Genomic DNA, 42825 nt, shown 5'->3' on the forward strand with positions numbered 1-42825 from the left:
ATGCGACACCCCCGTCAAAATCGAAGTGTCGCAAGACAGATCACACGAATTCCCGATTCTGGAATCCCCCCAGCAACACCCGAGTCAATCCGTCGCACCCAAGATGTGTGCATGCCTTAGTGCGCACGCAGGGACCCATAAGCCGCGGAGTCACTTTTTGCGCTGGGGCGCAGGCCGCTTTCTTATCTCGAAAGCCAGAGGTGACGGGGCCTTGCGAACGCAGGGACGACGCGCGGAGAGGTTTGCTCTCACGCGGGCCGACGCGTGGAGGCCGTCCGCCCGACGCCGACGGAAGGCCGGGTGGCCTCCCGCCTACTGCCGCCGGCGCGGGCCGGGGCGTTGCGCCGCGGGCACCGCCGCGGCGGCCGCCGGCGCCGGCTCGGAGGCCGAGGTGCTCGGCCCGAACAGGATGCGGGTCGGGTTCTTGTCGAGATTGTTCACCGCGCGGCTGATGTCGGCGAGCGTGCGGCGGCCGTCCAGGATCAGCGCGCCGGAGCGCTTGTCGAGATTGTCGGTCAATTCGCGGAACGATTTCACCGCCTGCAGCAATTCGCCGCCGTCCTTGCCGCCGGCCAGCGCGTCGAGGCCGAGCATCAGATTGTCGGTCTTGGTGATGACGCCGTCGGCCTTCTTCATGATGCTGTCGATGTGTTCGGAGCTGCTCGCCAGACTCGAGGTGAAGGTCTGCACGTTCTGCAGCGAGGTGCGCACCGCTTCCTCATTGTCGGCGAAGATCCGGTTGACGTTCTTCAGCGTCGCGCGGATCGCCTCGGTGACGTCCTGCAGCGCGGCGGGGTCCGCGGTCAGCATCGGCACGCCGTCCTCGTCGAGCGGCACCGGCGGCGCGGCCTCCTGGCCGCCCTTCAGCGAGATCGCCGCCACGCCGGTGAGGCCCTGGAATTCCAGCCCGACCAGGGTGTCCTTGCGGATCGGCGCCGAGTTCTCGACCATCGCCAGCGCCACCACGCGGCGCGGATTGTCGAGCTTGACCGAGATCACCTCGCCGATCCGCACGCCGTTGAAGTTGACGTTGCCGCCGTTGCGCAGCCCCGAGGCCGAGCCTTCGAAGATGATCCGCAGCGGGCTGCGCGTCTTGGTGGTGTGCAGGCTCTGGAACCAGAGCACGAAGCCGAGTGCCGCGACGATCACCGCCAGCACGAAGCTTCCGATCAGAAAATAATTCGCCCGCGTTTCCATTCAAACTACTCCGGTACTTGAGCCGACGACCGCACGGGCGCGCTTGCCGTGGAAATACGAGCGTAGCCAGGGGTGCTGTGAGGCTTGCATCTCGGCCATCGTGCCCGCGGCGATGATCTTGCCGTCGCCGAGGACGGCGATCCGATCGCAGGCGGTGTGAAGGCTGTCGAGATCGTGGGTTACCATGAAAACCGTCAGGCCCAAAGTGCGTTGCAAGGTGCGCACCAATTCGTCGAAATCGCCGGCGCCGATCGGATCGAGTCCCGAGGTCGGCTCGTCGAGGAACACCAGTTCGGGATCCAGCGCCAGCGCGCGGGCCAGCGCCACGCGCTTGATCATGCCGCCGGACAGTTCCGAGGGAAACCGATCCGCCACCTCGGGCGCCAGCCCCACCATGCCGAGCTTGGCCACGGTGATTTCGTCGAGCAGGCGCTGCGACAGTTTGAGATATTCGCGCACCGGGAACTGGATGTTCTGCCGCACCGTCAGCGAGGAAAACAGCGCGCCCTGCTGAAACAGGATGCCCCAGCGCCGCTCCACGGCGCGGCGTTCCTTCGAACTCGCGGCGTCGAGGTCGACGCCGAACACCTCGATCTGCCCGCTGACCTTGGGCACCAGCCCGATGATGGTGCGGGTCAGCACCGACTTGCCGGCGCCGGAGGGGCCGACGAAGCCGAGAATCTCGCCGCGCTTGACGTCGAGGCTGAGCTTGTCGAGCACTTCGGTCGAGCCGAACCGCACCGAGACGTCGCGCACCCGGATGATCGCGTCGGCCGCCGCAATCGCCATCGTCACATTCCGATCGAGGCGAAGAAGATCGCGAACACGCCGTCCATCACGATCACGAAGAAGATCCCCTTCACCACCGACGCCGTGGTGTGGCGGCCGAGCGACTCGGCGCTGCCCTGCACCGCGAGACCCTCGACGCAGGCGACGATGCCGATCACGATCGCCATCACCGGCGCCTTGATCATGCCGACGGTGAAATGGTCGATCGAGATGGCGTCGCGCAGCCGCAGCAGGAAGGCGTCCGGATCGACGCCGCCATACAGCCAGGCGACCAGGCCGCCGCCATACAGCGCGGCGACCACGCCGAGGAAGGTCAGGATCGGCATCGCCAGCACCAGCGCCATCATCCGCGGCATGATCAGCACGTCGATCGGATCGAACCCCATGGTGCGCAGCGCGTCGATCTCCTCGCGCATCTTCATCGAGCCGAGTTCGGCGGTGTAGGCAGAGCCGGAGCGGCCGGCGACCATGATCGCCACCAAGAGCACGCCGAGTTCGCGCAGCACCAGCACGCCGAGCATGTCGACCACGAACACGTCGGCGCCGAATTTGCGGAAATGGAAGATACCCTGCTGGGCGACGATGCAGCCGATCAGGAAGGTGATCAGCATCACGATCGGCACCGCGCGCCAGCACACTTGTTCGAGATGATGAATCGTCGAGGTCAGCCGGAACGACCAGGGGTGCAGCAGCGTCCGCAGCATCGCCGCCATCACCGCGCCGGTCATCGCCACCAGGCCGACGATGGTGTCGACGAAGCCGGCGACGCTGCGGCCGAGCTGCTCCACCGGCGCCTTCAGGTTGAGGCCGCCGGCCGGCGCCGGCTCGGCCGTCTTCACCCGGCGCACTTCGTCGACCAGGCTGGAATAATTCGCCGACAGCCCGGCGATGGTGGCTTCCGCCTCGCCCTGGGTCAGGCTGCGGCGCAGCCGTTCGATCAGCCAGGCGCCGAAAGTGTCGAGCTTGGACACCGCGGAGACATCGATGGAAATATTCGGACGGCTGCCGGTCAGCGCCTCGGCCTCGGCGACGATGCGCTCCAGCACCGGCGCAAACGGCGCGGTCCAGGACCCCGCGGCGCACAGCGCCAGTCCGTTGCCGCTGGCAATCTGCTCAAGTGTCGGGTTGCCGTCCAATTTCAGCTCCTATGGCTTTTCCGACCCGCGGAAAAGAAATCTAACTTCCAGCCGTGCCTTGTGGGGGACCGCCAATACCAGCCATACTTGCCCGCGGCGAGCAACCTTTGATTCCGAAATTGTCAGATTCTGAAATGACTTCCAGCAAATTTCCGCAACTGATCGCGCGGGTCGAAAGGTGGCCGATTGCAGGCGCTTTCACGATTAGTCGCGGTTCGAAGACCGAGGCTGTGGTGGTGGTGGCGGAGGTCAGCCGTGGCGGCTACGTCGGGCGGGGCGAATGCGTGCCTTACGCGCGCTATGGCGAGACTCCAGATGCGACATTGGCGATGATTGAGGCGTTAGCAGGGCCGCTGGGCCGCGGAATGGATCGTGCGGCGTTGCAGACAGCGCTGCCGGCCGGCGCCGCCCGCAACGCGCTGGACTGCGCGCTGCTCGATCTCGAAGCCAAGATCAGCGGCGGCCGGGCCTGGGATCTGCTCGGCCGCGCCGCGCCGCGGCCCTGCACCACCGCCTACACCATCTCGCTGGGAACGCCGGAGGCGATGGCCGCGGCCGCCGCCAAGGCGGCCGGGCGGCCGTTGTTGAAGGTCAAACTCGGCGGCGCCGAGGACGGTGCCCGGATCGCCGCGGTACGCCGCGAAGCCCCGGAATCCGAATTGATCGTCGACGCCAACGAGGCCTGGACCGCGGCCAATCTTGAGCAGAATCTCGCCGAATGCGCCGAGGTCGGCGTCACCCTGGTCGAACAGCCGCTGCCCGCCGGCCAGGATGCCGCGCTGGCGCGGATCCGGCGGCCGATGGCGGTGTGTGCCGACGAGAGCGTGCATGGCCTGGCCTCGCTCGAGGGCCTGCGTGAGCGCTATGACGCGATCAACATCAAGCTCGACAAGACCGGCGGCCTCACCGAAGCGATGGCGATGGCCGAGGCGGCGCGCGCCGAGGGCTTGGAGATCATGGTCGGCTGCATGGTGGCGACCTCGCTGTCGATGGCGCCGGCGATGCTGCTGGCGCAGCAGGCCCGCTACGTCGACCTCGACGGGCCGCTGCTGCTGGCCGCCGACCGCGGCGACGGGCTGCGCTACGACGGCAGCACGGTCTATCCGCCGGACCCGGCGCTGTGGGGCTAATCGATCGGCTGAGGCGCCTCCAGCCGCCGGCGCGCCAGCCAGACCATGATCGTGCCGAGCCCGGCCATCGCCGCCATGCCGCAATAGATGCCCTGGCCGTAGCGGGCATACAGCGCGCCGCAACTGATCGAGGCCGCGCACATCACGATGCCGGCGGCGGCGGTCAGATAGCCCTGCGCGCTGGCCATGACCTGCGCCGGCACGTGGCGAACCATCAGCATCATGGTGCCGACCTGGGTCAGCCCGAAGCTCAATCCGTGCAGCAATTGCACGCCGGCCAGTAGCGCCAGCGGCGGATCCTGCGCGGTGATCAGCCAGCGCAGCGCAGCGGCGAGCCCGCCGGCGGTCATCATCAGTACCGGCGACAGCGTGAACCGCGGCGACAGCGCGAACACCACGATTTCCGCGATCACCCCGAGCGTCCACAACCCGGCAATGGTGGCGCCGCCGAGCCCCGCGCCCTGCCAGGCGATCGAGGCGAAGATGTAGTAGGCGGCGTGGCTGCTCTGGATCAGCGCCGCGGCGCTGATGAACGCCAGAAAGCGAGCATCGCGCAGCAAGGCGCCGGCGCGGAACGGCGACGCCGCTGCGTGGCTCGGCGCATCGTCGAGCCGTTGCAGGCCGAACCCCGCCAGCGCGCCGAGCGCCGCCATCGCCGCGATCACCCAGATCAGCCGCTCGCCCGGGATCAGGTCGGCGAGCAGCCCGCAGCCGAGCGCGCCCACCACGAACGCTGCCGAGCCCCACAGCCGCAGCGGCCCGTAATTCAGGCCGTAGCGCACCACGCCTTTCAGCGCGTAGCCGTCGGTCAGCGGCACCAAAGGCGTCCAGGCGCAGGCGGTGAGCGCAAACACGATCAGCACCGCGATCGGCTGCTGCAGCGTGCCGAGCAACGCGAAGCCGGCGAAGGTCGCCAGCGCCGCGGCGATCATCGCGCCGCGCAGCGACCGGCTGCGTTCGGCCAGCCCGGTGATCACCGGCAACAGCGTGAACCTGGTCAGCGACGGCACCGCGATGATCAGTCCGATCCACGACGGCTCGATGCCGACCGCCTTCAGCCAGACCGGAAAAAACGGCAGATAGGTGCCGGCCAGGCTGAACGCGGTGCCATAAAACAGCGCCAGCCGGGCGGCGAATCGGCTTGCGACCTCGTAGGAACTGATGGGGATTTGTGCGGGCGCCGGCATCAATTCAATTGCGATTCGCTGCGGTTCATGGTGATCGTTAGCGTAACGCGCCCAATTTTGCGTCAACGAGTTGGCAATGCCCGAAGAAGCTTTCGCCCTGTCGCCGATCTCAGCCCGTGCGTCGCTGCCCAGCGAGGCGGATTACGAGGCGATTCGCGAAGCTTTCATGGAGACCGCGCGGGGCCGCTGGTTCCTCGGCGAATATGCCAAGCGCAACCGCAACGCCGATACCCGCATGGTGCTCGACGCGGTGTCGCGTATTGAACAGTCGATCGCGGCGCAGAAGCAAGCTCCGGCCTCCAGCGGCCTGGTGGAGTCGCTGAGCCGGATCAGCGCGCTGATCAACGACGCCAAGGCCGCCGCCGCGCAGGCGCTGCCGAATCCCGGCGAAGTCCTCGCCGGGGCGCGGCAAGGCGCCCGCGTCACCCGCGAGGTCGCCTCGGCGCTGCGCGATTGTGGCGCCGACACCCGGATCTGCGATCTGCTCGACGCCCAGGTCGCGGCGATCGAGGCCGGCCATCGCGACATCGCCGCCACCGGGGCGCGCGACGCCGTGCTGGCGACGTTCGACCGGCTGACCCAGCAGATCGTCGATCTGGCCAGCAGCACCACTAAGAAACCGCCGCCGCGCCCGGCGCCGCCGGCGCCACCCTCGGCGACCGTGCACACCATGACGGATTCGCGCGCCGCGGCCGCCGAACGCCCGCCGGCCGAGCCGGTGGCCGCAGCCGCCCCGGTCGCTGCGGCCTTGCCGGTCGTGGCCCGCGCGATCGAACCGACGCCAGCTCCGGCGCCCGCCGCCGCACCCGAGCCTCCGGCGCCGGTGACACCCGCGCCCGCCAGCTCGGAGCGCGCCGAGCCGGCCGACTTTGTGCCACCGGCACCGCCGCCGCCCGAGCCAGAGGTCGTCGCCCCTGCCGAGGCGCCCGAACCGGCCGCGCCGCAAGCCGCGCCCCAGCCGCGCGACGAAGTGCCGGAGGCAACGCACACAGCCCAGCCGGTCGGCTCCGACCTGCCGACGCTCGACCAGATCATCGCCGACGAATCCGCCGATCACGCCGCCACCGCCTATGACATCGCGGTGCTCGACATGGTGGCGCAGGAAATGGCGGCGCCCGATCCGGAGCCGCCGGCGGCGATCGCCGTCGAGACGTCAGAGCAGCCGGCTGAGATCGACGCCGCGCTGGCCGAGATCGCCCTGGCCGAGGCCGAGATGGGCCAGCTGCCGGTCAGTGAAGCCTTGGTGATCGGGCAAGCCGCAACGGACCAGACGCCACCTGCCGCGCCTGCGCCGCAGCCCGAGCCGGCCGCGGCCGCGCCGGTCGCCGTGGCGATGACGGCCGCGAAACCGGCCGGCGCGGCGCCCACCGGACCGGCGACGGCCACCATCACCGCCGCCGAACCGGCCTCACTCGGCGCCGAACTGATCGCCCGCGGCATGGTGCGCAAGCCGCTCGGCTCCGGCCTCGATCCGCTGGCGGCGATCCGGCGCATGACCCAGGCCGAAAAGCTGGCGTTCTTTTCCTGATCGCCGCGCGACCCCGAGTCCTCCCGGGGCGCAGCCATATCGTCAGATGTGGCTATCCCTGAATCAGCCGCGCGAACAGATCGGCGTCGACATTGCCGCCGGACAGCACGATCGCCACGGTCTTGCCGCGCGCCTCGATCGCCCCCGACAGCAGCGCCGCCAGCGCCACCGCGCCGCCCGGCTCGACCACCAGCTTCAATTCGCGAAATACGAAGGCCACCGCGGCGCCGACCTCGGCATCCGACGCGGTGACGCCGCGCGCCAACAGCCGCTGGTTGATCGAAAACGTCAGCTGCCCAGGTATCGCCGCCATCAAGGCGTCGCAGATGGTGCGCTCCGTGGCGTGATGCGGTTGCCGCTGGCCAGATTGCAGCGAACGGGTGTGATCGTCATAGGCTTCCGGCTCGGCGCAGATGATGCTGGCTTGCGGGCAGCACGCGCGCACCGCAACCGCGGTGCCCGCCATCAAGCCGCCGCCGGAGGCTGGCGCCACGACGATGTCGGGCGCAAGTCCCAGCGCCGCGAGGTCCGCGACGATTTCGCGGCCCACGGTGCCCTGGCCGGCGATCACCTTGGGATCGTCATAGGGCGGCACCAGCGTCGCACCGTGCTTTTCGGCGATGCCGCGGGCGATCGCCTCGCGATCCTCACGGTCGCGATCGTAAAGCACCACCTCGGCGCCGTAGCCCTTGGTGCGTTCGCGCTTCGACAACGGAGCATCGGCCGGCATCACGATGGTCGCCTGCATGCCGAGAATCTGCGCCGCGGCGGCGACGCCCTGGGCGTGATTGCCCGACGAAAACGCCACCACGCCGCCACTGCGCGCTTCAAGCGGGATCGACGAGAGTTTGTTGAAGGCGCCGCGGAATTTGAACGAGCCGGTCCGCTGCAGCATCTCCGGCTTCAGAAACACCCTCGCCCCGGTGCGCTCATCGAGCGCCGGCGACGACAATAGCGGGGTGTGCACCGCATAGGGCGCAAGGACCAAAGCGGCCGCGTCGATATCCGCGGCACCGACCGGCAGCGGCTTCAAAACATCTGTCATCGGCCATCTGTATCGCGCCGCATCAGGCGCGAGCAAGTCTCAATCGCGGCGCAGCATCACGCGGCGCCTCATCACGCCGAGATCTGCGGGCGCCGCCAAGCCCGCGCCGCGCGGCCGCTCTCCATCAACTGCGCGGTGGCGACGTTGTCGATGAAGGCCGCAGCCGAGGCCTCCCAGGTCTGCGTCAGGGCGAATTCCTGGCAGGCCTGCCGCGACAATTGCAAGGCGCTGAGACAGGCGGCGCGCAGATCGTTATTCAACGCTCCGACCGGCGCGGTTCCGATCACGTCGCGCGGCCCGGTCACAGGAAACGCAGCAACCGGCACGCCGCTCGCCAGCGCTTCCAGGATCACCAGCCCGAAAGTGTCGGTCTTACTCGGAAACACGAATACGTCGGCCATCGCGTAGGCCTGCGCCAGCGCCTCGCCCTGCAAGGCGCCGAGAAACACCGCGTCGGGATAGCTGCGCTGCAGGCCGGCGCGCGCCGGCCCGTCGCCGACCACCACCTTGGTGCCCGGCAGCGTCAGATCGAGGAAGGCTTCGAGGTTCTTTTCCACCGCGACCCGGCCGACGCAGAGAAACAACGGCCGCGGCAGATCCGACGACACCGTGCGCGGATGAAACAGCTTGGTATCGACGCCGCGCGGCCACAGCACCACGTTGCGAAAGCCGCGACCGCGCAATTCGTCGGCCAAAGCCGGGGTCGCCGCCATCACCGCCTGGCTGAGGCCGTGGAAGCGGCGCAGCCAAGCCCAGATCCAGGATTCCGGAATCGGAAACCGCGCCGAAATGTATTCCGGAAACCGGGTGTGGAAGCTGGTGGTGAAGCGCAGCCCGCGCTTGCGGCAATAGCGCCGCACCGCGATGCCGATCGGGCCTTCGGTGGCGATGTGGATGAAGTCGGCGCTCGCTTCGGCGATCAGCCGCGCGATCTTGCCCGGCCCCGGCAATGCGACGCGCAGATCGGGATAGCTCGGTAGCCCAACGGTGCGGAACGATTGCGGGGTGATGAAGGCGACGTCGACGCCGAGCGATTTGGCGGCCTCGGCCATCATCGTCAGCGTGCGCACCACGCCGTTGACCTGCGGGTGCCAGGCGTCGGTGGCGATCAGAATACGCATTCAGGCCGCGCGCGCAGCGACCGACGGCGCGGGCAGCGCCCGGGTCGAGGTCTCCTGCGTCCAGGTGATGATTTCGAAGCGGCCGTCTTCGTTCTCGGCCAAGGCGGTGCAGCTTTCGACCCAGTCGCCGCAATTCATGTAGCGCACGCCGTGGTCGTCGCGGATCGCCGCGGTGTGGATGTGGCCGCAGATCACGCCATCGGCGCCGTGACGCTTGGCCTCGCCGGCCAGCGTCTCCTCGAACGCGCCGATGTAGTTGACGGCGTTCTTGACCTTCAGCTTGGCCCATTTCGACAACGACCAGTACGGCACCCCGAACAGCCGCCGGAACGCGTTGACCAGCCGGTTCATCTTGATGGCGAAGTCATAAGCCTTATCGCCGAGATGGGCGAGCCAGCGCGCGTTCTGCACCACGAGGTCGAACATGTCGCCGTGAATCACCAGGTAGCGGCGGCCGTCGGCGCCCTCATGCACCGCGCTCTCCACCACCTCGATGCCGCCGAAATGCGTGCCGTAGTAGTTGCGCAGGAATTCGTCGTGATTGCCGGGGACGTAGATGATGCGGGCACCCTTGCGCGCCTTGCGCAAAAGTTTCTGCACGAAATCATTGTGCGACTGCGGCCAGTACCAGCTCGAGCGGAGCGCCCAGCCGTCGACGATGTCGCCGACCAGATAGATGGTGTCGGCGTCGTGAACGCGAAAGAAATCCAAGAGTTTGCCGGCCTGGCAGCCGCGCGCGCCGAGATGGACATCGGAGATGAATAAGGTGCGAAAGCGCCGTTCCGGACCCTCGTCGCTCATGGCGTCACGTCCCATCTAAAGCTGCTGCCGCGGTCGGCAGCGGGATGACGCTCACGCCGCCAGCGGCGCTTGCGTCCGTTCAAAACATACCAATGTGTAGATGCCGAACGGCGCGATCTTGCGCCGCTCGACCAGAATGGCGTCCTTGTTGGACTGCGCCCAGGCCTGCAGCCGGGCGAACGGGAATTCCGGGCGCAGGCCGAGGCCGCGGGTGCGCTGCGCGGTCCAGCGCTCCACCGCGGCGGCGACGCCGACCTCGGAATACAGATGATTGACCAGGATGATGCGGCCGCCGGGCTTGACCACGCGGTGGCACTCCGACAGCACCTGTTCGGGGTTGGCCACCAGGGTGATGACGAACTGCGCCACCACGCAGTCGAAGCTGGCGTCGGGGAACGCCATGCGGTGCGCGTCCATCACCTCGACGCGCTTGACCCAAGGATAGCGCCCGGTCGCCATCTTGGCGCGGGCCTTTTCCAGCATCGGCTCGCACAGATCGATGCCGGTGATCTCGGTGGTGGCGTCGTAATCGTCGAACGACAGCCCGGTGCCGACGCCGACCTCCAAAATCTTACCGCCGAGCGAGCGCGCCTCGGCCGCCGCGGCGCGTCGTCCCTTCAGCATCACCGGACCGCAGATCGCGTCGTAGATCGGCGCCCAGCGGGCATAAGCGGTTTCAACGATCGATTTATCGAGGTCGGGAGTCATCATTTGCTGCGGTTCTGCCGTCGAATCGAAGTTCATTTCCACGATTTTTGGGATAGCAGCCGAGTACGACGCGCAGACGACAACGGCCGGCGCCGGGCCTTCCGCCGCCGCCGGACGGCTCAGCAATTCGGTGGATAAACCTCAGGCCTGGTCGAAGGCGTGGAAGTGGTGGATCGGGCCGTGACCGTGGCCGACCTGCAGCCGGTCGGCGGCGGCGATCGCCGCGCCGACATAGGCCTTGGCGGCGCGCACCGCGGTCTCCAGATCGGCGCCCTTGGCGAGTTCCGCGGCGATCGCCGACGACAGCGAGCAGCCGGTGCCGTGGGTGTTGCGGGTGGCGATGCGCGGCGCCGGCAGCGCCAGCGTGGCTTTGGCCGTCACCAGATAGTCGGTGCTCGACGGCCCCCGGCCGTGGCCGCCCTTGATCAGCACCGCACCGCAGCCCAGCGCCAGCAGCCGCCGGCCCTGGCCCTCGATTTCGCCGACGCTGCTGGCGAGCGGCTCGCCGAGCAAGGCCGCGGCTTCCGGCAGGTTCGGGGTGATGATCAGCGCGCGGGGCAGCAGCAGGCTGCGCAGCGCGTCGACCGCATCGGGCGCCAGCAAATGGTCGCCGGAGGTCGCCACCATCACCGGGTCGATCACCACGAGGCGCGGCGACCAGCGCGCCAAGCCGGTAACAATCGCCTCGATCGCACCGCGCTGCGACACCATGCCGATCTTCACCGCCTTGACGTCGAGGTCGTCGAACACCGCGTTGATCTGCGCGGTGATGAAATCGGCCGGCACGTCATGCACCGCGATCACGCCCTGGGTGTTCTGCGCGGTCAAGGCGGTGATCACCGAGGCGCCGTAGACGCCGAGCGCGGCGAAGGTCTTGAGGTCGGCCTGGATGCCGGCGCCGCCGCTACTGTCGGAACCGGCAATGGTGAGGGCGATCGGAACGGGCATCATGGGCTCATGCGACACGGTGGCAGCAAGGGTTCGCCGGGTCGTATCCTGCCCGCCTGGCGGCGGCAAGGTCGCTTGCCACGCGATGCGGATTTTGGCTTGATGCGCCGGCGTCACGCCCCGGAGAGCCCCCTCGATGATTCCCTTCTTTGTGCAGTTCAAATGCAAGCTCGGCCAATCCTATGCGGTCGCCAACGCGCTCGCGGAAGCCGAGATCGCATCGGAGATCTACTCCACCGCGGGCGATTACGATCTGCTGGTGAAGTTCTACGTCGAGCGCGACACCGACATCGGGCATTTCATCGCCGAAAAGGTCCAGGTCATCCCCGGCATCCAGGACACTCACACCATCATCACCTTCAAGGCGTTCGGCGGGAAGTGACGCTGGTGCACTGACGCCCCTCACCCGCTGGCGTCATCCTGAGGCGCCCGGCGTCGCGCGAAGCACGAAAGCCGGGCCTCGAAGGATGGCCACAGGCGGGTCACCGCGATCCGCGCAGCTACGCGTCGCGGTCATCCTTCGAGGCCCGCTCCGGCCGCGCAAGCGCTGCCAGAGCGGGCACCTCAGGATGACGGCTGAGCATTGCGTTCGACGCAAGCCGCGTCGCAAAGCTCAGTCCCCCGGGGCCGACACGCCCCTTGTCGGCGCGCGGTGGCCTCAGCATCCGGCTCACTCCTTGTTGCCGCGCGGCGGCCGCGGCGGGCCGTCGACCGCCGGCAGCGATTTCAGATACACCGCCATCGCCGCGCGATCCTCGGCGCTGAGTTGCGACGTGTTGCGGATCACCCGCGCCATCGAGCCGCCGGCGGTGTCGCCCTCCGGGGTCTGCCCGGTCTCCAGGAAATAGCCGATATCCTTGTCGCTCCACGCGGCGAGGCCCTTCTGGGTGATGTTCGGCACCCACCCCTTGCCCTCCGGATTGGGGCCGCCGGCAAAGCGCTGCGAAGCGACGATGCCGCCCAGAGCATTCCGCGGGCTATGGCATTCGGCGCAATGGCCAAGCCCGTTGACCAGATAGGCGCCGCGATTCCACTGCGCCAATTGCGCCGGGTCCGGCGCGAACGGTTTGCCGTCGAAAAACAGCGCCTTCCAGATCCCGACATTGCGCCGGATGTTGAACGGAAACGCCAGCTCGTGACCGGGCGCCTGGCCGGCGACCGCGGGCAGTGTTTTCAGATAGCCGAACAGATCGCGGATGTCGTCGAGCCTGGCGTGGGCATAGGAGCCGTAGGGAAACGCCGGGTAGTAATGCGTCCCCGCCGGCGAGGTGCCTTTCAGCACCGCGGTGACGAAATCGGCCTCGCTCCAGCGGCCGATGCCGTCGGCCGGATCCGGCGAGATGTTCGGCACGTGGAAGGTGCCGAATGGCGAGGCGATGGCGAGGCCGCCGCCGAGCCGGATGCGATCCGGCTGATCGGGCGTGGCGTGACACGACGCGCAGCCACCGGCGTTGAACACGGTCTGGCCGTTGCCGAGATCGGGCGTGTAGCCCGGCAATGCGTCGGCCGGCAGCGTCACCGGAACGGTCAGCCACCAGAACGCCGCGAGGCCGATGATGGCGATCGCAAGCGCGCCGCGAAGCCTTGATGTCCGCACTGTCATGGCGTTTCGAGAATCCGGTCTCAGGCCGCCACGACGCGACGCTGCTGCGCCCCGCAATGACGGCCTGGAGGGTGTCGGGTGCTTAGCTGTTCTTCAACCGGAACGTCTCGTGGCAGCCGCCGCATTCCTTGCCCAGCGCCTGCACCGAGACCTTCAGCGTCTCGAGATCCTTGGTGCGGGCCTTGGCATCGGCGACAGCCTTGGTGAAGCTGGCGATATGGCCGTCGAATTCAGCGCGGTTGTCCCAGATCTTCGGCGAGGTCGAATAGTCGCTGTCGGCCGGCTTCAAACCCTTGACGCTGGCGGGAAACAGCGTCGGCAGTTTCTTGGCGGTGTCTTCGAACTGCGCCAGCGCCGCATCCACCGCGGCTTGATCATAGGGCTTCTCGCCCTTGGCGATCGGCGCCAGCACGGTGGCGAGATTCTTGCCGTTGCCCTTCATCAGGGTCTGGGTCTGGTTGACCAGATCCTGTTGCGCGACGACCACGCTGGCGCCGAGCAGCAAGCTCCCGATCACGATGGCGGTTCGTAACATTCATTTCGCTCCCTGCTGAGATCCGATCGGCGACCGGACAATTTTCTCGACGCGACGCTAGCGTATCATGCGATCGCACGCGCTGCGGCGAAGTGCGCTCGGCATCGAGATCGCCCCATGATCGTACCATTGCTATGACGATCGCATTCAATCATGCGTGACCGCACCGCCTACAATCGATGCTGCCGCTCGTGCTGGCGGATCGCCATCCACACCCGCTCCGGCGTCGCCGGCATGTCGATCGAATCGATATGATACTCGCGCCACAAGCCGTCGATGATGGCATTGACCACCGCCGGGCAGGAGCCGATCGCGCCGGCCTCGCCCGCGCCCTTGACCCCGAGCGGATTGGTCTTGCAAGGCACGTTGTGGGTCTCGAAGTGGATCGGCGCGCCGTCGGCGGCGCGCGGCAGCGCGTAGTCCATGAAGCTGCCGGTGATCAACTGGCCGTCCTGCGGATCGTACACCGCCTGCTCCATCAAGGCCTGGCCGATGCCCTGCATGGTGCCGCCATGCACCTGGCCGGCGAGCAGCAGCGGATTCAGCGTCATGCCGAAATCGTCGACGATTGTGTAGTTGACGATTTGGATCTTGCCGGTGGCGGGATCGATCTCGACCTCGACCAGATGGGTGCCGTTGGGATAGGTGCCGTCGGCGCTGGAGAACTTGTCGCTGGTGGCGAGCTTGGCCGGATCGACGCCCTCGCGTTTGGCGAGGTCGGCGAACGAAATCGAGCGGTCGGTGCCAGCAACCCGCACCGTGCCGTCGCTGATCTCGAGATCGGCGGCGCCGGCCTCCAGCGCCTCGGCGGCAAGCTCGCGCAGATTGGTGCCGAGCTTGGCGGTGGCGCGTTCCACCGCGACGCCGCCCGAGGGGATCGACGCCGAGCCGCCGGTGCCGAGCCCGGTGGCGATCTTGTCGGTGTCGCCCTGCACGATATGGACGCGCTCCGGCGAGAGGCCAAACTGCTCGGCGACGAGCTGCGCATAGGCGGTCTGATGGCCCTGGCCGCTGGATTGCGAGCCGATCAGGATGGTGACGTCGCCATTGGGATCGAGCCGCAGATTGGCGGTTTCCTCGCCCATGGTGCCGCAGACCTCGACATAGGAGGCGAGCCCGATGCCGCGGACGAGGCCGTGCTTCTTCGCCGCTTTGGCGCGTTTCGGAAACTCCTTCCAGTTGCCTACCTCCATCGCGCGCTTCAGATGCGCGGCGAAGTCGCCGGAATCGTAAACCTTGCCGGTGGCGGTGGTGTAGGGCATCGCGCGTGGCGCGATGAAATTCTTGCGGCGGATCGCGTCCGGCGAAAGCCCAAGCTTGCGCGCCGCGGCGTCGACCAGCCGCTCGATCACATAGGCCGCTTCCGGGCGGCCGGCGCCGCGATAGGCGTCGACCGGCACGGTGTTGGTGAATACCGTGCGCACCCGGCAGTGAAAGGTCTTGATGTCGTAGAGTCCCGGCAGCATGCCGGCGCCGCCGAACGGAATGTAGGGGCCGAAGGTCGACAGATACGCGCCCATGTCGCCCATCAGGTCGACATCCATGGCGAGGAACTTGCCGTCCTCGGCAAGCGCCATCCGCGCCGTGGTGACGTTGTCGCGGCCCTGCGCGTCGCCGACGAAATGATCGGCGCGGTCGGCGGCCCATTTCACGCCGCGGCGCAGTTTTCGCGCGGCATAAGCGGCGAGCGCATATTCGCGATACGGAAACAGCTTGGTGCCGAAGCCGCCGCCGACGTCGGGGCAGATCACCCGCATCTTGTCGACCGGAATCTTCAGCACGGTCTGGCACAGGATGTCGCGCAGCCGATGGCTGCCCTGGCTGCCGATGGTCAGCGTCAGATGATCGCGACTGGTGTCGTATTCGGCGACTACGGCGCGGGTTTCCATGTAGTTGGTGATGATGCGCGGATTGACGATATTGATCTCGGCGACGGCATGCGCCGTGGCGAACACCGCCTCGGTCGCCGCCTTGTCGCCGATCGGCGCGTCGAACAGCACGTTGCCGGGGAATTGCGGCCAGACCTGCGGCGCGTCCTTTTTCACCGCGTTGACGACGCCGACCACCGCGGGCAGCGGCCTCCACTCCACCTCGATCGCCTCCAGCGCGTCGCGCGCCTGCGGCAGCGTCTCCGCCACCACGAAGGCCACCGCGTCGCCGACGTGGCGCACCTCGCCGCGCGCCAGGATCGGATAGTCCGGCGCCTTGAACGGTTTGTCGGGCAGGTTGAACAGGCAGGGCAGCCCGCCGAGCTCGCTGACGTCGTCTCCAGTGAGGATGCTCAGCACCCCGGGCAGGCCGCGGGCGCGGCCGGCATCGATGGTGAAGGTGGCGTGGGCGTGCGGCGAACGCAGCACCAGCGCAGCGGCGGTGGCCTGCGGCGCATGGTCATCGGTGTAGCGGCCCTTGCCGCGCAGCAGCGCGTCATCTTCCTTGCGGCGCACGCTGTGACCGACGCCGAATTTGATGGGAGCCATTGTTCCTCCGAGGTGGCTGCGAGGCCTTTTCGACCATATTGCAGCGGATCGACCGCAGGCGCAAACGGCATTCGGCCATCCAGCCGAAACGCCCGATCCTGGCGCGCCAAGCAAAACGGGTGCGCCAGCAGCGCCGGCACACCCGTTCACGTTCTAGATATTGCTCAAGCCTCGATATCGCTTAAGCCGGCTTGATCGCCGTGCGGCGATCAAGCCCCGCCCTCAATACGGGCAGATCACCCGACCCCAACGGCGGCTGTAGTAGCAGCCGGGGGTGACGATCGGCGCGCCGTAGAAGCCGAAGCCCCGGCCGCGCCCCCAACCACGACCACCGCCGCGGAATCCGCCGCCACGGAAACCACCGCCGCGACCACCGCCGCCCCGGCCCCGCTGGGCGGAAGCCGTGCTGGTGCTGGCGGTCAGCAGCACCGCCGATGTGCCGACGATGCTGACACAATAAATGCCGACGAGTGCGATCGCTGCGAGGCAGCGAGCAAGGATACTGCGCGGGACGTTTTGAGCCATTCTTTAAGATCTCCCGGTCTTTTCGAGCACTGGAACCGTTTGGCGTCCCCAACGTGAAGGCGCAAGACAGGCCGTCCGTCAGTGCATTCCAAATCAGCCTTGGTTTGTCTGTGGCCTCGCGGCGCAGAGTAGGATCAAGCCGCGCGGGTGGTCAAGCTTGGATTAAATATTAACGTTCGTTCAGACAGTTGAGACAAGTGGAACGAACCGCGTCGCAACTCGCTGTGCTATGCAGCACGACGAATGCGGCGAAATAATTTTTCTGATCGACGACGCCGGTCACGGATTTGCGCAACCAAAGAATGTTGAGAGCGTTGCGCCCTGCGCGCTATAAGCAACGATAGCGGCAAATTGCGTCGCGCCCTCCCCCTGCCCCGCAGCGAGTATGGTACTTGGCTGCTGCGGCTCCTTTCAGCGAACGGTTCATGGCAAAGCAGCACAACTACATTCTCGGCCTCAACACCTATGACCACGACGTCAGCGCCTGCCTGTTGCGCGACGGCGAGATCGCGTTCGGCATCGCCAAGGAACGCATCACCCGCGAAAAGCACGCCAGCGGCTTCTACAAGGAGGCGATCGACTATTGCCTCGCCGCCGAGGGCATTACGCTCGCCGACGTCGATCTGGTGGTGCGCAATTGCTATATCCTGCCGGTGCCGGAGATGGAGGAGCGGCTCGCCTATCAGGACATGCCGGGGTTCCTGCCGGAATACGAACGCGCTGAGGCCGCGGCGCATCCGTGGTATCGCGCTAAGTCCGACAAGGTGGTGACGATCTCGCACCATCTGGCGCATGCCTACAGCGCGTTTGCGGTGTCGCCGTTCGAGGACGGCGCGATCATGATCGTCGACGGCGTCGGCAGCTATCGCTCCGACGTCATGGAGCCGTTTCCCGCCGCCGACACCGCGACACCCCTGGCGCGCGAGTCGGAGAGCTACTACACGTTCAGCGGCACCCGGCTGGAATGCCTGAAGAAGGTGTGGATGGAGCCCGACCGCGGCTTCTTCAGCGACGAATTCTACAACATGCCCGGGCTCGGCGCGCTGTACAGCCGGGCCTCGACCTACATCTTCGGCGACTGGAACAAATGCGGCGAGCTGATGGGGCTGGCGCCCTATGGCCGCCCCGACCAGGTCAAGCCGCTGTTGCAGATCGAGGACAATGTGCTGACGGTGCCGCGCTGGACCGCCGAGCTGAACCAGCCCTACATCGTCGACCGCCCCGGCAAGTGGGAGGCAAGCCCGTCGATGCGGCACTGGGAAGACCTCGCCTGGCGGGTGCAGGACGACACCGAAAAAGTGCTCTTGGCGCGGGCGCGCTGGCTGCGCGAAACCACCGGCGCGAAGAATCTGGTGATCGCCGGCGGGGTGGCGCTGAACTGCGTCGCCAACGGCCGGCTCGCCCGCGAGGCCGGCTTCGACAATGTCTGGATCCAGCCCGCCGCCGGCGACGACGGCATCGCCATCGGTTGCGCCTATTACGGGTTGCACGCGATTCAGCAAAAGCCGCGCACGTTCGAGATGACGCATTCCTATATCGGCAAGAGCTATCCCGAGGCCGAGGTCGAAGCCGCGACGCAGCGGCTGATGGTGCGGGCGCAGACCGAAGCGGTGCGCCACGATGACATCTGCGCTGTGACCGCGAAACTGCTCGCCGAGCAGAAGGTGATCGGCTGGTTCCAGGGCGGCTCGGAATTCGGCCCGCGCGCGCTCGGCAATCGCAGCCTGATCGCCGACCCGCGCCACGCCGAAATGAAGGACATCCTCAACAGCCGGGTCAAGCACCGCCAGCCGTTCCGCCCGTTCGCGCCGATCGTGCTGGATGAACGCGCCGACGAGATCTTCGAGGGCCAGGGTGATTCGCCGTTCATGCTGATGGCGAAATCGGTGCGGCCGGAATGGCGCGACAAGATCCCGGCGATCGTGCATATCGACGGCAGCGCGCGGATCCAGACCGTCTCCGAGGCCACCAACCCGAAGCTGTATCGGCTGCTGAAAGAATTTGAGGCGCTGACCGGGGTGCCGGTGCTGGTCAACACCTCGTTCAACGTCAAGGGCGAACCGATCGTGGAGACGCCGCGCGACGCCATGATCTGCTTCCTCACCACCGGGATCGACCATCTGGTGCTGCACGACACGCTGGTGTCGAAGACCAAGGCGCACCGCGTGGTGGCCCCATTGGTCAAGGTCTATATGGACGCCGCCAGCATGGTGCTCGGCAATCTGAAATAGCGCCGCCTCAGCCGCGCACCAGCGCGCGCAGCCCGCGCGTGCCGAACAAGAGCAGGATCGCCGCGCCATAGACCAGCGCGCCGACGCCGATCAACAACGCCAACGCCGCCTCGTCGCGCAGCGCGCTGAGCTGCGCCAGATACGGCGCGGCGTAGCGTGCGGTCGCCCACAGCGCGGCGCCGAGCACGACGCCGACCGCGACGAATTTGCCGATCGCTGTCGCCAGCGCGCGGTCGAATGCGAGATAGCCGGCGCGTGCCGCAAAGCCGATCACCAGCAACAGATTGATCCAGGCGCCGACCGCGGTGGCGAGCGCGAGGCCGACCTGGGCCAAGGCGCCGACCAGCGCCAGCTTCAGCGCGACGTTGACCGCGATCCCGGTCAGCGCCGCTTTCATTGGCGTCGCGGTGTCCTTGCGGGCGTAGAACGGCGCCACCGCGCTGCGGATCAGCACAAACGGCACCAGCGCGATGGCATAGGCCGCGAGCGTCGCGCCGGCCTCCGCGGCGTCGGCCTTGGTGAAGGCGCCGCGGGCGAACATCGCCCGCATGATGACGTCCGGCACGGTGAGGAACGCAGCCACGAACGGCACCGAGAACAACAGCGTGAATTCGAAGGCGCGGCGCTGCGACGCCTTGGCGCCGACATCGTCGCCCGAGGTCAGTTGCCGCGACATTTCCGGCAGCAGCACGGTGCCGATGGCGATGCCGATCACCCCGATCGGCAGCTGATTGAGCCGGTCGGCGTAGTACAGCGCCGACAACGCGCCGGCCGGCAGGAAGGTGGCGATGATGGTGTCGGCGAACAACGCGACTTGCGTGCCCATCGAGCCCAGCGTCGCCGGCCCCAGCGCGCGGAAGAAGCCGCGGACGTCGAGATCGAGCTTGAGCGGGGCAAAGCGCGGCAGCCCGCCGTGCCGCGACAAATCGCCGGCCAGCAGAAAATATTGCAGGAAGCCGGAGAGCAATACGCCCCAGGCGGCGGCGTGGCCGGCACTGGGGAACAACGCGGCGAGCGCCAGCGTCGCCATCATCGAGATGTTGAGAAAGATCGAGGCCGCGGCCGCAGACGCAAAGCGCTGCATCACGTTGAGCATGCCGCCATACAGCGTCACCAGCGTGATCAGCAACAGATAGGGAAAGGTGATCCGGGTGAGTTCGATGGCAAGCGCTCGCTGCGCCGGATCGTCGGAAAATCCCGGCGCCAGCAGGCTCATCATCTGCGGCATGAACAACAGCGCGATCACCAAGAGCACCAGTTGCGAGGCGAACAGCAGCGTGAAGATGCGGTCGGCGAACAGCCGCGCCGAGATTTCGCCGCGCTCGCCGCGGACATGGGCATAGGCCGGCACGAAGGCGGCGTTGAAGGCGCCCTCGGCGAAGATCGCGCGGAAATGATTGGGCAGCCGCAGCGCCACGAAGAACGCGTCGGCGATCGGCCCGGCGCCGAGAATCGCCGCCAGCATGATGTCGCGCGCAAAGCCGGTCAGCCGCGACAACAGGGTAAAGCCGCCGACGGTAAAGATACGCCTGAGCATCAGCCGCTTCTACAGCATCGCGCCACGATGCAAAACCGCGATTTGGGGAATGCGCCGATCGTGCACGCCGATTTCGCCACGCGCGCGGCGCGCTCCCTCGCCGCGCTTGCGGGGAGAGGGTTGGGGTGAGGGGGTGTTAATGAATCGAGTGACGCAGCGGACAAATGAGACGCCCCCTCACCCGACCGTCGTCGCTGCTCGCCGACGATCGACCTCTCCCCGCAAGCGGGGAGAGGTAACGAGCGGCTACGCCAGCGCGTCGCGCACCGCGGCGATCACCCGGTCCTGGGTCGCCGCGTCGAGATAGGCGTGCACCGGCAGGCTGATGACGTCAGCGGACAGTTCCTCGCACACCGGCAGGCCGCCGTCGGCGACCGGATAGTTGGCGTAAGCGGTCTGCATATGCATCGACTTCACGTAATACACCGCGCTCGGCACGCCCTGCGCCTTCAACGCCGCGGCGAAGGCGTCGCGGTCGGTGCCTTTCGGCAGCCGGATGGTGTAGCAGGCCCAGATCGAGCGATTGCCCTCAGTCACGCGCGGCACGGTGACGATGTTGCCGAGGCTCTGCGCGTAGCGCTCGGCGACCTTGTTGCGGGCTGCGATCTCGTCGTCGAAGATCTTCAGCTTCTCCAGCAGCACCGCGGCCTGGATGGTGTCGAGCCGGCCGGTGAGGCCGAGCCGGACGTTGTCGTATTTGTCGCTGCCCTGGCCGTGCACCCGGATGCTGCGCAGCCGTTCGGCGAGCGCGTCGTCGTCGGTGAAGATCGCGCCGCCGTCGCCGTAGCAGCCGAGCGGCTTGGCCGGGAAGAAGCTGGTCGCGGTGGCGAGCGCCAGGCTGCCGACCCGCCGGCCCTTGTAGGTGGCGCCGAAGCCTTGCGCGGCGTCGTCGAGCACGAACAGGCCTTCGGCGGCCGCGACGGTGGCGATCGCGTCATGGTCGGCGGGCTGGCCGAACAGATCGACCGGGATGATCGCCTTCGGCGTGAGGCCGAGCCGCTTGGCGGTGGCGATGCCGCGCTTCAGCGAGGCGACGTCGATGTTGTAGGTGACCGGATCGACGTCGACGAACACCGGCGAGGCGCCGGTCAGCGCCGCGGCCTCGCCGGTGGCGCAGAAGGTGAAGGACGGACAGAACACCGCGTCGCCGGGGCCGACGCCCTGCGCCAACAGCACCATCAAGAGGGCATCGGTGCCGCTGGCGCAGCTGATGACGTGCTTGGCGCCGGTGTAGGCCGCGAGTTCGGCTTCGAGCTTGGTGACTTCTGGGCCACTGACGAACTGGCAATGCGTCAGCACCCGCCCGACCGCTTCGTCGATCGCGGTGCCGAGCCTTCGGCGCTGCGCGCCGATGTCGATGAAGGCCACGGGGTCTGGTCGGATGTGCTGGTTCATGACGCCCTGTTACGATGGGGGTGGGTTGATCGCGCCGGTCCGACGTGTGCCTGGCCGGCGCGCGCTTTGGCTGGTGGCGGTTAGCCGGCGATGCGGCGCGGCGCCTTGCGGAAGGTGGCTGCGGTGGGCTCGGCGCGGGACTCCAGGCACTTGATCGCGATCTCGAGGCTGGCGACGCCCTCCTCGCCGGTCACCGCGGCAGGGCCGCCGCTGCGAACCGAGTCAACGAAGGCCAGCAGCTCTGCGCGCAGCGGCTCGTCGTGGCCGACCGGCAGATGCCGCATCGAGTAGCTGCCGTCGGGCTGGAAGCCGAAGCATTCGGTGACCTGGCGGGTCAACAGATCGCCCTGCACGTATTTGCCGCGGGTCGCCACGGTGACGTTGCGGGCCTTAAACGGCGTCAGCCAGTTGGTGTTGATATGCGCCAGCACGCCGGAGGCGGTGCGGAACTGCAACAGCGCGATATCCTCGCGCTCGGCGATGGCGCTGGACAGTTGCGGCTGCACGTCGATGATCTCGGATTCGGTGAACCAGCGGATCAGGTCGATGTCGTGCACCGCCAGATCGATCACCACGCCGACATTGGACATTCGCGGCGGAAACGGACCGACCCGGGTGATGCCGATCGACAAAATGTCTTCGCCTTCGATGGCGTGCTTGATCGCGGCCACCGCGGGGTTGAAACGCTCGACATGGCCGACCATCAGCGTCACCCCGGCGCGCTTGGCGGCAGCGACGATCTCGCGGCCCTCCTGCACCGTCGAGGCCACCGGCTTTTCCACCAGCACGTGGATGCCGCGATTGATGCAGGCGATGGCGACGTCGTGATGCAGATGGGTCGGCGCCGCGATGGTCACCGCGTCGACGCCGGCCTCCAGCAACTCATCGAGCGCGGCGAAAGTCGGACAGCCGATCAGTTCGCCGGCGCGGTCGCGATGATCGGGCAGCGGATCGACGATTCCGACCAGCACGATGCCGGGCAATCCGGCCAGCACGCGGCCGTGATTGGTGCCCATCACGCCGGCGCCGACAACGCCGATGCGCAGCGCGCGTTCCTTGCCCAAGTCAAATTCGCGGGAAATCATATCAAGCCTCGAACTAATGTGGTCGGTTCCAAAGAACCCTGCGTCCTCCTAGCACGTCGCTCGGAGCCTGGCGAATGTCGCTCAATTGTTATCAAACACGTTTTGATTCAAACGATTACATGCGGGAACCGGGCCAGATTACAACCCGATCTCGGAGCCTTCTAAAGGTTACAGGCGGTCACACCTCGTAGTGATACCGATACCAGGTGACGAAATTGCGGATGCCGTCCTCGATCGCGGTGGCCGGGCTGAAGCCTGTGTCGCGAATCAGATCGCCGACATCGGCGAACGTTTCCGGAACGTCGCCGGGCTGCATCGGGTGCATGTCCTTGTTGGCGGCGCGGCCGAGTTCATGCTCCAACAGCGCCACCACGCGCATCAGATCTTCCGGGTGATGATTGCCGACATTGTAGATCTTCGCCGGCGCCGAGCCGAAAGCCTCGCTGCCGGCCTGCGGCACGCGCGCGATCAGCCGCGAGACGACCGCGGTGACGTCGTCGATATAGGTAAAATCGCGCCGCATCTTGCCGTGGTTGAATAGCTTGATCGGCCTTCCCCCGACGATCGCGTCGGCGAACAGAAACAGCGCCATGTCGGGGCGGTACCACGGCCCATAGATGGTGAAGAAGCGCAAGCCCGTGGTCGGCAGCCGGTACAGATGGCTGTAGCTATGCGCCATCACCTCGTTGGCCTTCTTGGTCGCCGCATAGAGGCTGACCGGGTGATCGGTGCGGTCGTCGACCGAGAACGGCAATTTGGCGTTGGCGCCGTAGACCGACGACGACGAGGCGTAGATCAGATGCTTGCAGTCGTTGTGCCGGCAGCCCTCCAGCACGTTGACGAAGCCCTGCAGATTGGCGTCGACATAAGCGTGCGGATGGCTGAGTGAGTAGCGCACCCCGGCTTGCGCCGCCAGATGAATCACCACCGGGAATTTGCGCGCCGCGAACAGCGCCGCGGTCGTCGCACGATCGGCGAGATCGGCCTGCAGGAATTCGAATTGCGGCTGGCCGTCGAGCTGCTGCAATCGCGCGCGCTTCAGCGCCGGATCGTAGTAATCGTTCAAACTGTCGAGCCCGACCACGTGATGGCCGGCGGCGAGCAATTCGCGGGCGACGTGAAAGCCGATGAAGCCCGCCGCGCCAGTGACCAGGATGTTCATCGCCGCGCTCACGCCTTGCCGTTCTGCGCGCGGGCCACCAGCGAGGTGGTGGAATGGCCGGGCAGGATGTCGATCAGCAGCACCTCGCCGCCTTGCGCCGCGACGATCTCGTGGCCGACCACCTGTTCGCGGCTGTAATCGCCGCCCTTGACCAGCACGCTCGGCACGATCTTGGCGATCAGTTGCAGCGGCGTGTCCTCCTCGAAGATCACCACCAGGTCCACCGCCTCCAGCGCCGCCAGCACCTCGGCGCGGGCGCGCTCGTCCTGCACCGGGCGACTTTCGCCCTTCAGCCGCTTCACCGAGGCGTCGCTGTTCAGTCCGACGATCAGCCGGTCGCAGGCGCCGCGCGCCGCGGTCAGCACCTTGACGTGGCCGGGATGCAGAATGTCGAAGCAGCCATTGGTGAAGCCGATCCGCAGCCCCTCGGCGCGCCATTCCGCCAATTGCGGTTCGAGGTCGCCGCCGGCGGCGATGATTTTCTCTTCGGCTGCAAGCGAGGCCGGCGGCAGCACCTTACGGCGCAATTCGCCGAGCGTGACGCTGGCGGTGCCGTTCTTGCTGACCGCAACCGCCGCGCCGGCATTGGCGGCGCGCAGCGCCACGTCCCAATCGGCGCCCGCTGCCAGCATCACCGCCAGCACCGCCGCCACGGTGTCGCCGGCGCCGGAGACGTCGCGCACTTTCACCGGATGCGCGGGCACGTGGATCGCCTCGCCGTGGCGCGGCACCAGCGTCATGCCCTGCTCGCTCTGCGTTACCAGAATCGCTTCGCACTCAGCGCCGGCGATCGCCTCACGCGCGCTCGCCGCGATCTCGGCCTGGCTGTCGGCGCGGCTTCTGGTCGCCTCGCAGAATTCCTTGCGGTTCGGGGTCAGCAGCGTGGCGCCGCGATACAGCGCGAAATTCGGGCTCTTGGGGTCGACGATCACCCGTTTGTTCAGCTTGCGCGCGGCGTCGATCACCTCGCGGATCAGCCGCGCGGTCAGCACGCCCTTGGCATAATCCGACAGCAGCACGATATCGGCGGCCGGCAGTTGCTGCAGAATCGCGTCGATCAGCTGCTGCTCAACCGCGGCAGACGCCGGCGCCGCGATTTCCCAATCGGCGCGCAGCATGTGGGTGGAAAAATGCGCCGAGACGAACCGCACCTTGCGGGTGGTCGGCCGGCTCTCGTCGCACACCAGCACCGGCGCGATCAGCGGTTCGGCGGCCAGTGCCGCGCCGAGCGTGCGGCCGGCATCGTCGTCGCCGATCAGCCCGACAAAGATGCAGCGGGCCCCGAGGGCGGCGATATTGCGCGCGACATTGCCGGCGCCGCCGACATTCAGTTCGCTGCGTTGCACCGCGATCACCGGCGCCGGCGCCTCGGGCGAGATCCGCGACACCTCGCCATAGACGAATTCGTCGAGCATCAGGTCGCCGACGCAGAGCACGGTCTGGCGGCCGATCGCAGGCAACAATGCTTCGAAGTCGAGCATCAGCGCAAATATCCCGTTGTGATCACCGGAAGCGGTCGGCGGCGTCGAGGAAGCCGTTGACGTAGAGCTTCACCGCGTCTTCCAGCGCGGTGAAGCCGCCATTGTAGCCGGCGGCGCGCAGCCGGTCGCCTTCGCTCTCGGTGAAGTACTGATAGCTGCCGCGAATACTTTCCGGCATGTCGATGTATTCGATGTTGGGCTTGCTGCCGAGCGCGGCATAGGCGGACAGGATCAAATCGCGAAAACTGCGGGCGTGCCCGGTGCCGACGTTGAACAGGCCGCTGACCGACGGCGTCGCCAGCAGCCAGGTCATCACCCGCACCACGTCGTCAACATAGATGAAGTCGCGGCGCTGGTCGCCGTCTGCGATGCCGTCGCGATGCGACTTGAACAACTGCACCACGCGGCCGGATTTGACGTCGTCGAACCGCTTGCACAGCACGCTCATCATGCTGCCCTTGTGATATTCGTTGGGGCCGAACACGTTGAAGAACTTCAGCCCGGCCCATTGCGGCGGCAGCCGGTCGCCGCGCGCAGCACGCTCGGCGACCGCAAGGTCGAACAGATGCTTGCTCCAGCCGTACAGGTTCATCGGCCGCAGCTGCTTCAGCGCGGCGACGGATTGATCGTCCTTGAAGCCCTGCGCGCCGTCGCCATAGGTCGAGGCCGACGAGGCGTAGATCAGCGGCACGTTGTTGGCGGTGCACCAGTCGAGCAGCCGCATCGACAACCGGAAATTGGTCTCGATCACCAGGTCGCCGTCGGTGGCGGTGGTTTCCGAGATCGCGCCGAGATGGATGATGGCGTCGAGCCGGCGGCCGTGCAGCCAGCCCATCAGCTCGGCGGGTGGCACGACATCAGCGAGCTGGCGCTTGGCCAGATTCTTCCATTTGCCATCATGCCCGAGCACGTCGCACACCGCGACATCGGCGCGGCCGGCGTCGTTCAGCGCGGCCACCACGTTCGATCCGATAAAACCGGCTCCCCCGGTCACCAGCAGCATGCCCTATCCTGACTTGATTTCGGAACCCAAAGCGCGGCCAGCTTTGCCCCACTCCGCCGCGGCAGGCAACCCGAGCCGGCGCGGCCTCGTCGGCATGCACATGACGAAATCCCGGCTGGACGGCCGGCGGCGGAGGCGCTATCGGGCGGGCCTTGCCATCCCGCGCGCAGAACCGGATTCATCAAATAATGAACTATGCTTCATTGTTATCGGGATTGGTACAGGCAGCGGATCGCTCGGAGACCAGCCCGGTGCTGCTGATCCCCTATATGTGGATCGGCGATTTCGTGCGCTGCCATACCGTGGTGCGGGTACTGAAGGACCGCTGGCCGGACCGCCCGGTTGACGTGCTGACCACCTCGCTGTGCGCCCCCTTGGTCGATTACATGCCCGGGGTGCGCCAGGGCATCGTCTGCGACCTGCCGCGCGGCCAGCTCGCGCTGGCCCAACAACGGGCCTTGGCGGCCCGCTTCAGGGCGCAGCGTTACGGCGCCGCGCTGGTGATGCCGCGGACCTTCAAATCCACCCTCGCACCCTGGCTCGCCGGTATCCCGCAACGCACCGGCTTCATCGGCGAGGTCCGCTTCGGCCTCTTGAACGACTGGCGGCGCGGCGAACGCGCGCTGCCGCGGATGATCGACCGATGCGCCGCGCTGGCGCTGCCCGCCGGTACCGAGTTGCCAATGGACTGGCCGGAGCCGCAGCTTCAGGTGCCGACGGATCATATCACGACGTGGCGGCAGGCCCGCGGGCTCGACGGGCGTCCGGTGGTGGCGCTGGCGCCGGGCGCGGTCGGCCCCTCCAAGCGCTGGAGCTATTATCCGGAAGCCGCCCAGGCGCTGACCGCGCAAGGCTATGAAGTGTGGGTGATCGGCGGCCCCGGCGAAACACCGGCGGCCGAGGCGATCGTCGCCGCCGCGGGGCCAAAGGCCCGCGACCTCACCGGCAAGGATCTGCGCGACGGCATTCTGGCGCTGGCCGCCGCGAATCTCGTGATCTCCAACGATTCCGGGCTGCTGCACGTGTCGGCGGCGATCGGCCAGCCGACCATCGGGATCTTCGGCCCGACCAGCGCCTGGCACTACGCGCCGTTGAACCCGATCACCGCGGTGATCGAGACCACGACCGAGGTGCCCTGCCGGCCGTGCCACAAGCCGACCTGCAAGATGCTGCATCACAAATGCATGCGCGACATTGCGACCGGCGACGTCACTGCGGCTGCGTTTCGTGCGCTAGAAGCCGCCGGGCTGCCGGCGGCGCAGCCATGATCGAGCTCGCGGCAAAACCCGCGGCGTTTCTCGATCGCGACGGCGTCATCAATTACAACGACCACTATGTCGGAACGCGGGAGCGTTTTCGCTGGATGCCCGGCGTGGCGGCGGCGATCCGCCGGCTCAACGACGCCGGTTATTTCGTGTTCCTGATTTCCAACCAGTCCGGCGTCGCCCGCGGGATGTTCTCCGAAGCCGACGTCGAAGCGCTGCACGGCTGGATGCTTTCGGAATTGCGCAGCCAGAACGCCCGGATCGACGACATCCGCTACTGCCCCTACCACCCGGACGGCGTCGTCGACGCCTATCGCCGCCAAAGCGACAACCGCAAGCCGGCGCCTGGGATGATCCTCGACCTGATGGCAGCGTGGCCGGTGATCCGCGAGCGCTCGTTCGTGATCGGCGACAGCCCGATCGATCTTCAGGCCGCCAGCGCCGCGGGTCTGCCCGGCCATCTGTTCAAGGGCGGCGATCTCGACGGCTTCGTCGCTCAGCTGCTTGCCGAAACGTCCGCCGCCGGCTGATCGAGCAGTTGTTCGGCGGCGGCGATCGCCTGCGGCGCGTCGGGAGCCGCGGCCTTGCCGCCCACCACCGTCATCGGCCCGGAGCCGACCGGCCCGGTCAGCCCGGGATCGGTGCTGATGAAGATCGCCACCAGCGGCACCCGGTAGGCCGCGGCGAGATGCAGCAACCCGGTATCGACGCCGACCACGATCGCGGCCCCCGCGATCACCTGCGCGGTGCCGTCGAGCGACTGCCGCGGCAACACCCGGCTATTCGGGATCGCCGCCGCCAGCCGCTCGCTGCGCAGCCGCTCGGCTTCCGATCCCCATGGCAACACCAGGTCGAGCCCGCGGCGCTGCAACGCCAGGCCCAGCGCGATCCAATCGGCCTCGGGCCATTCCTTGGCCGGCCGCGAGGTGCCGTGCAGCAGCACCGCGTAAGGCGCGGCGGCGGCGCGCTGCGGCCGCGGCAAGCCGTAATCGACCGCGCCCTGCGGCTGATAGTCGAGCGCCAGCCCGGTCAACAGCCGATTGCGCTTCACCGCATGCAGCGCGCGGCTCACGGTGTGGGTGACGTCGTAGAACCGCGCAGCGAGCGGCTCGCGAATGCTTTGCGCGTCATAGCCATGGCGCTCGCCGCTGGCGAGTTTCGCCATCAGCGCCGAGCGGATCAGCCCCTGGGTATCGATCACCTTGTCGAAATCCGATTCACGCAGCCGCGCCGCAAAGCCCGCGACCTCGTGCCAGGTCGCGCGCTGAAAAACCTGCTTGCGCCAGCGCCTGGTCGCAACCGGAATCACCTCGGCGATCGCGGGATGCAAGCGGGCCAGCGGCGCGAACGCCTCTTCCACCACCCACGCCATCCGCAGCCCGGGGACGTTGCGCGCGGCATCGGTGACGGCCGGCATCTGGTGCACCACGTCGCCGAGCGACGAGGTCTTGATAAAGAGCAGGCCTGTCATCGGCGCCATGGCGGATATGCTTGCAACACGGATTGGAACGCGGATTGCGCCGAAAGCGCACTGGGGGTCGTTACAGTTTGGCAACCATAAAGTCGATTGCCGAAAGTATTCACCGGCAAACGCGGCCATCATTGGCAGCGATATACCGCAATTGCATTGTTTGGCGACAATTTGTTCCGATCCGGCCCGCGCGGCTCCGGATTCTCCACGGGAGATCGATCGCATGACCGTGCTTGTCACCGGCGGCGCCGGCTACATCGGAAGTCATATGGTGCTCGCGCTGGTTGAGGCCGGCGAGAGCGTCGTGGTGATCGACAATCTGTCGCGCGGATTCTCCGCGATGCTGCCGCGCGGTGTGCCGCTGTTCATCGGCGAGGCCGGCGACGAAAACCTGGTCGAGGGCGTGATCGCCGCGCACGGCGTCAGCAGCATCATCCATTTCGCCGGCTCGGTGGTGGTGCCGGATTCGATGCGCGATCCGCTCGGCTACTATCACAACAACACCATGACCACGTGCAACCTGCTCAGCGCCGCGGTGAAATGCGGCGTACCGCGTTTCATCTTCTCGTCGACCGCGGCGGTGTACGGCAATCCCGCTCAGGTGCCGGTGCCGGAACACGCGCCGGCCCGGCCGCTGTCGCCCTATGGCACCTCGAAGCTGATGAGCGAGATCATGCTGCACGACACCGCGGTCGCGCACGGCCTGCGCTACGTCGCGCTACGCTATTTCAACGTCGTCGGCGCCGATCCGCAGGCGCGCGTCGGACCTGCCGCGCCCGGCGCGACCCATCTGCTGAAGATCGCAGTCGAGGCGGCGACCGGCCAGCGCGCCAAGATCGACGTGTTCGGCACCGATTATCCGACCAAGGATGGCAGTTGCATCCGCGACTTCATCCATGTCAGCGATCTGGTCGAGGCGCATTGCGCGGCCCTGGCCTATCTGCGCCAGGGCGGCGCGCCGGTGACGCTGAATTGCGGATACGGCCGCGGCCATTCGGTGCTCGAGACCATCGACGCGGTGCGGCGGGTGTCGGGGCGCAATTTCGCGATTCACACCGCCGGGCGGCGGCCCGGCGACATCATGACCATGGTCGCCGATAGCAGCCGGATTCGCGCGACGCTGCACTGGACCCCGCGCTACGACGATCTCGAGACTATCGCCGCCCACGCGCTGGCCTGGGAGGAGAAGCTGCTGCGCGATCGCCACGGCGCGCAACAGCACGCGCTGTCGGCCTGACCGGCCATTCCGCGGCCCGTGCCCGGCCGCGGCGCGACGCGCTTGCGGCGGGCTGCACCTGGGACGCGATCACCTGACAGCCGCGGCTGTGACGGCGCGAGCTCACCGCCGGTTTTTCGTCGCGACGAGCCCGCTCGGGCTCTGCCGGGCACCGGACAACACCTGGAATTGGCTTGAAAAAACCCGCCATCGGGGGCAAGGAGACGAGCGTTTCGCGGCATCCTCCGCGCAGCCGTTTCGTGCTTGGCCGTCAGATGGACCGCGGATGACCGAACTCCCACGCAAGATAACCGACGATCCCTATGGCGCGATGATCCTGGTCCGCCGCCTAGTGATGGAACAGGGCGCGGCGTATTGGCGCCGCTATCTGGCGGCGTTCGCCATGATGGCGGTCGCCGCCGCCGCCACCGCGCTGTCGGCCTATCTGCTCGGCGAGGTGATCAACAAGGCCTATGTCGACCGCAACGTGCACGACATCGCCGTTCTGTCGATCATCACCGTGGTGATCTTCACCGTGAAGGGCGCCGCGACCTACGGCCAGACCGTGATCCTGTCGCAGATCAGCAACGCCATCCTCGCCAACAATCAACGCCGGCTGTTCGCGAAATTGATGAGCGAGAGCGTCGGCTTCTTTTCCGACCGGCATTCCTCCGAGTTCCTGGCGCGGCTGTCGGCCGGCGCCAATTCGGTCACCCAGGTGCTCAGCCTGCTGATCAACGCGGTCGGGCGCGATCTGTTGTCGTTGATCGCTCTGGTCACCGTGATGGTGATGCAGGACCCGTTCATGGCGCTGTTCGGCTTCCTGATCGCGCCGCCGGCGCTGTTGGTGATCCGCAAGCTGGTGCGGCGGATCAAGGGCCTCGCCCACAACCAGTTCACCGGCAATGCCGATATCCTGGAGACGATGCAGGAGAGCCTGCAGGGCATCCGCACCGTCAAGGCGTTCACGCTGGAACAGACCATGCGCGAGCGGATCGACGCCAACATCGCCGCGGTGCAGGCCACCGCCGACAAGATGGCCAAGGTCTCCAACCGCTCCAGCCCGCTGATGGAGACGCTGGGCGGCGTCGCGATCGCCGCCTCGCTGATGTATGGCGGCTACCGCGTGGTGGCGATGGGCGCCACCCCCGGGCAGTTCTTCTCGTTCCTCACCGCGTTCCTGCTGGCCTATGAACCGGCAAAGCGGCTGGCACGGCTCAACATCGAACTGAACTCCAGCCTGGTTGGCGCCAAGATGCTGCTGGAGATCGTCGACAGCCCGGCGTCGGAGCCCGACGACAGCGACAAGCCGGCGCTGCAACTGACCGACGCCCGCGTCGAACTACGTGACGTCAACTTTGCCTATCGGCCGGACGAGCCGGTGCTGTCGCATCTGAGCTTCGTCGCCGAACCGGGCAAGGTCACCGCGTTGGTCGGCCCCTCCGGCGGCGGCAAGTCCACCGTGCTGTCGCTGCTGCTGCGGCTCTACGACTATCAGAGCGGCGAGATCCTGATCGACGGTCAAGCGATCCAGTCGGTGTCGCGGCAGTCGTTGCGGCAGCAGACCGCCTATGTCGGCCAGGACGTCTATCTGTTCCGCGACACCATTCGCGGCAACATCGCGTTCGGCAAGCCGGGCGCCAGCGACGCCGAGATCGTCGCCGCTGCCAAGGCCGCGAGCGCCCATGATTTCATCATGGGCTTTCCGCTCGGCTACGACACCCCGGTCGGCGAGCACGGCACGCAATTGTCCGGCGGCCAGCGCCAGCGCGTCGCCATCGCCCGCGCCCTGGTCAAGAACGCGCCGATCATCTTGCTCGACGAGGCCACCGCGGCGCTGGATTCGGAATCCGAAAAGCTGGTGCAGGCCGCGATCGATCAGCTGTGCCAGAACCGCACCACCATCGTGATCGCGCATCGGCTGCACACCATCATGAACGCCGACGCCATCCTGGTGGTCGAGGGCGGCGAGATCGTCGAACGCGGCCGCCACGACGAGCTGTTGCGCCGCGACGGCCGCTATGCCTCGTTCTTCCGGCTGCAGCATCGCGAGGCCACGCCCGTATTGCCGATCGCCGCGTCCGCTTAGTTCGCCGGCGATCGCACAACGTTCGCTTCATCCAGTCCCCACATTCGAGAGCTTGAGCATGACCGCAACGTCCTTCGTGATCCCGGCCCCGCCGCCGCCCAGCCTCGCCGTCAGCGGCGACAGCAAACGATTTGCGGTGCGACGGATCTGGTGCGTCGGGCGCAACTATCTCGAACACGTCCGCGAGATGGGCAATGACGAGCGCCAGCCGCCGTTCTTCTTCGCCAAACACGCCGACATGATCGCGCCGGACGGCGCCACGATTCCCTATCCGCCGCTGACCAAGGATCTGCATCACGAGGTCGAGCTGGTGGTGGCGCTGAAGAGCGGCGGCCTCAACATTCCGGCCGAGCGCGCGCTGGACTGCGTGTACGGCTACGGCGTCGGCATCGATCTGACGCGGCGCGACCTGCAGCAGGCCTCGCGCAAGAAGGAACAGCCGTGGGAGATCGGCAAGTCGTTCGATCAATCCGCACCCTGCGGCGCGCTGGCGCCGGCCGCGCGCATCGGCCATCCGGCCCAGGGCCGGATCTGGTTGTCGGTGAACGGCAGCGAACGGCAAAGCGGCGACCTCTCGCAGATGATCTGGAACGTGCCGGAGATCATCGCCAAGTTGTCCCAGCAAGTGGCGCTCGACGCCGGCGACATCATCATGACCGGCACGCCGTCCGGTGTCGCTGCGCTTGCCCCCGGCGACGTCATCGCCTGCGGCGTCGACGGCATCGGCACGCTCAACGTCGCGATCGGTGCCGCGCTGTAGCCCGCCGCATTGCCGCGCCGGGCATTGAACCTTTGTTGATTTGCCGCGACCAATCCCCGGTCGGGGACCGCGTTCGCATGACGATGAAGATCGCGCTGATGGCGGCATTGCGATTGGCGCCGGGGCTCGGCGGCGGCGCCGCAGCGATCGGCCCGCGGCCGCCATCGGCGTCGGCATCGCCTGGACCGAAATCATCAACAGCCCGCAGGGCACGAGTAGCGCCTTACGGGTAACGCCTTGGTGTTCTTCATGCTGATGCCGCTCGGCGCGATGATCGGCGGGGTCGGCGGCGCGGTGCTGTTCGGGGTGATCGCGAGTGGCGACGGCGAGCTACGCATCGAGCAGCGTCCGCTGAACGAACGCGACTGACCTAACTACGCGTCGCTTCGCCGCCTCAAGCCACATTTCCCGCCATGATTTCGCCGCTGGATTGCCTCAACAAATCTATTGCATTTCGCGCGATTGACACTAGTTCAGTCTGGTGAATTGGGAATGCAGCATTTCGGTGCGGACGTCAGAATGACTCCATCAAGCACCTCTGCTGATTTGATAATCCAGTATTAGAAATGAGATCAGATGACAGAGCACAGCCTCTGGCGTTTTTCGCGCGCATTGCTGCGTGCCCTCAATGAACGCCAATTCGACGACCTCGCCGCGCTGCTTGACGACGACGTCGATTGGCGAATGTACGGTCCCATCGATATGTTCCCGTTTTTCGGGGCGAAACGCGGCAAGCCGGAGATTCTCGAGGTCTGCCGCCAGATCGCCGACAACGTGCGGATCCATCGCTTCGATCGTGAAGCGGTGATGCTCGGCGCCGACACCGCGGCTTCGATGATCCGCTATTCGCTGACCGCGCTGGATTCCAACAAGCCGATCAGCCTGCGGCTGGCGCATTTCGCGCAGTTCAAGGCCGAACGGCTGGCGAGCATCCGCATCGTGATCGACACCTTCGACCTGGTCGAGCAAGTGATCGGCCATCCGATCGATCTGCCGCAGATCGCGTAGTCGCGACAACGCGCTGTTATCAGGCACTCCTTCGAATGACCGACGCGCCGCCGCAGATTGGCCGCGCTGCGGCCAAAATGCGCTGCACTGATGGGCTCGTGACATCGTGCGGGGGGACAGCCGCTCGCTCAACGTAACCAGGGGAACAGCCGATGAACGCCACGCCAGACAAGCTCGAAGCCGCCGAGATCGACAGCAATCTCGCCGCGGTGTCGGAAGTCGAAGCCGGCATCCGCGATTTCGTGCGCAACGACGTCGCCTATCTGCGGCGGCCGACGCCGGGCCTGATCGGCAGCGAGCCGGCCGATGCCGGCGCCGAAGCCACCGTCAATAACGTCAATTCGCTGATTCAGCGCGTCGCCGGAACCTCGCTGTCCGAGATCGAGAACCTGGTCTCCGAACTGGAATCGCTGCGCGACCTGTTGCACGCCGAAGGCCAGCGGGTGCAGCGGGAGATTTCGGGCTATGCCCAACTCAGCCAGGCGGCGATGAAGTCGACCCGAATGATCGCCGACAATGTGGCGCAGTGGAAGCGCACCGCGGAAAACCTGCGCCACGACTGACGCCGCACTCGCGACGCCCCGGCCGGCGCGGCCGCGGCGTCGAGGCTGCTTCCGGAGCCTCACATCCCAAAACGCGAATGGCCGGGACAAGCCCGGCCATTTCACTCATGCAGTATTGCGCATTATCGGCCGTTCGCAAGGCGAACGGATCGCGTATCAGCGGTGGATGCTCACCCTGGCCGGAACCTCCAGCGAATAGGCGCCGTCGGCGTAGCCCTTGACGACCATGCCGGTGGTGATCATCACCGCCAGCGTAATCGTGGCAAACACAAAGCCCACGATCTTCAGCCCCGTCCGATCCGCCACCATCGTCCCCACCATCTCATTCATCGTCTTGATCAGTCCCACAAAGCCCGCACAAGGTTCATAACTTGTTAACGGAGCAGCCGTTCCCCTCGCGATTCCCGCGAAATGGATAGCATTTGATTAAAATGTCTTGATCGGCGCCGCGACCTCGGTCACGACCCCGGCGCACGTCGTGGCACAAAAACCGAGGGGAGGAAAGAGAAGACCAACTCGCCGCGCTGATTGGTCCCGGTATGGCGGGCTTGCAGGATTCCCCATTGCGGCCGCTTGTCCGAAGTGCGCAGCGATTCGATCTCGGAGGCAAAGCTGATGCGGTCGTCGGCCAGCACCGGCTTGATCCAGCGCAATTCGCGAAACCCCGGCGACGGCCCCCACACCGCGGGCGTTTCGCCGCGCGCCAACGCCTCGGCGGCCTGCCGCTCGCCATCGGCCACCAGTAGCTTCATACCCACCGCGGCGACATGCCAACCGGAGGCGGCGAGCCCGCCGAACAAGGATTGCGCGCCAGCCTGCTCGTCGAGGTGAAAGGCCTGCGGATCGAACTGCGCGGCGAACGCCTTGATCCGCTCGGCGGTGAAGGTGAACCTCCCCAGTTCGCGGCGGTCACCGATGACGAGGTCTTCGAAGAAACGCATGCCGGCCCCTATGCCGCCGCGCCGGGATCGCGGCGCTTGAGGATGATCGGCGTGACGGCGTCCAACAGCACTTGCCCCTGCGCATTGCGTAGCCGGCAGCCGAAGGTGACGATCCCGGTCTCCGGGCGGCTGCCCGAGACCCGGCTGTGGATCACCTCGACATCCAGCATCAGTTCGTCATCGGGCCGCAGCGGCGACTGCCAGCGCACCTCCTCGACGCCGGGCGAGCCGAGCGAAGCGGTGCGCAGCAGAAAGCCGTCGCACAGCATCCGCATCATCAGCGCGCACAGGTGCCAGCCCGAGCCGGACAACCCGCCCAGCATGCTCTGGCGGGCGGCTTCGTCGTCGAGATGCATCGGCTGCGGATCGAACTCTGCGGCAAAGTCGATGATCTCCTCGCGGCTGACGCGGCGCGGACCGAAGCTGCCGAACGGACCGGGAGGGAAATCTTCGAAGCTGAGCATCATGATGAGGATTGCCGGCGGGAGCCCGATTGTGGCCGTTATTCGGAGCAATCACAAGCCGCAACACGCGCGTCCGGGGTTCTGCCCGCGACCCTCGTCATGGATACGACCGGGAGAACCAGAATGTTTGAGTTTCGCGATTTGTTCCAGTGGGACCGCTTCATCACCCCGACGATTATCAAGACGTTCTATTGGCTGGTGATCGTGCTGACGGTGCTGTTCGGCATTTCCGGCGTTTTCTCCGGGCTGGCGGCGATGGCGATCAGTCCGTTCGGCGGATTCATCCTGGTGCTGTCGAGCCTCGCCAGCGTCGTCGTCGGCATCATCTTCTCGCGGATCGTCGCGGAATTCGTGCTGATCGTATTCCGCATCAACGAACATCTCGGCGCGATCCGCGACCAGGGGACGCTGCGCTGAGTATATGGGCTACGAACGCTTAGCCTCGCCGCAAAGCACGCTCCCCGCGCCCACGACGTCATCCTGAGGTGCCCGCGCGCCGCGCATCGTGAGTTCGCCCCGATTGCGCTATGCGCGGGCCTCGAAGGATGGGCCGCAGGTACTCGTCGCTGTCATCCTTCGAGGCGCGCCACGATGCGCGAAGATCAGGCGCGACGCTGATATTTGCGCGCACCTCAGGATGACGGCCGCGGATGTGGCTGAGGACGACGCCACGCCCCGTCTCACGCCCCGTCTTAGGTATTAAACCGGAAATGCATCACGTCGCCATCGGCGACGACGTAGTCCTTGCCTTCGAGCCGCAGCTTGCCGTTGTCGCGGGCGCCGGCCTCGCCGCCGAACGCGATGTAGTCCTCATAGGCGATGGTCTCGGCGCGGATGAAGCCTTTTTCGAAATCGGTGTGGATCACCGCCGCGGCCTGCGGCGCCTTGGTGCCCTTGGTAATGGTCCAGGCGCGGGTCTCTTTCGGCCCCACCGTGAAATAGGTGATCAGGTGCAACAATTCGTAGCCGGCGCGGATCAGCCGGTCGAGCCCGGCCTCGTGCAGCCCCAGCGTATCGAGGAAGTCGACGCGCTCCTCGCGCGACAAGGTCGCGATCTCGGATTCGATCTTGGCGGAAATCACCACCGCGACCGCGCCCTCTTCCTTGGCGCGCGTCATCACCGCCTGCGAGAACGCATTGCCGTCGGCGGCCGAGCCTTCCTCGACGTTGCAGACGTAGAGCACCGGCTTCGAGGTCAAAAGCCCGAGCATGCCGAAGGCGCGTTGTTCCTCGGGCTTGCGCTCGAGAAACCGCGCCGGGCGGCCTTCGCGCAGCAGCACCAGCGCGCGGTTGACCAGGTCGAGCTGTTCCTTGGCGTCCTTGTCGTTGCCCTTGGCCTTCTTGGTCAGATTGTCGACGCGCTTCTCCAGCGAATCGAGATCCGCCAGCATCAGCTCGGTCTCGATGGTCTCGATGTCGTTGATCGGGGCGATCTTGCCGTCGACATGGGTGATGTCGTCATCGACGAAGCAGCGCACCACATGGGCGATGGCGTCGACCTCGCGGATGGTGGCGAGGAACTGGTTGCCGAGCCCCTCGCCCTTGGAAGCGCCCTTCACCAGGCCGGCGATGTCGACGAAGGTCAGCCGCGTCGGGATGATCTGCGCCGACTTGCCGGCGGCGGCGAGTTTGTCGAGCCGCGGATCCGGCACCGCCACCTCGCCGACATTCGGCTCGATGGTGCAGAACGGGTAGTTCGCCGCCTGCGCCGCCGCGGTTTCGGTCAGCGCGTTGAACAGCGTGGACTTGCCGACATTCGGCAGCCCGACGATACCGCATTTGAATCCCATGTCGTCCCCTGACTCTCTCCGTCATCCTGAGCTGCGCGCTCCCGGGCGATGCTGTTGCGTCGTCCGGCGCGCCTCGAAGGATGGGCCGCCGCCCTTCGCGGCTCGGGCTTGCGCCCTCGCACCTCAGGGTGACGGCCGGTGTGGCTGATCGGCGTTACTTGCCGCCGTTCTCCGCCTTGTCGGCCTTGTCCAAAAATCCCTTGGCCTGTAGCGCCAGATGCACCTTGTTCTGAAACGCGGAGTCGCGGTCCGCGAGCAGCAATCCGGCGTGCTCGGTGATCGCCTCGATCATCGCCTCGACCCACGGCCGCTCGCTTTTGGCGAAATCATTCAGCACGTGGCCGTGCACCAGTTCCTTGGCGCCGGGGTGACCGACGCCGATCCGCACCCGCCGATAGTCGTTGCCGACATGCGCCGAAATCGAGCGCAGCCCGTTGTGTCCGGCGATGCCGCCGCCGACCTTGACCCGCAATTTCGCCGCCGGCAGTTCGATCTCATCGTGCACGACGATGATGTCGGGCAGCCCGAGCTTGAAGAAACTCGCGGCGTCCTGCACCGCGCGGCCGGAGTCGTTCATGTAGGTGAGCGGCTTCAATAGCGTGACGCGCTCGCCGCCGACCGTGCCGTCCGCGGTCTCGCCCTGAAAGCGACGGCGCCATGGGGAAAACCCATGACGCCGTGCCATCTCGTCGAGCACCATGAACCCGATATTGTGCCGGTTGCCCTGGTACTTCGCGCCAGGATTTCCGAGGCCCACCAACAGGCGCATGATGCGGCGGTCCAGACCGCCTTACTTCTTCTTGGCCGCCGGGGCTGCCGGAGCCTTGGCGCCGGCAGCCGGGGCCTTGGCGCCTGCTGCCGGAGCCTTGGCACCCGCTGCCGGCGCCTTGGCGCCAGCCGCCGGAGCCGCCGCCGCGGGCGCAGCCGCGCCGCCGGCCGGGGCCGCAGCCGCCGCCTTCAGTTCTTCGGCGTAGCCCGACGGCGGCACGATGGTCACCAGCGTGAGGTCTTCGCGCGACAGCGTCTTGACGCCCTTCGGCAGCGCCACATCGGACAGATGCAGCGAGCTGCCGATGTCGAGCTGGCCGACGTCGGCTTCGATGAACTGCGGAATGCTCTCGGCTTCCGCCTCGAGTTCCACGGTGTGGGTGACGATGTTGACGGTGCCGCCGCGCTTCACGCCCGGCGCGGCTTCCGCGTTCTTCAGATGCAGCGGAACGCTGACGCGGATGGTGGCGCCCGCGCCGAGCCGCAGGAAGTCGACATGCAGCGGGAAATCGCGCACCGGATCGAGGTGGAAGTCGCGCGGAATCACGCGATGCTTCTGGCCGTCGAGCTCGACGTCGAAAATCGTGGTGAGGAAGCGGCCGGCAATGATGCGGGCGCGCAGTTCGGTGTCGTCGACCGAGATCGTCACCGGGGGTTTGTTGTCTCCATAGATCACTCCGGGCACTCGGCCGGCGCGACGCTCTGCCCGTGCGGCCCCCTTGCCGCCTGCCGGACGCGCGGTCGCCTTCAATTCCTTGACGGTCGCCATCGTATAAGTCCTTGTTTAGACGAACCGTTTCCAAGCGCGCCAACAAGGATCGCGGATTCGAAAGACGGCTCTGGTTCAAAAGCGAAAGGCCGCAAAGCGGCCCATGTTGCACGGCGCAGCAAGCCTCCAGGGGTGCGGGGGCTGCGGACGTGCCGGGCTTTTAGCGCCAAAGTCCCGGAAATACAAGGAAACCGGCGGGAATTTCTGGGGCACTTGGACCGGCGCCGGCGGCCACAAATCGATCGTTCCTGATGCTGAGCAAGACCGGCAGCGCCGTCATCCTGAGGTGCGAGCCGCCACGACGGGGCAGGTTCTCCTCGAACGAGGCACAGGCGAGCCTCGAAGGATGCGGCTCCGACGGGGCCGTCAATGCCTGCGGCCCATCCTTCGAGACACCCGGCTTCGCCCTGCGGGCTACGCCGGGTTCCTCAGGATGACGGCGATCCTGTTGGGAGTCTCGGAATCAACAAGTCTCGCCGAGACGTCGTTCATCCGGCGGCTCGCGTCCGCACTCAGGCGGTCGGCGCGCCGCCAGCGAGCTTGGCCTCCAGCGCCGCGATCCGCGCCTTCAGCGCCTCGTTTTCCTCGCGGGCGAGCCGCGCCATGTCCTTCACCACGTCGAATTCCTCGCGCTTGACCAGATCGAGGTCGCGCAGAAATTTTTCGGCCTGGGTGCGCACGACGGTATCGACCTCGCGCTTGACGCCCTGGGCGGCGCCGGCGGCGTCGTTCATCAGGCGTCCGATTTCGTCGAAAAGCCGGTTGCTGGTCTGAGTCATGTCGTACTCCGGTGGTATGCGAAATGGCCGCGGCGCACCTGACAATGGCGATGCCGGGGCCGCCCCGCAAGGCCGCGCCGACAGGCCAGCGCTTTGCCAGGTTTCACGCCCCTTGTAATCGTGACCACGCCCTTGGCAAGACCGTCGCCCCGTAGCCGCGCCGCCCGAAACCCGCCCTGCGCCCTAGCCCGGCGCCGGCTTTCATCGTAAGTCGGACCCGATGCCATTCCTCACCCTCGCCTTTCCCGTGTTCGACCCGGTCGCCCTGGCGATCGGCCCGATCGTGATCCGCTGGTACGCGCTGGCCTATATCGGCGGCATCGTGATCGGCTGGGTCTATGCCCGCGCGCTGCTGAAGAACCAGCGGCTATGGGGCGGCCCCTCGCCGATCCCGCTATTGGCCTGGGACGACTTCATCCTATGGGTGACGCTGGGCATCATCCTCGGCGGCCGCACCGGCTATGTGCTGTTCTACAATCTGGACTTCTTCGTGCAGCACCCGGCGGAAATCGTCGAATTGTGGAAGGGCGGCATGTCGTTCCATGGCGGCTTCATCGGCTGCGTGGTCGCGGTGCTGGCGTTCGGCTGGAAGCGGCAATTGCCGGTGCTGTCGCTCGGCGACGTCACCTGCGCGGTCGGCCCGATCGGGCTGTTGCTCGGCCGCATCGCCAATTTCATCAATGGCGAATTGTGGGGCCGGCCGGCCGACGACAGCGTGCCGTGGCGCATGGTGTTTCCGCATGGCGGGCCGCTGCCGCGCCATCCCAGCCAGCTTTATGAGGCCGGTCTGGAAGGCGTCGTGCTGTTTTGCGTGCTGGCGCTGCTGATTCGCTTCGGCGCCTTGAAACGCCCGGGGCTGATCCTCGGCAGCTTCATCGGGCTGTACGGCGTGGCGCGGATCGTCGGCGAATTCTTCCGCGAACCCGACCCACAGCTCGGCTTTTTGTGGGGCGGATTGACCATGGGCATGCTGCTGTCGGTGCCGATGGTGATCGCGGGCTCGCTGCTGGCGCTATGGGCCTGGCGACGCGCGGCGTTGACCGGCGCCGTCGCGGCGCGCCAAACTCTCAGTTGAACCGGAGTTCGCCGTGACCGACCCGTTGTCGCTTCAGGACGTCATCAAGCAGCTGATCAAATCCGCCGGCCCGATGCCGGTGTGGCGCTACATGGAGCTGTGCCTCACCCACCCCGGCTTCGGCTATTACGTCTCGCGCGATCCCTTGGGCCGCGAAGGCGACTTCACCACCGCGCCCGAAGTCAGCCAGATGTTCGGCGAATTGCTGGGGCTGTGGGCGGCGTCGGTGTGGAAATCGATCGGCTCGCCGCAATTGGTGCGGCTGATCGAGCTCGGCCCGGGCCGCGGCACCATGATGGCGGACGCGTTGCGCGCGCTGAAGGTGGTCCCGCCGCTGTTTCAGGCGCTGCACATCCACCTCATCGAGATCAACCCGGTGCTGCGCGAGAAGCAGAAGGCGACGCTGGCCGGCGTTGAAAACCTGCATTGGCACGCCAGCCTCGGCGAGGTGCCGGGCGGCAGCTCGATCATCCTGGCCAACGAGTATTTCGACGTGCTGCCGATCCACCAGATGGTGCGCGGCGAACGCGGCTGGCACGAGCGCACCGTGGAGATCGACGCCAACGACCGGCTGGTGTTCGGCGTGGCGCCGGAGCCGATCCCGCATTTCGAGCAGCTGCTGCCGCCGCTGGTCCGCGCGGCGCCACAGGGCGCGGTGTTCGAATGGCGGCCGGATGCCGAGATCATGACGATCGCCAGCCGGGTGCGCGACGAAGGCGGCGCCGCCTTGATCATCGACTACCGCCATCTGCGCAGCGACGCCGGCGACACCTTCCAGGCGATCGCCCGGCACAGCTTCGCCGACCCCCTCCAGAACCCCGGCCGCGCCGACGTCACCGCCCATGTCGATTTCCAGGCGCTGGCGCGCGGCGCGCAGGACATGGGCGCGCGGGTGCACGGCCCGGTGACGCAGGGCGAATTCCTCAAGCGGCTCGGCGTCGAAAACCGCGCCGTGGCGTTGATGGGCAAGGCCAGCCTGGAGATTTCGGAAGACGTCGCCAGCGCGCTGAAGCGGCTGGTCGAAGGCGGTCGCGGCGGCATGGGCTCGATGTTCAAGGTGATGGCGGTTTCCGAACCCGACCTCGAACAGATCGCCGGCTTGAGCGACCTGCCCGAAGCCACGCGGACCGCCGCGCAATGACCATCACCTCGCCATTGCTTGCGGCCGTTCCGGGCCTGCGTCACGCCTTTTTCACCCGCGAGGGCGGCGTCTCGCAGGGAATCTACGCCGGGCTGAACGCCG

Annotated in this window: 41 protein-coding genes and 1 pseudogene; 15 read left to right on the top strand and 27 right to left on the bottom strand. The window is 66.8% G+C overall.

All coding sequences use genetic code 11. From position 1 onward, the window contains the following. Nucleotides 1-312 precede the first annotated feature (312 nt). From VGC77_RS05940 to VGC77_RS05950, 3 genes are read right to left on the bottom strand one after another with little or no spacing between them, the layout of a single operon-like run. Complete coding sequence (locus VGC77_RS05940) at nucleotides 313-1197, bottom strand: MlaD family protein (protein WP_331170649.1); 885 nt, start codon at nucleotides 1195-1197, stop codon at nucleotides 313-315. Next, entirely contained in the window at nucleotides 1198-1986 is a 789-nt protein-coding gene (locus tag VGC77_RS05945; protein ID WP_331170650.1) for an ABC transporter ATP-binding protein, read from the bottom strand. A 2-nt stretch (nucleotides 1987-1988) separates the two neighbouring features. Continuing rightward, the gene (locus VGC77_RS05950) at nucleotides 1989-3122 is read right to left on the bottom strand and encodes an ABC transporter permease (protein WP_331170651.1); all 1134 of its coding nucleotides are present in this window, start codon (nucleotides 3120-3122) and stop codon (nucleotides 1989-1991) included. Between the two features lie 134 nt (nucleotides 3123-3256). Here VGC77_RS05950 and dgcA point away from each other — a divergent pair, with 134 nt between their 5' ends. Further along, complete coding sequence (gene dgcA / locus VGC77_RS05955; RefSeq protein WP_331170652.1) at nucleotides 3257-4252, top strand: N-acetyl-D-Glu racemase DgcA; 996 nt, start codon at nucleotides 3257-3259, stop codon at nucleotides 4250-4252. On the opposite strand, the gene VGC77_RS05960 is transcribed toward dgcA, so the two are convergent. Further along, nucleotides 4249-5439 (bottom strand): MFS transporter, encoded by a 1191-nt coding sequence (locus tag VGC77_RS05960; RefSeq protein ID WP_331170653.1) that lies wholly within the window; start codon nucleotides 5437-5439, stop codon nucleotides 4249-4251. The genes dgcA and VGC77_RS05960 overlap by 4 nt on opposite strands. Nucleotides 5440-5515: 76 nt before the next feature. Here VGC77_RS05960 and VGC77_RS05965 point away from each other — a divergent pair, with 76 nt between their 5' ends. Next, complete coding sequence (locus VGC77_RS05965) at nucleotides 5516-6967, top strand: hypothetical protein (protein ID WP_331170654.1); 1452 nt, start codon at nucleotides 5516-5518, stop codon at nucleotides 6965-6967. 52 nt (nucleotides 6968-7019) lie between these two features. Here the strand turns inward: VGC77_RS05965 and VGC77_RS05970 are convergent, their stop codons facing one another. From VGC77_RS05970 to thiD, 5 genes are all read right to left on the bottom strand, one after another. Continuing rightward, a complete protein-coding gene (locus VGC77_RS05970; protein ID WP_331170655.1) occupies nucleotides 7020-8012 on the bottom strand; it encodes a threonine/serine dehydratase in 993 nt (330 codons plus the stop codon). Nucleotides 8013-8083: 71 nt separating this feature from the next. Beyond that, nucleotides 8084-9133 carry a glycosyltransferase family 1 protein gene (locus VGC77_RS05975; RefSeq protein ID WP_331170656.1) on the bottom strand — a complete coding sequence of 350 codons (1050 nt, stop codon included), beginning with the start codon at nucleotides 9131-9133 and terminating at the stop codon, nucleotides 8084-8086. After that, complete coding sequence (locus VGC77_RS05980) at nucleotides 9134-9949, bottom strand: UDP-2,3-diacylglucosamine diphosphatase (protein WP_331170657.1); 816 nt, start codon at nucleotides 9947-9949, stop codon at nucleotides 9134-9136. 36 nt (nucleotides 9950-9985) lie between these two features. Continuing rightward, on the bottom strand, nucleotides 9986-10642 hold the full coding sequence (locus tag VGC77_RS05985; RefSeq protein WP_331170687.1) for a class I SAM-dependent methyltransferase: 657 nt from the start codon (nucleotides 10640-10642) through the stop codon (nucleotides 9986-9988). Between the two features lie 141 nt (nucleotides 10643-10783). Next, a complete protein-coding gene (gene thiD / locus VGC77_RS05990; RefSeq protein ID WP_331170658.1) occupies nucleotides 10784-11590 on the bottom strand; it encodes a bifunctional hydroxymethylpyrimidine kinase/phosphomethylpyrimidine kinase in 807 nt (268 codons plus the stop codon). Between the two features lie 136 nt (nucleotides 11591-11726). On the opposite strand from thiD, the gene VGC77_RS05995 reads away from it, so the two are divergent. Next, on the top strand, nucleotides 11727-11972 hold the full coding sequence (locus VGC77_RS05995) for an Lrp/AsnC ligand binding domain-containing protein (protein ID WP_331170659.1): 246 nt from the start codon (nucleotides 11727-11729) through the stop codon (nucleotides 11970-11972). Nucleotides 11973-12260: 288 nt separating this feature from the next. On the opposite strand, the gene VGC77_RS06000 is transcribed toward VGC77_RS05995, so the two are convergent. The 4 genes from VGC77_RS06000 to VGC77_RS06015 all read right to left on the bottom strand — a co-directional run bounded on the left by VGC77_RS06000 (nucleotide 12261) and on the right by VGC77_RS06015 (nucleotide 16730). Continuing rightward, nucleotides 12261-13193 (bottom strand): cytochrome c, encoded by a 933-nt coding sequence (locus VGC77_RS06000; protein WP_331170660.1) that lies wholly within the window; start codon nucleotides 13191-13193, stop codon nucleotides 12261-12263. A gap of 82 nt (nucleotides 13194-13275) precedes the next feature. After that, a complete protein-coding gene (locus VGC77_RS06005; RefSeq protein WP_331170661.1) occupies nucleotides 13276-13728 on the bottom strand; it encodes a cytochrome c in 453 nt (150 codons plus the stop codon). Nucleotides 13729-13898: 170 nt separating this feature from the next. Beyond that, nucleotides 13899-16205, bottom strand: a complete 2307-nt coding sequence (locus tag VGC77_RS06010) for a xanthine dehydrogenase family protein molybdopterin-binding subunit (RefSeq protein WP_331170662.1) — start codon at nucleotides 16203-16205, stop codon at nucleotides 13899-13901. A 222-nt stretch (nucleotides 16206-16427) separates the two neighbouring features. After that, on the bottom strand, nucleotides 16428-16730 hold the full coding sequence (locus VGC77_RS06015; RefSeq protein WP_331170663.1) for a hypothetical protein: 303 nt from the start codon (nucleotides 16728-16730) through the stop codon (nucleotides 16428-16430). A 425-nt stretch (nucleotides 16731-17155) separates the two neighbouring features. On the opposite strand from VGC77_RS06015, the gene VGC77_RS06020 reads away from it, so the two are divergent. Beyond that, nucleotides 17156-18961, top strand: a complete 1806-nt coding sequence (locus VGC77_RS06020) for a carbamoyltransferase family protein (protein WP_331170664.1) — start codon at nucleotides 17156-17158, stop codon at nucleotides 18959-18961. Nucleotides 18962-18968: 7 nt separating this feature from the next. Here the strand turns inward: VGC77_RS06020 and murJ are convergent, their stop codons facing one another. The 6 genes from murJ to rfaD form a co-directional block, all read right to left on the bottom strand. Continuing rightward, nucleotides 18969-20498, bottom strand: coding sequence for a murein biosynthesis integral membrane protein MurJ (gene murJ / locus VGC77_RS06025; RefSeq protein WP_331170665.1), 1530 nt, complete (start codon nucleotides 20496-20498; stop codon nucleotides 18969-18971). A 246-nt stretch (nucleotides 20499-20744) separates the two neighbouring features. Further along, entirely contained in the window at nucleotides 20745-21893 is a 1149-nt protein-coding gene (locus VGC77_RS06030) for a DegT/DnrJ/EryC1/StrS family aminotransferase (RefSeq protein ID WP_331170666.1), read from the bottom strand. An 80-nt stretch (nucleotides 21894-21973) separates the two neighbouring features. Beyond that, nucleotides 21974-22978, bottom strand: a complete 1005-nt coding sequence (locus VGC77_RS06035; protein ID WP_331170667.1) for a Gfo/Idh/MocA family oxidoreductase — start codon at nucleotides 22976-22978, stop codon at nucleotides 21974-21976. A 178-nt stretch (nucleotides 22979-23156) separates the two neighbouring features. Beyond that, nucleotides 23157-24140 (bottom strand): SDR family NAD(P)-dependent oxidoreductase, encoded by a 984-nt coding sequence (locus VGC77_RS06040; protein ID WP_331170668.1) that lies wholly within the window; start codon nucleotides 24138-24140, stop codon nucleotides 23157-23159. Nucleotides 24141-24148: 8 nt separating this feature from the next. Further along, nucleotides 24149-25621, bottom strand: a complete 1473-nt coding sequence (gene rfaE1 / locus VGC77_RS06045; protein ID WP_331170669.1) for a D-glycero-beta-D-manno-heptose-7-phosphate kinase — start codon at nucleotides 25619-25621, stop codon at nucleotides 24149-24151. Between the two features lie 22 nt (nucleotides 25622-25643). Next, nucleotides 25644-26624, bottom strand: a complete 981-nt coding sequence (gene rfaD / locus VGC77_RS06050; RefSeq protein WP_331170670.1) for an ADP-glyceromanno-heptose 6-epimerase — start codon at nucleotides 26622-26624, stop codon at nucleotides 25644-25646. A gap of 188 nt (nucleotides 26625-26812) precedes the next feature. Here rfaD and waaF point away from each other — a divergent pair, with 188 nt between their 5' ends. Together waaF and VGC77_RS06060 are read left to right on the top strand one after the other, a co-directional pair. Continuing rightward, a complete protein-coding gene (waaF, locus tag VGC77_RS06055; protein ID WP_331170671.1) occupies nucleotides 26813-27892 on the top strand; it encodes a lipopolysaccharide heptosyltransferase II in 1080 nt (359 codons plus the stop codon). Further along, a complete protein-coding gene (locus VGC77_RS06060) occupies nucleotides 27889-28419 on the top strand; it encodes an HAD family hydrolase (RefSeq protein ID WP_331170672.1) in 531 nt (176 codons plus the stop codon). Before waaF ends, VGC77_RS06060 begins: the two co-directional genes overlap by 4 nt. Here VGC77_RS06060 and waaC read toward each other — a convergent pair. Further along, nucleotides 28386-29360 (bottom strand): lipopolysaccharide heptosyltransferase I, encoded by a 975-nt coding sequence (gene waaC, locus VGC77_RS06065; RefSeq protein WP_331170688.1) that lies wholly within the window; start codon nucleotides 29358-29360, stop codon nucleotides 28386-28388. The two genes, VGC77_RS06060 and waaC, sit on opposite strands and share 34 nt — an antisense overlap. A gap of 223 nt (nucleotides 29361-29583) precedes the next feature. Between waaC and galE the strand changes: the two genes are divergently transcribed. The 5 genes from galE to VGC77_RS06090 all read left to right on the top strand — a co-directional run bounded on the left by galE (nucleotide 29584) and on the right by VGC77_RS06090 (nucleotide 34996). Next, nucleotides 29584-30597: a UDP-glucose 4-epimerase GalE gene (gene galE / locus VGC77_RS06070; protein WP_331170673.1), complete on the top strand. Its 1014-nt coding sequence runs from the start codon at nucleotides 29584-29586 to the stop codon at nucleotides 30595-30597. A 265-nt stretch (nucleotides 30598-30862) separates the two neighbouring features. Continuing rightward, nucleotides 30863-32665: an ABC transporter ATP-binding protein gene (locus VGC77_RS06075; RefSeq protein ID WP_331170674.1), complete on the top strand. Its 1803-nt coding sequence runs from the start codon at nucleotides 30863-30865 to the stop codon at nucleotides 32663-32665. Nucleotides 32666-32723: 58 nt separating this feature from the next. Then, entirely contained in the window at nucleotides 32724-33425 is a 702-nt protein-coding gene (locus tag VGC77_RS06080; RefSeq protein ID WP_331170675.1) for a fumarylacetoacetate hydrolase family protein, read from the top strand. Nucleotides 33426-34001: 576 nt separating this feature from the next. Further along, a complete protein-coding gene (locus VGC77_RS06085) occupies nucleotides 34002-34433 on the top strand; it encodes a nuclear transport factor 2 family protein (protein WP_331170676.1) in 432 nt (143 codons plus the stop codon). A 152-nt stretch (nucleotides 34434-34585) separates the two neighbouring features. Then, a complete protein-coding gene (locus VGC77_RS06090) occupies nucleotides 34586-34996 on the top strand; it encodes a hypothetical protein (protein WP_331170677.1) in 411 nt (136 codons plus the stop codon). Between the two features lie 156 nt (nucleotides 34997-35152). Here VGC77_RS06090 and VGC77_RS06095 read toward each other — a convergent pair whose 3' ends face one another. From VGC77_RS06095 to VGC77_RS06105, 3 genes are all read right to left on the bottom strand, one after another. Beyond that, entirely contained in the window at nucleotides 35153-35326 is a 174-nt protein-coding gene (locus VGC77_RS06095; RefSeq protein WP_331170689.1) for a hypothetical protein, read from the bottom strand. Nucleotides 35327-35454: 128 nt separating this feature from the next. Further along, nucleotides 35455-35937: a MaoC family dehydratase gene (locus VGC77_RS06100; RefSeq protein ID WP_331170678.1), complete on the bottom strand. Its 483-nt coding sequence runs from the start codon at nucleotides 35935-35937 to the stop codon at nucleotides 35455-35457. Between the two features lie 8 nt (nucleotides 35938-35945). Next, complete coding sequence (locus tag VGC77_RS06105; protein WP_331170679.1) at nucleotides 35946-36404, bottom strand: MaoC family dehydratase; 459 nt, start codon at nucleotides 36402-36404, stop codon at nucleotides 35946-35948. A gap of 120 nt (nucleotides 36405-36524) precedes the next feature. On the opposite strand from VGC77_RS06105, the gene VGC77_RS06110 reads away from it, so the two are divergent. Continuing rightward, the gene (locus VGC77_RS06110; protein WP_331170680.1) at nucleotides 36525-36818 is read left to right on the top strand and encodes a DUF4282 domain-containing protein; all 294 of its coding nucleotides are present in this window, start codon (nucleotides 36525-36527) and stop codon (nucleotides 36816-36818) included. A 275-nt stretch (nucleotides 36819-37093) separates the two neighbouring features. Here the strand turns inward: VGC77_RS06110 and ychF are convergent, their stop codons facing one another. The 4 genes from ychF to VGC77_RS06130 all read right to left on the bottom strand — a co-directional run bounded on the left by ychF (nucleotide 37094) and on the right by VGC77_RS06130 (nucleotide 40507). Next, nucleotides 37094-38191, bottom strand: a complete 1098-nt coding sequence (ychF, locus tag VGC77_RS06115; RefSeq protein ID WP_331170681.1) for a redox-regulated ATPase YchF — start codon at nucleotides 38189-38191, stop codon at nucleotides 37094-37096. Nucleotides 38192-38345: 154 nt separating this feature from the next. Then, nucleotides 38346-38960 carry an aminoacyl-tRNA hydrolase gene (pth, locus tag VGC77_RS06120; RefSeq protein ID WP_331170682.1) on the bottom strand — a complete coding sequence of 205 codons (615 nt, stop codon included), beginning with the start codon at nucleotides 38958-38960 and terminating at the stop codon, nucleotides 38346-38348. A 21-nt stretch (nucleotides 38961-38981) separates the two neighbouring features. Continuing rightward, entirely contained in the window at nucleotides 38982-39728 is a 747-nt protein-coding gene (locus tag VGC77_RS06125; protein ID WP_331170683.1) for a 50S ribosomal protein L25/general stress protein Ctc, read from the bottom strand. A gap of 512 nt (nucleotides 39729-40240) precedes the next feature. Then, nucleotides 40241-40507 (bottom strand): accessory factor UbiK family protein, encoded by a 267-nt coding sequence (locus VGC77_RS06130; protein WP_331170684.1) that lies wholly within the window; start codon nucleotides 40505-40507, stop codon nucleotides 40241-40243. A 220-nt stretch (nucleotides 40508-40727) separates the two neighbouring features. On the opposite strand from VGC77_RS06130, the gene lgt reads away from it, so the two are divergent. The 3 genes and pseudogenes from lgt to VGC77_RS06145 form a co-directional block, all read left to right on the top strand. Beyond that, on the top strand, nucleotides 40728-41582 hold the full coding sequence (gene lgt, locus VGC77_RS06135) for a prolipoprotein diacylglyceryl transferase (RefSeq protein ID WP_331170685.1): 855 nt from the start codon (nucleotides 40728-40730) through the stop codon (nucleotides 41580-41582). 73 nt (nucleotides 41583-41655) lie between these two features. Continuing rightward, complete coding sequence (locus VGC77_RS06140; protein WP_414709619.1) at nucleotides 41656-42723, top strand: class I SAM-dependent methyltransferase; 1068 nt, start codon at nucleotides 41656-41658, stop codon at nucleotides 42721-42723. After that, a pseudogene (locus VGC77_RS06145) lies at nucleotides 42720-42825 on the top strand (polyphenol oxidase); the annotation flags it as partial. The gene VGC77_RS06140 and the pseudogene VGC77_RS06145, both read left to right, overlap by 4 nt.

The sequence above is a fragment of the Rhodopseudomonas sp. genome (assembly GCF_036404135.1).
Lineage (GTDB): Bacteria > Pseudomonadota > Alphaproteobacteria > Rhizobiales > Xanthobacteraceae > Rhodopseudomonas_A.

Bases quoted from the DNA above. Each gene is read 5' to 3' on its own strand.
- rfaE1 (WP_331170669.1), bottom strand. From the start codon at position 25,621: ATGCTCGACTTCGAAGCATTGTTGCCTGCGATCGGCCGCCAGACCGTG.
- VGC77_RS05945 (WP_331170650.1), bottom strand. From the start codon at position 1,986: ATGGCGATTGCGGCGGCCGACGCGATCATCCGGGTGCGCGACGTCTCG.
- VGC77_RS06010 (WP_331170662.1), bottom strand. From the start codon at position 16,205: ATGGCTCCCATCAAATTCGGCGTCGGTCACAGCGTGCGCCGCAAGGAA.
- VGC77_RS06140 (WP_414709619.1), top strand. From the start codon at position 41,656: ATGCCGGTGTGGCGCTACATGGAGCTGTGCCTCACCCACCCCGGCTTC.
- VGC77_RS06080 (WP_331170675.1), top strand. From the start codon at position 32,724: ATGACCGCAACGTCCTTCGTGATCCCGGCCCCGCCGCCGCCCAGCCTC.
- VGC77_RS06100 (WP_331170678.1), bottom strand. From the start codon at position 35,937: ATGCGTTTCTTCGAAGACCTCGTCATCGGTGACCGCCGCGAACTGGGG.
- ychF (WP_331170681.1), bottom strand. From the start codon at position 38,191: ATGGGATTCAAATGCGGTATCGTCGGGCTGCCGAATGTCGGCAAGTCC.
- VGC77_RS05940 (WP_331170649.1), bottom strand. From the start codon at position 1,197: ATGGAAACGCGGGCGAATTATTTTCTGATCGGAAGCTTCGTGCTGGCG.
- galE (WP_331170673.1), top strand. From the start codon at position 29,584: ATGACCGTGCTTGTCACCGGCGGCGCCGGCTACATCGGAAGTCATATG.
- VGC77_RS05980 (WP_331170657.1), bottom strand. From the start codon at position 9,949: ATGGGACGTGACGCCATGAGCGACGAGGGTCCGGAACGGCGCTTTCGC.
- VGC77_RS05970 (WP_331170655.1), bottom strand. From the start codon at position 8,012: ATGACAGATGTTTTGAAGCCGCTGCCGGTCGGTGCCGCGGATATCGAC.
- VGC77_RS06130 (WP_331170684.1), bottom strand. From the start codon at position 40,507: ATGACTCAGACCAGCAACCGGCTTTTCGACGAAATCGGACGCCTGATG.
- VGC77_RS06105 (WP_331170679.1), bottom strand. From the start codon at position 36,404: ATGATGCTCAGCTTCGAAGATTTCCCTCCCGGTCCGTTCGGCAGCTTC.
- VGC77_RS06095 (WP_331170689.1), bottom strand. From the start codon at position 35,326: ATGAATGAGATGGTGGGGACGATGGTGGCGGATCGGACGGGGCTGAAG.
- VGC77_RS06125 (WP_331170683.1), bottom strand. From the start codon at position 39,728: ATGGCGACCGTCAAGGAATTGAAGGCGACCGCGCGTCCGGCAGGCGGC.
- VGC77_RS05960 (WP_331170653.1), bottom strand. From the start codon at position 5,439: ATGCCGGCGCCCGCACAAATCCCCATCAGTTCCTACGAGGTCGCAAGC.
- waaF (WP_331170671.1), top strand. From the start codon at position 26,813: ATGAACTATGCTTCATTGTTATCGGGATTGGTACAGGCAGCGGATCGC.
- VGC77_RS06000 (WP_331170660.1), bottom strand. From the start codon at position 13,193: ATGACAGTGCGGACATCAAGGCTTCGCGGCGCGCTTGCGATCGCCATC.
- waaC (WP_331170688.1), bottom strand. From the start codon at position 29,360: ATGACAGGCCTGCTCTTTATCAAGACCTCGTCGCTCGGCGACGTGGTG.
- VGC77_RS06090 (WP_331170677.1), top strand. From the start codon at position 34,586: ATGAACGCCACGCCAGACAAGCTCGAAGCCGCCGAGATCGACAGCAAT.
- pth (WP_331170682.1), bottom strand. From the start codon at position 38,960: ATGCGCCTGTTGGTGGGCCTCGGAAATCCTGGCGCGAAGTACCAGGGC.
- dgcA (WP_331170652.1), top strand. From the start codon at position 3,257: ATGACTTCCAGCAAATTTCCGCAACTGATCGCGCGGGTCGAAAGGTGG.
- VGC77_RS06040 (WP_331170668.1), bottom strand. From the start codon at position 24,140: ATGAACATCCTGGTCACTGGCGCGGCGGGCTTCATCGGCTTTCACGTC.
- VGC77_RS06075 (WP_331170674.1), top strand. From the start codon at position 30,863: ATGACCGAACTCCCACGCAAGATAACCGACGATCCCTATGGCGCGATG.
- thiD (WP_331170658.1), bottom strand. From the start codon at position 11,590: ATGCCCGTTCCGATCGCCCTCACCATTGCCGGTTCCGACAGTAGCGGC.
- VGC77_RS05985 (WP_331170687.1), bottom strand. From the start codon at position 10,642: ATGACTCCCGACCTCGATAAATCGATCGTTGAAACCGCTTATGCCCGC.
- VGC77_RS06015 (WP_331170663.1), bottom strand. From the start codon at position 16,730: ATGGCTCAAAACGTCCCGCGCAGTATCCTTGCTCGCTGCCTCGCAGCG.
- VGC77_RS06005 (WP_331170661.1), bottom strand. From the start codon at position 13,728: ATGTTACGAACCGCCATCGTGATCGGGAGCTTGCTGCTCGGCGCCAGC.
- rfaD (WP_331170670.1), bottom strand. From the start codon at position 26,624: ATGCTGCTGGTGACCGGGGGAGCCGGTTTTATCGGATCGAACGTGGTG.
- VGC77_RS06085 (WP_331170676.1), top strand. From the start codon at position 34,002: ATGACAGAGCACAGCCTCTGGCGTTTTTCGCGCGCATTGCTGCGTGCC.
- VGC77_RS05975 (WP_331170656.1), bottom strand. From the start codon at position 9,133: ATGCGTATTCTGATCGCCACCGACGCCTGGCACCCGCAGGTCAACGGC.
- VGC77_RS06020 (WP_331170664.1), top strand. From the start codon at position 17,156: ATGGCAAAGCAGCACAACTACATTCTCGGCCTCAACACCTATGACCAC.
- VGC77_RS05995 (WP_331170659.1), top strand. From the start codon at position 11,727: ATGATTCCCTTCTTTGTGCAGTTCAAATGCAAGCTCGGCCAATCCTAT.
- VGC77_RS06060 (WP_331170672.1), top strand. From the start codon at position 27,889: ATGATCGAGCTCGCGGCAAAACCCGCGGCGTTTCTCGATCGCGACGGC.
- VGC77_RS05965 (WP_331170654.1), top strand. From the start codon at position 5,516: ATGCCCGAAGAAGCTTTCGCCCTGTCGCCGATCTCAGCCCGTGCGTCG.
- murJ (WP_331170665.1), bottom strand. From the start codon at position 20,498: ATGCTCAGGCGTATCTTTACCGTCGGCGGCTTTACCCTGTTGTCGCGG.
- VGC77_RS06035 (WP_331170667.1), bottom strand. From the start codon at position 22,978: ATGATTTCCCGCGAATTTGACTTGGGCAAGGAACGCGCGCTGCGCATC.
- VGC77_RS06030 (WP_331170666.1), bottom strand. From the start codon at position 21,893: ATGAACCAGCACATCCGACCAGACCCCGTGGCCTTCATCGACATCGGC.
- VGC77_RS06110 (WP_331170680.1), top strand. From the start codon at position 36,525: ATGTTTGAGTTTCGCGATTTGTTCCAGTGGGACCGCTTCATCACCCCG.
- lgt (WP_331170685.1), top strand. From the start codon at position 40,728: ATGCCATTCCTCACCCTCGCCTTTCCCGTGTTCGACCCGGTCGCCCTG.